The 56,859-nt window shown below is 67.2% G+C and carries 54 protein-coding genes and 1 other RNA gene (1 of these 55 only partly in view); 36 read left to right on the top strand and 19 right to left on the bottom strand.

Features of this window, described 5'->3' with window-relative positions; translation table 11 throughout:
• The first annotated feature begins 44 nt into the window (after nucleotides 1-44).
• From LTH93_RS02820 to dapF, 16 genes are all read left to right on the top strand, one after another.
• Entirely contained in the window at nucleotides 45-710 is a 666-nt protein-coding gene (locus LTH93_RS02820; protein ID WP_241470010.1) for a sortase domain-containing protein, read from the top strand.
• A gap of 34 nt (nucleotides 711-744) precedes the next feature.
• Nucleotides 745-1,302 carry an RNA polymerase sigma factor gene (locus LTH93_RS02815; RefSeq protein WP_241470009.1) on the top strand — a complete coding sequence of 186 codons (558 nt, stop codon included), beginning with the start codon at nucleotides 745-747 and terminating at the stop codon, nucleotides 1,300-1,302.
• Nucleotides 1,295-2,182, top strand: a complete 888-nt coding sequence (locus tag LTH93_RS02810) for an anti-sigma factor (RefSeq protein WP_241470008.1) — start codon at nucleotides 1,295-1,297, stop codon at nucleotides 2,180-2,182. The genes LTH93_RS02815 and LTH93_RS02810 overlap by 8 nt, the downstream gene beginning before the upstream one ends.
• 165 nt (nucleotides 2,183-2,347) lie before the next feature.
• Entirely contained in the window at nucleotides 2,348-3,265 is a 918-nt protein-coding gene (gene dapA / locus LTH93_RS02805) for a 4-hydroxy-tetrahydrodipicolinate synthase (RefSeq protein WP_241464442.1), read from the top strand.
• 96 nt (nucleotides 3,266-3,361) lie between these two features.
• A complete protein-coding gene (locus LTH93_RS02800) occupies nucleotides 3,362-5,044 on the top strand; it encodes a ribonuclease J (protein ID WP_241464236.1) in 1,683 nt (560 codons plus the stop codon).
• 176 nt (nucleotides 5,045-5,220) lie between these two features.
• Nucleotides 5,221-8,562 (top strand): FtsK/SpoIIIE family DNA translocase, encoded by a 3,342-nt coding sequence (locus LTH93_RS02795; RefSeq protein ID WP_241470007.1) that lies wholly within the window; start codon nucleotides 5,221-5,223, stop codon nucleotides 8,560-8,562.
• Nucleotides 8,563-8,569: 7 nt separating this feature from the next.
• Nucleotides 8,570-9,262 carry a CDP-diacylglycerol--glycerol-3-phosphate 3-phosphatidyltransferase gene (gene pgsA / locus LTH93_RS02790; protein ID WP_241470006.1) on the top strand — a complete coding sequence of 231 codons (693 nt, stop codon included), beginning with the start codon at nucleotides 8,570-8,572 and terminating at the stop codon, nucleotides 9,260-9,262.
• Nucleotides 9,255-9,908, top strand: a complete 654-nt coding sequence (locus LTH93_RS02785) for a CinA family protein (RefSeq protein WP_241470005.1) — start codon at nucleotides 9,255-9,257, stop codon at nucleotides 9,906-9,908. The genes pgsA and LTH93_RS02785 overlap by 8 nt, the downstream gene beginning before the upstream one ends.
• Nucleotides 9,909-10,002: 94 nt before the next feature.
• Entirely contained in the window at nucleotides 10,003-10,449 is a 447-nt protein-coding gene (locus LTH93_RS02780) for a helix-turn-helix domain-containing protein (protein WP_274617472.1), read from the top strand.
• Between the two features lie 177 nt (nucleotides 10,450-10,626).
• Nucleotides 10,627-11,211: a MarR family winged helix-turn-helix transcriptional regulator gene (locus LTH93_RS02775; RefSeq protein WP_241464239.1), complete on the top strand. Its 585-nt coding sequence runs from the start codon at nucleotides 10,627-10,629 to the stop codon at nucleotides 11,209-11,211.
• On the top strand, nucleotides 11,208-11,426 hold the full coding sequence (locus LTH93_RS02770; RefSeq protein ID WP_241470004.1) for a DUF3046 domain-containing protein: 219 nt from the start codon (nucleotides 11,208-11,210) through the stop codon (nucleotides 11,424-11,426). Before LTH93_RS02775 ends, LTH93_RS02770 begins: the two co-directional genes overlap by 4 nt.
• A gap of 257 nt (nucleotides 11,427-11,683) precedes the next feature.
• Nucleotides 11,684-12,727 carry a recombinase RecA gene (recA, locus tag LTH93_RS02765; RefSeq protein ID WP_241464241.1) on the top strand — a complete coding sequence of 348 codons (1,044 nt, stop codon included), beginning with the start codon at nucleotides 11,684-11,686 and terminating at the stop codon, nucleotides 12,725-12,727.
• Nucleotides 12,728-12,739: 12 nt separating this feature from the next.
• Entirely contained in the window at nucleotides 12,740-13,726 is a 987-nt protein-coding gene (locus LTH93_RS13395; RefSeq protein WP_370642643.1) for a regulatory protein RecX, read from the top strand.
• Nucleotides 13,727-13,737: 11 nt separating this feature from the next.
• Complete coding sequence (gene miaB / locus LTH93_RS02755) at nucleotides 13,738-15,315, top strand: tRNA (N6-isopentenyl adenosine(37)-C2)-methylthiotransferase MiaB (protein WP_255727123.1); 1,578 nt, start codon at nucleotides 13,738-13,740, stop codon at nucleotides 15,313-15,315.
• Nucleotides 15,315-16,286: a tRNA (adenosine(37)-N6)-dimethylallyltransferase MiaA gene (gene miaA, locus LTH93_RS02750; protein ID WP_241470003.1), complete on the top strand. Its 972-nt coding sequence runs from the start codon at nucleotides 15,315-15,317 to the stop codon at nucleotides 16,284-16,286. Before miaB ends, miaA begins: the two co-directional genes overlap by 1 nt.
• Before the next feature lie 60 nt (nucleotides 16,287-16,346).
• Nucleotides 16,347-17,336, top strand: a complete 990-nt coding sequence (gene dapF, locus LTH93_RS02745; RefSeq protein ID WP_255727122.1) for a diaminopimelate epimerase — start codon at nucleotides 16,347-16,349, stop codon at nucleotides 17,334-17,336.
• Nucleotides 17,337-17,386: 50 nt separating this feature from the next.
• Here dapF and LTH93_RS02740 read toward each other — a convergent pair whose 3' ends face one another.
• On the bottom strand, nucleotides 17,387-18,004 hold the full coding sequence (locus tag LTH93_RS02740) for a class I SAM-dependent methyltransferase (protein ID WP_241470002.1): 618 nt from the start codon (nucleotides 18,002-18,004) through the stop codon (nucleotides 17,387-17,389).
• 322 nt (nucleotides 18,005-18,326) lie between these two features.
• On the opposite strand from LTH93_RS02740, the gene hflX reads away from it, so the two are divergent.
• From hflX to LTH93_RS02725, 3 genes are all read left to right on the top strand, one after another.
• On the top strand, nucleotides 18,327-19,952 hold the full coding sequence (gene hflX / locus LTH93_RS02735; protein ID WP_241464244.1) for a GTPase HflX: 1,626 nt from the start codon (nucleotides 18,327-18,329) through the stop codon (nucleotides 19,950-19,952).
• A gap of 2 nt (nucleotides 19,953-19,954) precedes the next feature.
• Nucleotides 19,955-21,982, top strand: coding sequence for an ATP-dependent DNA helicase (locus tag LTH93_RS02730; protein ID WP_342357705.1), 2,028 nt, complete (start codon nucleotides 19,955-19,957; stop codon nucleotides 21,980-21,982).
• A gap of 150 nt (nucleotides 21,983-22,132) precedes the next feature.
• On the top strand, nucleotides 22,133-23,416 hold the full coding sequence (locus LTH93_RS02725; protein ID WP_241470001.1) for a CapA family protein: 1,284 nt from the start codon (nucleotides 22,133-22,135) through the stop codon (nucleotides 23,414-23,416).
• Nucleotides 23,417-23,485: 69 nt separating this feature from the next.
• Here the strand turns inward: LTH93_RS02725 and lexA are convergent, their stop codons facing one another.
• Complete coding sequence (lexA, locus tag LTH93_RS02720; RefSeq protein WP_241464246.1) at nucleotides 23,486-24,205, bottom strand: transcriptional repressor LexA; 720 nt, start codon at nucleotides 24,203-24,205, stop codon at nucleotides 23,486-23,488.
• A gap of 318 nt (nucleotides 24,206-24,523) precedes the next feature.
• Between lexA and LTH93_RS02715 the strand changes: the two genes are divergently transcribed.
• From LTH93_RS02715 to LTH93_RS02690, 6 genes are all read left to right on the top strand, one after another.
• The gene (locus LTH93_RS02715) at nucleotides 24,524-24,889 is read left to right on the top strand and encodes a LysM peptidoglycan-binding domain-containing protein (protein ID WP_241464247.1); all 366 of its coding nucleotides are present in this window, start codon (nucleotides 24,524-24,526) and stop codon (nucleotides 24,887-24,889) included.
• A gap of 52 nt (nucleotides 24,890-24,941) precedes the next feature.
• A complete protein-coding gene (locus tag LTH93_RS02710) occupies nucleotides 24,942-26,081 on the top strand; it encodes a histidinol-phosphate transaminase (RefSeq protein ID WP_241470000.1) in 1,140 nt (379 codons plus the stop codon).
• Between the two features lie 38 nt (nucleotides 26,082-26,119).
• On the top strand, nucleotides 26,120-26,737 hold the full coding sequence (hisB, locus tag LTH93_RS02705) for an imidazoleglycerol-phosphate dehydratase HisB (RefSeq protein ID WP_106123307.1): 618 nt from the start codon (nucleotides 26,120-26,122) through the stop codon (nucleotides 26,735-26,737).
• Nucleotides 26,734-27,375, top strand: coding sequence for an imidazole glycerol phosphate synthase subunit HisH (gene hisH, locus LTH93_RS02700; protein ID WP_241469999.1), 642 nt, complete (start codon nucleotides 26,734-26,736; stop codon nucleotides 27,373-27,375). Before hisB ends, hisH begins: the two co-directional genes overlap by 4 nt.
• 99 nt (nucleotides 27,376-27,474) lie before the next feature.
• Nucleotides 27,475-28,236 (top strand): bifunctional 1-(5-phosphoribosyl)-5-((5-phosphoribosylamino)methylideneamino)imidazole-4-carboxamide isomerase/phosphoribosylanthranilate isomerase PriA, encoded by a 762-nt coding sequence (gene priA / locus LTH93_RS02695; protein ID WP_241469998.1) that lies wholly within the window; start codon nucleotides 27,475-27,477, stop codon nucleotides 28,234-28,236.
• The gene (locus LTH93_RS02690) at nucleotides 28,233-29,141 is read left to right on the top strand and encodes an SseB family protein (protein ID WP_241469997.1); all 909 of its coding nucleotides are present in this window, start codon (nucleotides 28,233-28,235) and stop codon (nucleotides 29,139-29,141) included. Before priA ends, LTH93_RS02690 begins: the two co-directional genes overlap by 4 nt.
• 27 nt (nucleotides 29,142-29,168) lie before the next feature.
• On the opposite strand, the gene LTH93_RS02685 is transcribed toward LTH93_RS02690, so the two are convergent.
• The 3 genes from LTH93_RS02685 to LTH93_RS02675 all read right to left on the bottom strand — a co-directional run bounded on the left by LTH93_RS02685 (nucleotide 29,169) and on the right by LTH93_RS02675 (nucleotide 30,946).
• Complete coding sequence (locus LTH93_RS02685; protein WP_241469996.1) at nucleotides 29,169-29,750, bottom strand: MarR family winged helix-turn-helix transcriptional regulator; 582 nt, start codon at nucleotides 29,748-29,750, stop codon at nucleotides 29,169-29,171.
• Between the two features lie 55 nt (nucleotides 29,751-29,805).
• Nucleotides 29,806-30,498: a PepSY domain-containing protein gene (locus tag LTH93_RS02680; protein WP_241464254.1), complete on the bottom strand. Its 693-nt coding sequence runs from the start codon at nucleotides 30,496-30,498 to the stop codon at nucleotides 29,806-29,808.
• A gap of 172 nt (nucleotides 30,499-30,670) precedes the next feature.
• Entirely contained in the window at nucleotides 30,671-30,946 is a 276-nt protein-coding gene (locus LTH93_RS02675) for a hypothetical protein (RefSeq protein ID WP_241469995.1), read from the bottom strand.
• 39 nt (nucleotides 30,947-30,985) lie between these two features.
• Here LTH93_RS02675 and LTH93_RS02670 point away from each other — a divergent pair, with 39 nt between their 5' ends.
• From LTH93_RS02670 to LTH93_RS02650, 5 genes are all read left to right on the top strand, one after another.
• The gene (locus tag LTH93_RS02670; protein WP_241469994.1) at nucleotides 30,986-32,149 is read left to right on the top strand and encodes a sensor histidine kinase; all 1,164 of its coding nucleotides are present in this window, start codon (nucleotides 30,986-30,988) and stop codon (nucleotides 32,147-32,149) included.
• Nucleotides 32,150-32,386: 237 nt separating this feature from the next.
• On the top strand, nucleotides 32,387-32,806 hold the full coding sequence (locus tag LTH93_RS02665; protein ID WP_241469993.1) for a TraG/TraD/VirD4 family protein: 420 nt from the start codon (nucleotides 32,387-32,389) through the stop codon (nucleotides 32,804-32,806).
• Between the two features lie 517 nt (nucleotides 32,807-33,323).
• Nucleotides 33,324-35,432 carry a putative bifunctional diguanylate cyclase/phosphodiesterase gene (locus LTH93_RS02660; RefSeq protein WP_241469992.1) on the top strand — a complete coding sequence of 703 codons (2,109 nt, stop codon included), beginning with the start codon at nucleotides 33,324-33,326 and terminating at the stop codon, nucleotides 35,430-35,432.
• Nucleotides 35,429-36,877, top strand: coding sequence for a glycosyltransferase family 2 protein (locus tag LTH93_RS02655; RefSeq protein ID WP_241469991.1), 1,449 nt, complete (start codon nucleotides 35,429-35,431; stop codon nucleotides 36,875-36,877). Before LTH93_RS02660 ends, LTH93_RS02655 begins: the two co-directional genes overlap by 4 nt.
• On the top strand, nucleotides 36,874-37,119 hold the full coding sequence (locus LTH93_RS02650; RefSeq protein ID WP_241469990.1) for a hypothetical protein: 246 nt from the start codon (nucleotides 36,874-36,876) through the stop codon (nucleotides 37,117-37,119). Before LTH93_RS02655 ends, LTH93_RS02650 begins: the two co-directional genes overlap by 4 nt.
• 149 nt (nucleotides 37,120-37,268) lie before the next feature.
• On the opposite strand, the gene LTH93_RS02645 is transcribed toward LTH93_RS02650, so the two are convergent.
• Nucleotides 37,269-37,463, bottom strand: a complete 195-nt coding sequence (locus LTH93_RS02645) for a DUF4913 domain-containing protein (RefSeq protein ID WP_241469989.1) — start codon at nucleotides 37,461-37,463, stop codon at nucleotides 37,269-37,271.
• Nucleotides 37,460-41,467, bottom strand: coding sequence for an FtsK/SpoIIIE domain-containing protein (locus LTH93_RS13390; RefSeq protein ID WP_241469988.1), 4,008 nt, complete (start codon nucleotides 41,465-41,467; stop codon nucleotides 37,460-37,462). Before LTH93_RS13390 ends, LTH93_RS02645 begins: the two co-directional genes overlap by 4 nt.
• 231 nt (nucleotides 41,468-41,698) lie before the next feature.
• Between LTH93_RS13390 and LTH93_RS02635 the strand changes: the two genes are divergently transcribed.
• The 6 genes from LTH93_RS02635 to smpB all read left to right on the top strand — a co-directional run bounded on the left by LTH93_RS02635 (nucleotide 41,699) and on the right by smpB (nucleotide 48,064).
• Nucleotides 41,699-42,925 (top strand): CpaF family protein, encoded by a 1,227-nt coding sequence (locus LTH93_RS02635; RefSeq protein WP_241469987.1) that lies wholly within the window; start codon nucleotides 41,699-41,701, stop codon nucleotides 42,923-42,925.
• 184 nt (nucleotides 42,926-43,109) lie between these two features.
• On the top strand, nucleotides 43,110-43,292 hold the full coding sequence (locus LTH93_RS02630; protein WP_241469986.1) for a hypothetical protein: 183 nt from the start codon (nucleotides 43,110-43,112) through the stop codon (nucleotides 43,290-43,292).
• A 138-nt stretch (nucleotides 43,293-43,430) separates the two neighbouring features.
• Nucleotides 43,431-44,546: a peptide chain release factor 2 gene (prfB, locus tag LTH93_RS02625; RefSeq protein WP_241464267.1), complete on the top strand. Its 1,116-nt coding sequence runs from the start codon at nucleotides 43,431-43,433 to the stop codon at nucleotides 44,544-44,546.
• Between the two features lie 3 nt (nucleotides 44,547-44,549).
• Nucleotides 44,550-46,577 (top strand): cell division ATP-binding protein FtsE, encoded by a 2,028-nt coding sequence (ftsE, locus tag LTH93_RS02620; protein ID WP_241469985.1) that lies wholly within the window; start codon nucleotides 44,550-44,552, stop codon nucleotides 46,575-46,577.
• Nucleotides 46,574-47,491, top strand: coding sequence for a permease-like cell division protein FtsX (ftsX, locus tag LTH93_RS02615; RefSeq protein WP_241464269.1), 918 nt, complete (start codon nucleotides 46,574-46,576; stop codon nucleotides 47,489-47,491). The genes ftsE and ftsX overlap by 4 nt, the downstream gene beginning before the upstream one ends.
• A gap of 69 nt (nucleotides 47,492-47,560) precedes the next feature.
• Complete coding sequence (gene smpB, locus LTH93_RS02610; protein WP_241464270.1) at nucleotides 47,561-48,064, top strand: SsrA-binding protein SmpB; 504 nt, start codon at nucleotides 47,561-47,563, stop codon at nucleotides 48,062-48,064.
• A gap of 56 nt (nucleotides 48,065-48,120) precedes the next feature.
• Here the strand turns inward: smpB and LTH93_RS02605 are convergent, their stop codons facing one another.
• From LTH93_RS02605 to LTH93_RS02550, 12 genes are all read right to left on the bottom strand, one after another.
• Nucleotides 48,121-48,510 carry a DUF6480 family protein gene (locus LTH93_RS02605; protein ID WP_241464271.1) on the bottom strand — a complete coding sequence of 130 codons (390 nt, stop codon included), beginning with the start codon at nucleotides 48,508-48,510 and terminating at the stop codon, nucleotides 48,121-48,123.
• Nucleotides 48,511-48,597: 87 nt separating this feature from the next.
• Entirely contained in the window at nucleotides 48,598-49,695 is a 1,098-nt protein-coding gene (locus tag LTH93_RS02600; protein WP_241464272.1) for an aldo/keto reductase, read from the bottom strand.
• A gap of 165 nt (nucleotides 49,696-49,860) precedes the next feature.
• Nucleotides 49,861-50,233, bottom strand: a transfer-messenger RNA (tmRNA) gene (gene ssrA / locus LTH93_RS02595).
• Between the two features lie 64 nt (nucleotides 50,234-50,297).
• The gene (locus LTH93_RS02590; protein WP_241469984.1) at nucleotides 50,298-50,702 is read right to left on the bottom strand and encodes a fluoride efflux transporter FluC; all 405 of its coding nucleotides are present in this window, start codon (nucleotides 50,700-50,702) and stop codon (nucleotides 50,298-50,300) included.
• Complete coding sequence (locus LTH93_RS02585) at nucleotides 50,692-51,231, bottom strand: CrcB family protein (protein WP_241464283.1); 540 nt, start codon at nucleotides 51,229-51,231, stop codon at nucleotides 50,692-50,694. The genes LTH93_RS02590 and LTH93_RS02585 overlap by 11 nt, the downstream gene beginning before the upstream one ends.
• Nucleotides 51,232-51,261: 30 nt before the next feature.
• Complete coding sequence (locus LTH93_RS02580; protein ID WP_241464284.1) at nucleotides 51,262-52,020, bottom strand: metal-dependent transcriptional regulator; 759 nt, start codon at nucleotides 52,018-52,020, stop codon at nucleotides 51,262-51,264.
• Nucleotides 52,021-52,932, bottom strand: coding sequence for a metal ABC transporter permease (locus LTH93_RS02575; protein ID WP_241464285.1), 912 nt, complete (start codon nucleotides 52,930-52,932; stop codon nucleotides 52,021-52,023). It abuts the gene before it with no gap.
• A 16-nt stretch (nucleotides 52,933-52,948) separates the two neighbouring features.
• A complete protein-coding gene (locus LTH93_RS02570) occupies nucleotides 52,949-53,734 on the bottom strand; it encodes a metal ABC transporter ATP-binding protein (RefSeq protein WP_241464286.1) in 786 nt (261 codons plus the stop codon).
• A complete protein-coding gene (locus tag LTH93_RS02565) occupies nucleotides 53,731-54,735 on the bottom strand; it encodes a metal ABC transporter solute-binding protein, Zn/Mn family (RefSeq protein ID WP_241469983.1) in 1,005 nt (334 codons plus the stop codon). Before LTH93_RS02565 ends, LTH93_RS02570 begins: the two co-directional genes overlap by 4 nt.
• A 136-nt stretch (nucleotides 54,736-54,871) precedes the next feature.
• Nucleotides 54,872-55,684, bottom strand: coding sequence for a histidinol-phosphatase (hisN, locus tag LTH93_RS02560; protein ID WP_241469982.1), 813 nt, complete (start codon nucleotides 55,682-55,684; stop codon nucleotides 54,872-54,874).
• Nucleotides 55,685-55,731: 47 nt separating this feature from the next.
• Entirely contained in the window at nucleotides 55,732-56,847 is a 1,116-nt protein-coding gene (gene rsgA, locus LTH93_RS02555; RefSeq protein WP_241464289.1) for a ribosome small subunit-dependent GTPase A, read from the bottom strand.
• Nucleotides 56,844-56,859 carry the final stretch of a 3-phosphoshikimate 1-carboxyvinyltransferase gene (locus tag LTH93_RS02550; protein WP_241469981.1) on the bottom strand. Its footprint extends 1,514 nt past the window's final position, so only the last 16 of its 1,530 coding nucleotides appear in the window; its start codon lies beyond the right edge, outside the window — the gene reads right to left on this strand; it ends in the stop codon at nucleotides 56,844-56,846. The genes rsgA and LTH93_RS02550 overlap by 4 nt, the downstream gene beginning before the upstream one ends.

Below are 56,859 nucleotides of genomic sequence, written 5' to 3'. Positions count from 1 at the left end.
ACCGTCGTCGCCTGCGGGCGGGTCACTCCGCCAGCCTGGCTCTCATGCTCACCGCTTCTCTGGTCGCAACAGGGTGCGCCACGGGGACTGCGGCCAGCTCCGAGGGCCAGGCGGCGGCGGTCTCGGCCTCCGGAGCATCCCCGGGACCGTCGGCGTCTTCCCCTTCGCCGACGGCCCCCGGATCTCCGGAGGCCACCCCCTCAGTCCTGAGTCCCGGATCCGTCCCGGTCCAACCTGCCGAGCAGGGAGAACAGGAGCCCACTCCCGAGCCCGTGCAGGTGCTCTCCCCGGAGATCTCTCCCTACACCCCGGTGGCGCCGCGCGGCGTCGCCGGGGATGGCCAGATGGACATCCCCGACGACGCCGCCCAGGCGGCCTGGTACGAATACGGCAAGGCGCCGGCCGATGAGGTCGGGACCACCGTCATCTCGGCCCATGCCGGCTCGCAGGAGACCCCGGTCGGGCCGCTCTATGCATTGAAGGACTCCAGTCCGGGTGAGGAGGTGACCGTCCTTGACGAAGCCGGAGATGCACATCACTATGAAGTCACACAGGTGGAACAGCTCGGCAAGGACGGCCTGGACTTCGCTCCGTATTTCGAGCGGACCGGGGAGCACCGTCTCGTGCTGATCACCTGTGGGGGTCAGTGGATCGATGAGCGCAGCAGCTATGCGGACAACATCATCGTGGTCGCCGAACCCCTCGATTGAGCAGGCGACAGCTCCGGTTGCGCCTGGCCTGCCCGTGCCCCCCGACCGAGGAGTCGCTCTGGATCATCAGCACCTTGCGATGCGCTTCGCGGCCGGGGAGCCCGCAGCCATGCACGACCTCTACCGCCAGCACGGTAGCTTCGTGTTCTCCCTGTGTATGGCCGCGCTCCGGCATCGTCAGGACGCAGAGGATGCCACCCAGCAGGTTTTCACCCGGGCCTGGCGTTCACGGGACACCTACGACATCACCCATCCCACCGGCGCCTGGCTCACCGGGATCACCCGGCGGGTGATCGCCGATGTCTTCGCCCGGCGGGAGAAGGATCTGCAGGCAGCCGAGGCCGGGGCCGACGCGGCTGCGCGCGACGGTGCGCCGCAGCCGACCGACGCCGTGGTCGACCGAGTGGTGGTCCAGCAGAGCCTGAATCAGCTGGGACCGCCGCAGAATGAGATAATTCGTCTGGCCTACACCGAGGACCTTCCGCTCAAGATCATCGCGGAACGCCTGGAGATGCCGCTCGGCACCGTGAAATCCCATGTCCACCGGGGACTGGCACGCATGAGACAAAGTCTGGAGGTGCATAGTGACTGAACAGATTCCCGCGCGGAACGGTTTCGGCACCAACGGGCACCTGACGGACGAGTACCTGGCGGTCCTGGCCGATCCGCGGCTCGCCCACACCGAGTCGGCCGCCGACCAGACTGATGATCAGACCTTGGACCAGATCCACCCGCCACTCCCAGCTGCCCAGCGCGAGCACCTCGGACTCTGCGGGCCCTGCCACGCGGCCTTCGAGGCCACCGAGCGTGCCATGGAGGCGCTGCGGGATCCCGCCGCGCTGCACGAGCCCCCCGCCGGGCTCTGGGACCGGATCGCCGCCGAGATCGCAGCGACCCCGGAGCATGCCTCGGACCGGAGCGCCTCGATGGCCTCGGTCACCGAGCTGCGCCCCCGGACCAGTGAGCGGAACAGCCGCCGGCAGAGCCAGCGGGAACCTTCCCAGCGCAGCCGCGCCTGGATCCCGCTCGCGGCAGCCGCCGCAGGCGCGTTGCTCGGCGGCGCGGCGGTGGCAGCTGTGCTCGGCCAGGGAGACGCCGCCGAGGTGGAGCTTCCCGTGGCCGTCCCCACAGTCGTCGGCGACGCCACCTTGGAACCGGTGGCCGCAGAGGACTTCACCGGCCGCGCCGAGATGGTCGAGACCGAGGCGGGGGCCCTGGAGCTCACCGTAGAGATCTCCGCGGCCCCGGACCCCGAGGCCGGATACTTCGAGGTGTGGCTGCGCGATGAGGACGGCACCCAGCTGATCTCCCTCGGCTCCGCCACCGCCGGCTCCACCACCTTCACGGTGCCCGCCGGCATCGATCTGAGCCAGTACCCCGTGGTCGACGTCTCCCACGAGCACTTCGACGGGGACCCCGGGCACAGCGGCATCACCCTGGGCGCGGGTCCCATGGAGGAAGCCGACATCTGACCCCGCGGCCGGGTCTCGGCCAGGATCCGGTCAGGTCTCGGCCCAGTCCCGGTCAGGTCCGCGCGGAGTTCCTGCCCGTCGCTGGCCCGTCGGCGGGGCCCACGCGGTAGGCTGTTGCTTATGGCAAGCGACAACGAGCCCACACACGAATTCGATCCGCACCTCATGGAGGGGCAGGTCCAGCACCCGGATCAGACCGACCCGTACTTCGGGCACCTGATCACGGCGATGGTGACGCCTTTCACCCCCGATGACAAGATCGATTTCGAGGCCTTCGAAGCGCTTGCCGTCAGGCTCGTCGAGGAGGGCAACGACTCCCTGGTGGTCTCGGGCACCACCGGTGAGACCTCCACGCTGGAGGACCACGAGAAGGAATCCCTGGTCCGCGCGGCCAAGTCCGCCGTCGGAGACCGGGCGAAGGTCATCGCCGGCACCGCGACCAACCACACCGACCACGACCTGCTCATGGCCAAGCGCGCCGAGCGCGCCGGGGCCGACGGCCAGCTGGTGGTCACCCCGTATTACAACAAGCCCAGCCAGGACGGAGTGTTCGCGCACTTCACCGCGGTGGCCAATGCCGCTGACCTGCCGCTGATGGTCTATGACATCCCCGGACGCACCGGCATCCCGATCGCCACCGAGACGATCCTCAAGCTCGCCGAGCACCCGCACATCATGTCGCTCAAGGACGCCAAGAACGACATCACCGCCACCACCGAGGTGCTCACCAAGACCGACCTCGAGGTCTACTCCGGCGATGACCAGAATGTGCTCGCCTGGATGGCGATGGGCGCCGCCGGAGTCGTCTCGGTCACAGCCCACGTGGCGTCCCCGACCTTCCGACGGATGATCGACGCGGTGCTCAACTACGAGCTGCGCGAGGCGCGCATCGCCCACGGCGAGCTTGGCCCCGTCATCCGCGCGATGATGACCCGCGTCCAGGGCGCAGTCTCCTGCAAGCAGGTGCTCAACTGGCTCGGCACCGGGATGCACCCCAGCGTCCGCCTGCCCCTGGTGCAGGCCAACGAACTCGAGAAACAACTGATCATCGCCGACCTGCGCGAGGCAGGCTGGCAGCTCTGAGGGACCCGTTCGAAGAACGGGCTGCCAGCGGAGCAGAGAACGCAACCACTACACAATTGAGGTCCCCACCGGGATCTCTCGAGGAGGAATCTCACCTTGGCAGCACAGCGCCTCATCACTCCACCGAAACTCCGCCGCGGCACCCTGCGCACCGTCGCCCTTGGCGGCCTGGGGGAGGTCGGGCGCAACATGACGGTCTTCGAGATCGACGGCAAGCTGCTGATCGTCGACTGCGGCGTCCTCTTCCCCGAAGAGGAACAGCCCGGCGTGGACCTGATCCTTCCTGACTTCAGCTACATCGAGAACCGGCTCGACGACGTCGTCGGTCTGGTCCTGACCCACGGCCACGAGGACCACATCGGGGCCGTCCCGTACCTGTTGCGCAAGAAGCCCGACATCCCCCTGATCGGCTCCACGCTGACCCTGGCATTCATCGAGGCCAAGCTGACCGAGCACCGGATCAAGCCCTACACGCTCGAGGTCAAAGAGGGTGACATCGAGGACTTCGGCCCCTTCCAGTGCGAGTTCATCGCGGTCAACCACTCCATCCCGGACGCGCTGGCCCTGTTCATCCGCACCGAGGCCGGCACCGTGCTTCACACCGGTGACTTCAAGATGGACCAGCTGCCCCTGGACGGGCGGATCACCGACCTGCGCCACTTCGCCAAGCTCGGCGAAGAGGGCGTGGACCTGTTCCTCACCGACTCCACCAACGCCGACGTCCCTGGCTTCACCACCCCGGAGAAGGAGATCGGTCCGACCCTGGACCAGCTCTTCGGCACCTCCAACCGGCGGATCATCGTGGCGTCCTTCTCCTCCCACGTTCACCGCGTGCAGCAGGTGCTCAACGCTGCCCACGCGCACAACCGCAAAGTGGCCTTCGTCGGCCGCTCGATGGTGCGCAACATGGGCATCGCCTCGAAGCTCGGGTTCCTGGACGTGCCCGAGGGCATCCTGGTGGACATGAAGAAGGTGGACAACTACCCCGACTCCGAGGTGGTGCTGATGTCCACCGGCTCGCAGGGCGAGCCGATGGCCGCGCTCTCGCGCATGGCCAACGGCGACCACCCGATCCAGGTGGGTGACGGCGACACCGTCATCCTGGCCTCCTCGCTGATCCCCGGCAACGAGAACGCGGTCTTCCGCGTGATCAACGGGCTGCTCAAGCTCGGCACCGACGTGATCCACAAGGGCACCGCCAAGGTCCACGTCTCCGGACACGCCTCCGCCGGTGAGCTGCTCTACTGCTACAACATCGTCAAGCCCAAGAACGTCATGCCTGTCCACGGCGAGACCCGCCACCTGATCGCCAACGGCAAGCTCGCCGAGGATACCGGGGTCCCCAGCGACCGCGTCATCCTCGCCGATGACGGCTCCGTGGTGGACCTGCACAAGGGCGTCGCGCAGATCGTCGGCCAGGTCGAGTGCGGCTACGTCTACGTGGACGGCTCCTCGATCGGCGAGATCACCGACAACGACCTCAAGGACCGACGCGTCCTGGGCGAAGAGGGCTTCATCTCCGTGGTCGTGGTGGTCAACCGGCAGACCGGCAAGATCATCTCCGGACCAGATATCCACGCCCGCGGCGTCGCCGAGGAGGATCAGGTCTTCAAGGACATCAAGCCGAAGATCTCCCGCGCGCTGACCGAGGCGATCCAGGACAACAAGGAGCACACCACGCATCAGCTGCAGCAGATCGTGCGCCGCACCATGGGCTCCTGGGTGGCGCGCAAGCTGCGCCGCAAGCCGATGATCGTCCCGGTGGTCGTCGAGACCTGATCCATCGGGTCGCCCCGCCCGGGTCAGCTCGACCTGCACCGGTCAGATCTGCACCATCACGCCGCTGGGCCTCGCATCATGCGGGGCCCAGCGGCGCATCCGGCGCAAGGGTGTGACGGGGTCCAAAGGTGTGCCGATCGGTGACCGGACCCGGCATCGAGGGTAAGTTAGCCTCTATGGCGACACGTACTTCCCCCTCGCGAGCCGCCAGCACCAAAGGAAGCAAGACCTCCAAAAGTGCATCCGGCCGCGCGACGACGTCGAAGAATCCCTCCAACCCACCGGCAGAGTCCCCCCGCGGGAACCTGCTGGCCTCCGCCGCACGCGGCTTCTGGCTGGCCCTGGCCACGCCGGTGGCCTCTGCTGTGCGCGGGATCGGTCGGCAGGTGAAGGTTCACCCCGATGATCGCCGCGACGGCGCCGGACTGGTGTTCTTCCTGCTCGCGCTGCTCACCGCGGTGGTCGACTGGTGGGGAGCCCGCACCCTGGATCACTGGGCGGTCAACCTGGTGCACACCTCCACTGCGGGGACCTTCGGCTGGGCCTCGGTGATCCTTCCGCTGATCCTGTTCATCGCCGCCGTGCGCTACTTCCGCGCACCCCAGGAGCATGCCGGCAACGCCCGGATCGCCGCAGGCAGCGCCATCATCCTGGTCGCCTCGGCCGGGGTCGTGCACCTGGCCAACGGTCTGCCCACGATCAACGAGGCCTTCACCGTCGGCGACGACGGCACCTTCACCGCCCTGCTGAACTCCGGGGGAGTCATCGGCTACCTGGTCAGCGTCCCGCTGGCCTCCCTGGTGACCCCCTACCCGGTCTGGGCGCTGCTGCTGCTCGCGCTGCTCGCCGGACTCCTGGTCATCACCGACACCCCGCTGCGCCGGGTCCCCGACCGTGTCGCGGTCGCCAAGGGCTTCATCGTCGGGGAGCGCCGCGAGCCGCTCGAGGATCCGAGTCTTCCCTCCGGCGGCTCGGCCCAGCAGTCGGCACCCGCGCAGAAGTCGGGCTCGAAGTCAGCGTCCAAGTCAGCGCCCGCATCACAGTCAAAGTCTCACGACGACGACGCCCAGGCCCGCCCGCGTCGCGCCGCCCGCCACGCCGAGGACGGCGGCGGCGAGGGCCGCACCAAGAAGTCCCTGCTGTCGAAGATCATGGGCACCAAGCAGGATACCGAGGACTCAGACACCGACTCCTTCGGCCACGAAGACCCCGAGGCCAGGCGCGCCACCGAGGGCGCCTACGAGGACCCGGTGTTCAACGAGTCCGAGCAGGACTCGTTCGGCTCTCCGGCAGTGCCTGCCGGGGTGCGCCGCCCCACCGCCCAGGAGCGCGCCATCCAGCGCGCCCGGGAGAAGGCCGCACCGGCAGCCGCAGCCCACGCGGCACCCGCCGCAGCGGCGGCGCCTGCCGTGCCGCCGTCGGGCGTTCCGTCCTCCGCGGGACTGAAGCGCAATCCCAACCCCGAGGCGCCCGCTCCGGCCGCCGCCATGCCGGTGCGCTCGGAGCAGCTCACCCTCGGTGGCGACGTCACCTACACGCTGCCCGAACAGGGGCTGCTGCCCTCGGGTCCGCCGGCCAAGGAGCACACCGCCGCCAACGACGAGATCGTCCACGCGCTGAACCAGACCTTCCAGCAGTTCAAGGTCGAAGCCCAGGTCACAGGGTTCTCCCGCGGCCCCACCGTCACCCGGTACGAGGTGGAGCTGGTTCCCGGCACCAAGGTGGAGAAGGTCACCGGGCTGGAGAAGAACATCTCCCTCGCCGTGGCCTCGAACGAGGTCCGGATCCTCTCGCCGATCCCGGGCAAGTCAGCCATCGGCATCGAGATCCCGAACAAGGACAAGGAAGTCGTCGCCCTGGGTGACGTGCTGCGCTCCAACGCGGCGCGGAAGACCGAGCACCCGATGGTCATGGGTGTGGGCAAGGACGTGGAGGGCGGCTTCGTCGTCGCCAACCTGGCCAAGATGCCGCACCTGCTCGTCGCCGGCGCCACCGGTGCGGGCAAGTCAGCGTTCGTGAACTCCATGGTCACCTCGATCCTGATGCGCGCCACCCCCGATGAGGTGCGCCTGGTCATGGTGGACCCCAAGCGGGTGGAGCTCACCGCCTACGAAGGTGTCCCGCACCTGGTCACCCCGATCATCACGGACGCCAAGAAGGCCGCCGAGGCGCTGCAGTGGGTGGTCAAGGAGATGGACAACCGCTACGACGACCTCGCCCACTTCGGCTATAAGCACGTGGACGACTTCAACAAGGCCGTGCGCAGCGGAGCGATCCAGCTGCCGCCGGACTCCAAGCGCGACCTGCGCCCCTACCCGTATCTGCTTGTGATCGTCGATGAGCTCGCCGACCTGATGATGGTCGCTCCGCGCGACGTCGAAGACTCGATCGTGCGCATCACCCAGCTCGCCCGCGCCGCCGGCATCCACCTGGTGCTGGCCACCCAGCGTCCCTCGGTCAACGTGGTCACCGGGCTGATCAAGGCGAACATCCCCTCCCGGATGGCCTTCGCCACCTCTTCCTCCACCGACTCCCGCGTGGTGCTTGACTCGGTGGGCGCCGAGAAGCTGCTCGGACAGGGCGATGCGCTGTTCCTGCCGGCAGGTCGGCCCAACCCGATGCGCGTGCAGGGGGCCTGGGTCAACGACTCCGAGGTCCACGCCGTGGTCGAGCATGTGAAGTCCCAGCTCAAGGCCCAGTACCGCGAAGACGTGGTGCCGGAGAAGGTCTCGAAGAAGATCGACGAGGACATCGGCGACGATCTCGACGTGCTCCTTCAGGCCACCGAGCTGGTGGTCACCACCCAGTTCGGCTCCACCTCGATGCTCCAGCGCAAGCTGCGCGTCGGCTTCGCCAAGGCCGGGCGACTGATGGACCTGATGGAATCCCGCGGTGTGGTCAGCGCCTCCGAGGGCTCCAAGGCCCGCGACGTGCTGGTCTCCCCGGAGGAGCTCCCCGGCCTGCTCGCCATGATGCGCGGCGAGGAGCCGCGGGCGGCGGCGCCCAGCGAGGCCGCACCGGAGGCGTACGACAACACCGGGATCGAATACGAGCCCGGCCAGTCGGTGCAGACCGCGCCCAGCGGCATCCTCGGGGTCGCAGAGCCTGCGCACAGTCCGACGTCAGCCGCAGGCGCCGGCTCCGCCTACTCGGCGGCCTCCGGTCACTCCGCCCACTCGGCCGCTTCCGGTCACTCCGCTCCGTCCGGTCACTCGGCGGTCTCCGCCGTCTCGGCGCCGGATCCGGCTGGCTATCCGACGACCCAGCCCACCCAGATCCAGCCGATCCAGCCGCGCGAGGGCAGCGACTATCCCGCTCGCGGCGAGGAGGAGCCCACGCAGACCGCACCCCCCCAGGCTGTCGGGCAGCGCCAGGTCAGCCGCGCCTCGCTCTCCAGCGCCGACCTGATCGCCCGTGATCTCGCCGAACGCACGGCGGCCCTGCCGCAGGCGAGGGACTATCATGACGGGCACGACTCCACATCCGGCGAGGATATGTGGGAATTGACCGGACGTTGAGAGACTCATGACTGACACACCGCGCGAACGAGACGCACAGACCGGGCAGCCGGCCGAACCGCCGCTGCTCAACATCGCCAACATCCTCACCATGGTGCGCATAGCGCTGGTCCCGGTCTTCATCTGGCTCCTGGTGCTCGACGCCCAGGGCGAGGTGTTCGGCGGGTCCGGCGAGGCCACCAACGGCGGATGGCGCTGGGCCGCCGCCGGGGTCTTCGCACTGGCGGTGCTCACCGACAAGATCGATGGCGACCTCGCCCGGTCCCGCAACCTGGTCACCGACTTCGGCAAGATCGCTGACCCCATCGCGGACAAGCTGCTGATCGGGGCCGGCCTGGTCATGCTCTCGCTGCTCGGTGAGCTTCCCTGGTGGGTGACCATCGTGATCCTTGCCCGTGAGCTCGGCGTCACCGTGCTGCGCATGGTCGTGATCCGCTACGGCGTGATGCCGGCCTCCCGCGGCGGCAAGCTCAAGACGGTGCTGCAGTCCGCCGGCCTGCTGCTGATGCTGCTGCCCCTAGTGGTCATCGCGACCTGGCTGGCCGACGTCGCCTTCTGGATCATGATCCTCGCCCTGGCCGTCACCGTGGTCACCGGAGTGGACTACCTGATCTCCGCGATCCGGATGCGCCGCCGGGTGCGCCAGGAGCGTGCAGACTCTGCCGCGGCCGAGCACCCCAGGTCGCCCGACGATGACTGATCTCTCCAGCGAGCCCGACCGGATCTCCGGACAGGCCGGAAAGGTCGCCCGCGCCGCGGAGCGCCGGACCGAGCCGCGCACCATCATCCAGAGCCTGGGGCACCGGGGCCTCACCCTGGCCACCGCTGAATCGCTGACCGCCGGCGGTCTCTGCTCCCGCATCGCCGAGGTGCCCGGCACCTCGGTGGCGCTGCTTGGCGGCGTCGTCGCCTATTCCAGCGCCGTGAAACGTAATGTTCTCGACGTCGATGCGCAGCTGCTCGAGGATCGCGGCGCCGTGGATCCCGATGTCGCGGCGGCCATGGCGCGCGGCGTCGCGTTCTGCACAGGAGCCGATATCGGCATCGCGACGACCGGCGTGGCCGGGCCCGAACCTCACGAGGGCAAGGACGTGGGCACGGTCTATCTGGGGCTGGCCTGCAGAGAGTCCTCAGCCGAGCGGCTCGGACTGCGCCTTCCCGCCGGCTGCGAACCGGCCTCGGCGGGACTGGCCCCCGAGACCGCCGAGACGTGGATCTCTGGATCCCTGCTGCTGGATCTGCACGGTGACCGCGCAGAGATCCGCGCCGCCTCGGTGGAGGGCGCATTGAAACTTGTCGAAGACTTCTTGCTCACCGAACCTCATGGCATCGGGGATCGGGACTAGAGTAGGCGTATAGGGACCTTCAGCCACCCCGGGAAGAAAACACCTGCCAAGACCGTTGACGACAGGTGGAACATACCGAAAGAGGAGTGAGTCCATGGTGAGACAACCAGTCACCGTCAACGGCGTGACCCGTTGGAAAGATATGGACGTCGAAGGCGTCGCCACGACCCAGCCCCGAGAGTCCAAGGGAGTGATCCTGCGCCAGGAGATCGGTGACGTCCTGCGCAGCATCCGGCAGGCCGAAGGCCGGACCCTGCGAGATGTCTCCCACGACGCGCGAGTGTCCCTGGGGTACCTCTCCGAGGTGGAACGCGGGCAGAAGGAAGCCTCTTCGGAGCTGCTCGCCTCGATCTGCTCCGCCCTCGAGGTGCCACTCTCCACGATGCTCTCCCAGGTTGCGGAGCGCATCGCCACCGCCGAGGGACTCCACGTCCCCGACACCGTGCCCACCGAATTCCAGCGCGAGTTCGGCGGCGGCGTCGTCCCGGATCGCGTGCCCGATGCGCTGACCCGAGAAGAACTCGCCCGCAGCGGGTCCTGAGACCGCTACCGGCCGCAAGGCATGGGCGTGTGCACCGACAGCCAGCCAGCCGCTGGCCAGACCGGCAACATCGTCGACGGATCAGCCGGATGAGATTCAGCACCGGAGCAGGCCAAAGATCAGTCTGGGAGGGCGCCCTATGGGGCGGCCCTCCCTTGCTGTCCTAGACTGTTGCCCATGGAAAGTTTTGATCGACGCGCCAAGGTCCACGAGCTGGAGCAGGAGTTCAACCGACTTTTCGTCCGGCGTCGATTCAACGCCCTGCAGCTGGCGCGTCAGATCGACTCCGAGATCGAGCCGGCCTCCTATTCCGTGCTCGCCACGCTCCAGCAGATGGGACCGCAGCGGATGACTGCGATCGCCCGTCACCTGGGGATCGGCAAACCCACACTCTCGCGGCAGCTCAGCACGCTGGAGCACCGCGGCTTCGTGGAGAAGGCCACCGACCCTGCCGACGGCCGGGCCCAGATGGTCTCGCTGACCGAGGAGGGCCGCGCCCGGCTGGAATCCGCCCAGGGGGACCGAGCCGAGCGATACCTGCAGATGCTCACGCCCTGGCAGGAGCAGGAGATCGAGACGCTCTCGAAGCTGCTGGCCAAGCTCAACAAGGCCTACACCGAGTTCGACGCCGAGCACGATCCCTCGCTCGCGCAGGAGTCCACCGTCCCCGGAGCCGTGAACATCGCCGACCCGGTGCAGCGCTCCGCAGGATCAGCGGTGCGACATTCGACAGACAACGGCACAGACAAGAGGGTTTCGTGAGAGAAAGCCGGTTCTGGTTCCTCATGGAGGGTGAGTTCGGGGCCAACTACGCCCACGTCCTCGCCGACTCGTTGGTGCTCAGCGAATACCAGCTGACGGTGAAGTCCTCGCTGGAGGCGGGCGTGAGTCCGCGCGATGTCTGGGACGCCGTGTGTGAGCAGCAGGATGTCCCCGCTGATCGACGCCTCGGACGAGACATCTCGCCGAAGAGCTGAGCTGGACCGGACACACCCGATCAGCACCATGGGTGGAGCGGCCCGCGGCCTCGGCGGCGGCGGGCGAATCAGCCGCGCGGACACGCCGGGCGACAGTCGAAGATATGTTCGACTGGATGAGTTAGAGTTTTCCTCAGAAGGCCCGTACTGCGGGGTCGACCCGGTTGGATGCACATCGTCTGCCCGTGCACGAGGGCATGTCAGAGGGTCCGCCTAATCTGGCACCACATACATACAACGAGTCATCGAGGTGAATCATGGCAGTCAGCAAAGATCGTGAGAAGGCGCTTGAAGCAGCGCTGGCACAGATCGACAAGCAGTTCGGCAAAGGTTCGGTCATGCGTCTGGGTGATGAAACCCGGGCGCCGATCGAGACCATCCCGACCTCATCGATCGCCATGGACGCCGCACTCGGCATCGGCGGCTTCCCCCGCGGCCGCGTCGTGGAGATCTACGGCCCGGAGTCCTCGGGCAAGACGACCGTGGCCCTCCATGCAGTGGCCAACGCGCAGAAGATGGGCGGCATCGCCGCCTTCATCGACGCCGAGCACGCGCTCGATCCGGTGTACGCCCAGAAGCTGGGCGTGGACACCGACGCGCTGCTGGTCTCCCAGCCGGACACCGGTGAGCAGGCGCTGGAGATCATGGACATGCTGGTCTCCTCGGGCTCCATCGACATCGTCGTGATCGACTCCGTCGCCGCGCTGGTGCCCCGCGCCGAGATCGAAGGCGAGATGGGCGACTCCCACGTCGGCCTCCAGGCCCGCCTGATGTCGCAGGCGCTGCGCAAGATCGCCGGTCGGCTCTCGCAGACCAAGACCACTGCGATCTTCATCAACCAGCTCCGCGAGAAGATCGGCGTCTTCTTCGGCTCCCCGGAGACCACCTCGGGCGGCAAGGCGCTGAAGTTCTACGCCTCGGTCCGTGTCGACGTGCGCCGCATCGAGACCCTCAAGGAGGGCACCAACGCGGTGGGCAACCGGACCCGCGCCAAGATCGTGAAGAACAAGATGGCCCCGCCGTTCAAGCAGGCCGAGTTCGACATCATCTATGGCGAGGGAATCTCCCGTGAAGGCGGCCTCATCGACGTCGGCGTCGAGAACGGCCTCGTGAAGAAGTCCGGCGCCTGGTTCACCTATGACGGGGACCAGCTGGGCCAGGGCAAGGAGAAGGCGCGCACATTCCTCAAGGACAATCCCGACCTTGCCGATGAGATCGAGCGTCGCATCCGGGAGAAGCTCGGTCTGATCGCCCCGCTGGAAGACGAAGGTGGACCCGCCCTCAAGGCGGTCGACGGCTGATAGGAGGCCTCTATGGGTGACCAGCAGCAGAAGATCGACGCCCTGCGGGCGGCCATGACGAGAATCCAGGAGCGGGACCCGGACGAGCCGGTTCCCGACTTCCTGGTGGTGGACACCTCCCTGCCCGCTCCGCCTGCCGACGCTGTGACTGCCGGGTCTGCCCCGGGCGAAACCGTCCCGGGCGACGCCCTGGGCGCGGAGGCCGACTCTGCCGGCCCTGAACTCGCTGACTCCGAACTCGCTGGCCCCGAACTCGCTGACATCGAGTCGGGGGACCTCGAGTTCGAGGCATCAGCCGCGGCCCGCCCGCTGGTGGACCCTGGCGGGCTCCCCGGCCCCCCGGCCCCGTTGGAGGCTGAGGATCGCCGCGAAGGTCGGGCCGAGGACGCCCCCGCGGTCGATGCCCCTGAAGTCGATGCCCCTGAAGCTGAAGCTGAAGCTGAGGCCGACGACGGGGAGGCCGAGACCTCCATGGGTGCCATCGCCGAGCTCAGTCCTGAGGAGCAGTACGAGAAGGCGCGTGCCGTGGTGCTGCGCCGACTCACCGGGTCCCCGAAGTCCCGGCACCAGCTCGCCGTGGCGTTGAAGGATAAGGAGTTCCACCCGGAGATCATCACCCGGGTGCTGGATCGGATGGAAGAGGTCCACCTGGTCAATGACACGGAGTTTGCCCGCACCTGGGTGAGGGGTCGTCATGAGCTCAAGAACCTCGGAAAGTCCGCGCTGCGCCGGGAGCTGCGTGAGAAGGGCATCAGCGAGCCGGTGGCAGCTGACGCGCTGGAGCAGATCAGCGCCGAGGACGAGGGTGAGGCCGCGCGCGAGCTCGTGCGGCGCAAGCTTCAGGGCAAGGCCGTGCCCACCGGGCCCAGTCCGGAGGAGCGCGCCGAACGGGACAAGGTCACCCGTCGACTGGTCTCGATGCTGGCCCGCAGAGGCCACGCCCCGGGAGCAGCCTTTCAGATCGTGCGTGAAGTGATCGAGGATCACTCAAACGCGTAGAATTCCCTGCAATGAGTGATGCACTGATGGACCGCGCCGAGACCACCGCACCGGACCCCGCCCTGGCGGAGGGTTCTGCCGTCGATGCGCACCCGGCAGCGGCGGGTCCGCGCACCTACGAGGTGCGCACCTTCGGCTGTCAGATGAACGTCCACGACTCCGAGCGGATGTCAGGACTCCTGGAGGACGCCGGCTACGGGCCCGTCGCAGCGGGCGCCACCCCGGACCTCGTCGTCTTCAACACCTGCGCGGTGCGTGAGAACGCCGACAACAAGCTCTACGGACATCTGGGGATGCTCCGCCAGACCAAGGCCGCGCATGACGGCATGCAGATCGCCGTCGGCGGCTGCCTGGCGCAGAAGGATCAGGAGACCGTCCAGAAGAAGGCACCCTGGGTGGACGTGGTCTTCGGGACCCACAACATCGGGTCGCTGCCGGCACTGCTGGAGCGCTCCCGCCACAACGCCGAGGCCGAGATCGAGATCCTCGAGGCTCTCGAGACCTTCCCGTCGACGCTGCCGACCAAACGCGAGTCCGTGCATTCCGGGTGGGTGTCCATCTCGGTGGGCTGCAACAACACCTGCACCTTCTGCATCGTGCCCTCGCTGCGCGGCAAAGAGCGCGACCGGCGTCCGGGCGAGATCCTCGCCGAGGTCCGCGCGCTCGTCGCCGACGGCGCAGTGGAAGTCACCCTGCTGGGCCAGAACGTGAACACCTACGGAGTCGAGTTCGGCGACCGCGGCGCCTTCGCCAAACTGCTGCGCGCCTGCGGAGAGATCGAAGGGCTCGAGCGCGTCCGGTTCACCAGCCCCCACCCGGCATCCTTCACCGACGACGTCATCCATGCCATGGCCGAAACTCCCAATGTCATGCCCCAGCTGCACATGCCGCTGCAGTCCGGGTCCGACAAGGTGCTCAAAGACATGCGACGCTCCTACCGTTCCAAGAAGTTCCTCGGGATCCTGGAGAAGGTGCGTGAAGCCATGCCGCGTGCGGCGGTCACCACCGACATCATCGTGGGCTTCCCCGGGGAGACCGAGGCGGACTTCGAGGACACCATGCGGGTGGTCGAGGCCTCACGCTTCGCCTCGGCCTACACCTTCCAATACTCACCACGTCCAGGCACCCCCGCCGCCACCATGGAGGATCAGATCCCCAAGGCGATCGTGCAGGAGCGGTTCGAACGCCTGTGCGCCCTGCAGGACCGCATCGGCGCCGAAGAGAACGCGAAACTTGTGGGCACCTCCCAGGAGCTTCTCGTCACCGCCGACTCCGGTGCGAAAGCCACCGAGACCGGACGGCTCAGCGGGCGCGCGCGGGACAACCGGCTCGTGCACTTCGCCGTGCCGGCAGGAGCCTCCGCGCCGCGTCCCGGTGACTTCGTGACCGTGACCATCACCGAGGCCGCCGGATTCCACCTGCTGGCCGATCCGACGGGCCCCGCGGACTACGAGCTTCGTCGGTCCTCCGCCGGCGAAGCCTGGGACCGCTGGCAGGCTGACTCCTGCGGCGTGGGCACCACTCAGGTGACCGGATCCACTCCTGCGGCCGTCTCTCTCGGCATGCCGACTCTGCGCCCCGTCTCCTGATGACCGCTGATCATCTGACACAGCAGGCGTCCTCCGCAAGATCGGATGCTGCCCGGCAGACGGCTCCGCTGATCGTGCTGGTCGGCCCCACGGCCTCCGGCAAGTCAGCGCTGGGCATCGACCTCGCCGAGCGCCTTGACGGGGAGATCATCAACGCCGACTCGATGCAGCTCTACCGAGGCATGGACATCGGCACCGCCAAGGTCACCCAGGACGAGGCCGGCGCCGTGCCGCACCACCTCCTCGACGTCCTCGACGTGACCGAGGAGGCCTCGGTCGCGGACTTCCAGGACCAGGCACGCCGGATCATCGGGGAGATCAGAGCCCGCGGCAAGACCCCCATCATGGTCGGCGGCTCAGGGCTCTACGTGCGCGCCGTCATCGACGTGATCGAATTCCCGCCCACCGACGCAGAGCTGCGCAGCCGCCTGACCCTGCGACTCGACGACGAGGGTGCAGCCCCGCTGCGCCAGGAGCTGCGCGAGCTGGACCCCGAGTCTGCCGCCGTCATCAAAGACGACCGACGCCTGATCCGTGCCCTGGAGGTCGTGCTGCTCACCGGCCGGACCTTCTCCTCCTACATGCCGCAGCGGCGCCATGAACCAGGCCTGGAACCGGTGGTGCAGATCGGACTCGACGTGGACCGGCCCCTGCTCCACGAACGCATCGCACGCCGCGTCCAGCGCATGGCCGACCAAGACCTGCTCGAGGAGGTGCGCCAGCTCGACGACGCCGGACTGCGTCGAGGACGCACCGCCTCCCGGGCCATCGGCTACCAGCAGTTCCTCGAAGTCCTCGATGGCGAACTGACCCCGGGGGAGGCGATCGAGTCCACCACGGTGGCCACGCGCAGGTTCGCCCGGAGACAGGAGACCTGGTTCCGCGCTGATCCCCGCGTGACCTGGCTCCCGGCGCCGTCCCAAGACCTCACCGAGCAGGCCCAGGAAGCGATCCACCGCGCGCTGCGTTGAACATCTCGACAGCGGCGCGCCCCCAAGCAGCAGCTCAGAAGATCAGGACCCGAAGCATCAATGAAGGAGAACCGCGTGGCTCACCACCTCACCGGCCTGGACGCCCTCACCGGCACCTCGATCACCAAGGCCCACGCCACCGGCAATGACTTCGTCATGATCGCCGACCCCACCGGGGAGCAGACTCTGGAAGCGCACCAGGTGGCAGCGCTCTGCGACCGTCACCTGGGCATCGGCGGCGACGGGGTCATCCGTGCAGTCCCCGCACACCTGGTCATCGGCGACGCCATGGTGTCACGGGTGCTGGCCGAGACGCCTGAGCTCAGCAGCACCGACGAAGCGCCCCTGTGGTTCATGGACTACCGGAACTCCGACGGTTCGGTGTCCGAGATGTGCGGCAACGGCGTGCGCGCCTTCGCCCACTTCCTGATCGCCGAAGACCTGGTGCAGCTGGCCGAGGGCCAGGAGCTTCCCGTCCTGACCCGGGCCGGGCTGCGCACCGTGCGCAAGGTCCCCGAGGGCTACGCCATCGGCATGGGCGTATGGTCCTTCCTGGACCCCGAGCAGGCCGCGTCAAACGCCTCGGACGCGCTGGTGATCGCCGCCGGACTCGATGAGCCCCGCCCAGCCCTGAGCATCTCGATGGGCAATCCGCATACCGTCGTCGCTCTCTCTGACGAGACCACCCTGCAGGACCTGAACCTTCACGAGGCACCCAAGGTGGACCCGGTCCCGCCCGCAGGGACCAACGTGGAGTTCGTGGTCCCGGCCGAGCCGCTGGTGACTCAGGGCGAAGACGGCCAGCCGGTGGGTCGGGTACGGATGCGCGTGCATGAACGCGGGGTCGGCGAGACCATGTCCTGCGGGACCGGCGCCTGCGCCGCCGCAGCCGCGGTCCGGGTCTGGGCCGCAGATGACAGCGTGAACCTCTGGAAGGTCGACGTCCCCGGCGGACAGGTCACTGTACGGTTCACCGCCCGCGCCGACGGGGCCGAGGACGTGGAGCTGGCGGGACCCGCGGAGCTGGTGCTCACCGGGACACTCGCCTGAGCCGCTGAGCCGCTGAGCCGCTGAGCCGCTGAGCCGTCGACGCCGCCTGCTCAGCCGCGGCTGATCCGAAGCAGTCGGAAGCCCTTCGCGGTCTCCGCGCGCCCGTTGTGGAACTCGCTTGCTGAGCCGGAGAGCATCGTGGTGATCCAGGCGAGCAGCGAGTCCGCGCCGAGGTTCTTCTGCACCACCAGCCAGGCCTCGCCGCCGGGACCCAGCCGCGGCAGCCAATGCTCAAGCAGTCCGTGCAGCACCTCTTTGCCCACACGGATCGGGGGATTGGACCAGATCGTGTCGAATTCGATCTCAGCCGGCACCTCTTCAGGTGCCACGACCCGCACATTGGTCAGTCCCAGTGCAGCCGCGTTCTCCGCACACAGGATGCGGGAGCGTTCGTTGACATCCACCGCCCAGACCGTGGCCGCCGGTGAGCGCATCGCCAGGGTGAGCGCCAACGGGCCCCAGCCGCAGCCGATGTCGAGCAGGTGGCCCTGGCTCGCCGGATCGGGCGCGTGCTTGAGCAGCACCGCAGTGCCCTTGTCCACTCCGTCGGGGGAGAAGATGCCCCCGGCGGTGGAGACCGAGACCTCTCTGCGGTCCAGGGTGACGCTGACGGTTCGGCGGGTGAAGGGCCCCTCGGGGGACGCGGAGAAATAATGCTGGGAGTTCACACGGTGAATCGTAGTAGACTCCTCCCTATGTGGATTCACCTGACGTACTCCCGCCCGCGCGGTTGAGTCACCCCTTCACCACCTGGCCGGCCCGCTGAGCCGGCAGTGTCGTTCGCCCGGCACCAGCGCGGTCCTCGCGGACTGCGCCACCTCGGTTCCCGATGCGGATCCGGAAGCTGGCCGAACCAAAGTATCCACACCCCCGAACAAGCCCCGCTCGATCTCCACAGCGGACCCGCGCACTTAACCATGTCCAGGGTCGAACGTAGGATGGAGATCCACGGCGGGCAGGGCCAGGCCGAAAACTGGTCCTAAGGAGATCATGACCAAGCAGAATCACACGCCCGAACCTTCAGGCGAGACCCCCGAGGACTCCACGGCGCCAGCCGCAGAGCAGTCCTCCGTCGATGCGACCATCGAGCGGATCCTGGCCGCTGATCGAGCCCGCGAAGACGCACCGAAGCGGACCACCCGGTTTGAGGCGGATTCGAGCTTCAAACGCCGCGGCATCCTCGGTGAACAAGCACGTGAGCTCGCCGGTGATACCTCACACTCCGAGTCCGACGGCGAACAGTTCGAACTCATGGAACGCCGCTCCCTGCGCCGGGTCGACGGGCTCTCCACCGAGCTGGAAGACGTCTCCGAGGTGGAGTACCGCCAGCTGCGCCTGGAGCGCGTGGTCCTCGCCGGGCTCTGGGGCGAGGGCACCGTCGCAGAGGCGGAATACTCGCTGCGTGAGCTCTCCGCGCTCGCCGAGACCGCAGGCTCCACCGTGCTCGACGGCTTCCTGCAGCGCCGGGCCAAGCCGGACCCCGGCACCTTCTTCGGCTCCGGCAAGGCCGAAGAGATCCGCGTCGCAGTGGCCGAGCTCGGCGCCGACACCGTCGTGGTCGACTCCGAGCTCGCACCCTCCCAGCGCCGCGGCCTGGAGGACATCGTGAAGGTCAAGGTCATCGACCGGACCGGCCTGATCCTCGACATCTTCGCGCAGCACGCGAAGTCCCGGGAGGGCAAGGCCCAGGTGGAGCTGGCCCAGATGGAATACATGCTCCCGCGCCTGCGCGGCTGGGGCGAGTCGCTGTCCCGCCAGGCCGGCGGCCAGGTTGGTGGCGCGAGTGCCGGCATCGGGTCACGCGGTCCAGGTGAGACCAAGATCGAGCTGGACCGTCGGCGGATCAACGCGCGCATGGCCAAGCTCCGCAAGGACATCGCCGCGATGAAACCGGCTCGGGACGCGAAGCGGGCCAACCGCAAACGCAACGCCGTGCCCTCCGTCGCGATCGCCGGATACACCAACGCGGGCAAGTCCTCGTTGCTGAACCGGCTCACCGACGCCGGGGTCCTGGTGGAGAACGCCCTGTTCGCCACCCTGGACCCCACCACCCGCAAGGCGGTCACCCCGGACGGGATCGGCTACACGCTCTCGGACACGGTCGGCTTCGTCCGACAGCTGCCCACCCAGCTGATCGAGGCGTTCCGCTCCACGCTGGAGGAGGTGGCCGACGCCGACCTCATCCTGCACGTGGTCGACGCCTCCCACCCCGAGCCCGAGGGCCAGATCAGCGCGGTCCGCACGGTGCTGGCCGAGGTCGACGCCGATGAGGTGGACGAGGTCATCGTGCTGAACAAGGCCGACGTCGCAGACTGGGACGTGGTGGAACGGATCCGCCGTCGTGAGCCGCACACCATCGTGGTCTCGGCGCACACCGGGGAGGGGATCGAGGAGCTGCGCGAACTGATCAGCCGCTCCATCCCGCGTCCCAGCGTCCCGCTGCAGCTCATGGTGCCCTATGACCAGGGTGACATCGTCTCCAGGCTCCACGCGGAGGACGCCGAGATCCTCTCCACCGAGTACCTGGAGGAGGGCACGCTGCTGAAGGTGCTGGTCCGCCGGGAACTCGTCGGGGACCTCGCCGAGTTCCAGGTCCAGGCAGAGCCGACGCCTTGAGCGTGAGCACCAGCCGGTCCACGGGATACCAGGAGACCACGGACCTGCTCGAGCGCGCCGTCACCGCCATGGGCGGAGTCAAGCGCGAGGGGCAGGTGACCATGGCCGAACATGTGGCCATGGCGCTGCGCAAGCGCCGTCACCTCCTGGTCCAGGCCGGCACCGGCACGGGCAAGTCACTGGCCTATCTGGTGCCGGCGGTGGTCCACGCACTGGACGCGGAGAAGCCGGTGCTGATCTCCACCGCCACGCTGGCGCTTCAGGCCCAGATCATGGGCCGTGATCTTCCGCGCCTGCTGGAGAACATCGCCGAGCACGTGGACCGACCGGTCGACGTGGCCCTGGTCAAAGGCCGCGCGAACTACGCCTGCAAGCACAAGATGGACGGCGGCTTCCCCGAGGACGACGACGAACAGGCGCTCTTCGCCTTCGCCGACGAACCCACCGGCGGGGTCACCGCCTTCGAACCCGGCTCTCAGCTGGGCAAGGAGATCGTGGCGCTGCGCGAGTGGGCCGAGGTCACCGAGACCGGGGACCGGGATGACCTGCCCAACGGGGTGACCGACCGGGCCTGGCGGCAGATCTCGGTGAACGCGGTGGACTGCATCGGCCCGCGCAAATGCCCGATGGCGGCAGAGTGCTTCTCCGAGCGAGCCCGGGAGAAGGCCAAGGACGCCGACCTGGTGATCACGAATCACGCCATGCTGGCCATTGATGCCTTCGAGGGGCTCGACGTGCTGCCGGACCATGACGCCGTCATCGTCGATGAGGCCCATGAACTGGCCGACCGGGTGACCTCCGCGGTGACCGCGCAGCTCTCCGCACAGATGATCAAGGCCGCGGCCTCCTCCGCTCGGCGGCACACCGCCATCAACGTCGAAGCGCTGCAGAGCTCCGCGGTCGCCGTGGAGGCGGCCTTCCACCGGATCGACTCGGGCCTGCTCGCGCGCGGCCTGAACCCGCAGCAGCGCGAGGCGGTCGAGCTGGCCCGCAACGCCGCACGGACCGCACTTTCGGACTCGAAGCCGACCGGTGACGCCGAGGCCGATCCCGGGCGCAGCACCGCCAGGTCCCGGATGCAGGCCGTGCTCGACACCGCCAACCGGATCCTGGACTCCCCGGACACCCCCGACGTGGTCTGGCTCAACAGGCCCGGAGCGTTCGTGCCGGGTCGGGGCTACCAGGAGGCAGATCTGGATGAGTCCCCACTCATCTACGTCGCACCCACCTCGGTGGCCGGGCGGCTGCGTGAAGGCCTCTTCGGTGATCGCACCGTGGTGCTGACCTCCGCGACGCTGACCATCGGCGACAGCTTCGACCCCGTGGCCGGGTCACTGGGCCTGGCGGGGGAGAAGGCCCCGGCCTGGGACGCCGTGGATGTGGGCAGCCCCTTCGACTACCCCAAACAGGGGGTGCTCTATGTGGCCAAGCACCTGCCGCCGCCGTCGATGAAGACCGCCCAGGCCCAGCGTGATGAGCTGGCCGGTCTCATCGAGGCCTCCAAGGGTGCGACCCTCGCGCTGTTCTCCTCTCGCCGCGCCGCCGAGGAGGCGGCCGAGGATCTGCGGCAGCGCCTTGATATCCCTATCCTCTGCCAGGGCGACTCGACGATGTCCGCGCTGGTGCGCGCCTTCGCTGAGGATGAGGAGACCTGCCTGTTCGGCACCATGAGCCTCTGGCAGGGCGTGGATGTGCCCGGCCGGTCCTGCCGGCTGGTGGCCATCGACCGGATCCCGTTCCCACGACCGGATGATCCACTGGTCAGTGCGCGCAGCCAGGAGGTCACCAAGCATGGCGGCAACGGGTTCATGCAGGTCGCTGCCACCCACGCCGCCACCCGGCTGGCCCAGGGTGCTGGACGGCTGATCCGCACCTCGGAGGACAAGGGGGTGCTGGCCATATTGGACTCACGCCTGGCCAATGCGCGTTACGGCGGCTTCCTGAAGCAATCGATGCCAGATTTCTGGCCCACCGTCAACGGGGATCTGGCCCGCGGGGCGCTGGCCCGGCTGGCCGAGTCAGACGGCTAGCTCGACCTGTGAGGTGAGTCGGGTGCTGCGAGCTGGGCTCAGTGCGCTTCCCGGGTGAGGCTGCAGAAGAGAATCAATCCCACATGATGGGTGACCACGGGAGGCTCACAGACGATGTCGGATCCAAGACGCACCACAGGCTCAGGCCCCATGACCTGCTTCTGGGTGCTGGCGGCAGCGCTCACCCTGGCCGGCTGCGCCGAAGGCGTTGGGGATGACGACGCCGCGCCCGCTGTGCCGACCGATGCGCACAGCGATACTGACACCGCGCGGCCCGACATCGACGACGATGAAGCCGACCAGGCGGAGACTGACGAACCTCAGCCGGAGCAGTTCACCATCGCCGGCACGGGGGACATGCTTCTCCATGGCCCCATCATTGACGAGGCAGCTGCGCTCGCCGACGGCGCAGACTACTCGTTTGCGCCGCTGATGGGCGGGGTTGAAGATCTCATCAGTGGTGCTGATCTTGCCCTGTGCGGGCTGGAGGTGCCGATCGCCCCAGAGGGTGTGGAGCCGGCCGGTTATCCGGTGTTCGCGGCCCCGCCGGAACTCGCCGGGGATCTCGCCTCGGTGGGTTTCCACGGCTGCTCCACAGCAAACAACCATTCCTTCGACCAGGGAACGGCCGGGCAGGAGCGCACGCTCGACGTCTTCGACGACGCTGGCCTGGGACATGCGGGAACCGCGCGAACTGAAGCCGAAGCCGCCCAGCCCCAGCTCTACACGCTGGAACGCGGCGGACAAGAGGTGACGGTGGCGCATGTGGCCACCACCATGCTCCACAACCAGGCATATCCACCGCCGGAGGATGAACTGTGGCGCGTCGCCGATGTCACTCCCGAGGAGCTCACAGACCAGGCGGCCCAGGCGCGCGAGGACGGCGCCGACGTCGTCGTCGCCTCTGTGCACTGGGGTGAGGAGTATGTCCACCAGCCCGCTGAAGAGCAGCGGGACTATGGCGAGCAGCTGGCAGCCGGTGGTGAGATCGACGTGGTGTTCGGCAGCCATTCGCACACGCCCCAGCCGCTGGAACACCTCGAGGGCGGCCCGTCAGGTGAGGGCATGTGGGTGGTGTGGTCCATGGGCAATTTCCTCTCCAACCAGGACGAGGCCTGTTGCATCCCAGAAACTGCCAGCGGAACAGTGGTCTACGCAACGGTCGAGGTCAGCGACGAGGACGCCGAGGTCATCTCCATGGACTGGCTGCCCGTCACCGTGGATCGCGGCCCGACCGATGATGAGCCTCACCGAGGGATCTGGCCACTGCGCGACCTCGCCGAGGGGAACATTCCGCCTGGGGTCGAACTCAGCGCGGAAACCGTTGAAGACCGGTGGTCGCGGGTCCTCGACGTCATGACGGAGCAGGAGCTCCGCGAGGATTCACCGTCACCCACGGGGGAGGAACCCACGGTGGTGCCGCGCCGGGACTAGGACGCCGGGTCTCGGAGGGCCGGGAAGAGCTGGGGGCACCGCGGCGTGTGTGGGGGACCTGCAGCTGCCTCAGAGGCTGCGCAGCACCGTGACGACCTTGCCCATGATGGTGGACTCGTCGCCGAGGATCGGCTCATACTGCCGGTTCTGCGGGAGCAGCCAGACGTGGCCGTCGCGGCGCTTGAGCGTCTTCACGGTCGCCTCGTCATCGAGCAGGGCGGCGACGATGTCGCCGTTCTCTGCGGTGTTCTGCCGACGCACCACGACCCAGTCGCCTTCGAAGATGCCGGCCTCGATCATGGAGTCACCGCGGACCTGAAGCATGAACAGCTCGCCCTCGCCGGTGAGCTGCCGCGGCAGCGGCATGATGTCTTCGACCTGCTGATCGGCCAGGATCGGTCCACCGGCCGCGATCTGACCCACCATGGGAATCTCAGAGATCCGGCTGTCGGACTGGGTGCGGTAGCCCTGCAGCTCCACCACTGCGTCACGTGCCGCAGATTCGGCCTCCTGGGCCTGTTCGCTGAGCACGGGGGCGCCGGCAGAGTCACGCAGCACCTCCATGGCGCGCGGTCGCCCGGGCACCCGTCTGAGGTAGCCCAGCTCCTGGAGCCGCGCCAGCTGGTGAGTCACCGAGGAGAGTGAGGCCAGCCCGCAGGCGTCGCCGATCTCACGCATGGAGGGAGGGTAGCTGCGCTCGGCCAGCGACTCCTGGATGACATCGACGATCTGCCGCTGCCGATCCGTCAGTCGCGGCGCTGCCGATGAGTCCCTGGTGTTCCGCGCCATTGCTGCCTCCGTAGTTGTGCTGAGCGTTCTGCGTCCCGATGAAGCAGTGCCGGACCCGAGCGGACCGAGCTCCGAGCGGACCGAGATTCGACCCTGTACCGAAGCGGGGCTGACCCCGCCGGGACCCGTGTCAGCATCCATGTCAGACCCTGCTGGTGGACTGTTCACCGTGAGATTCGCTTCGAAGATCACTTCGAACTTGGCGCTCAGGTTACTCGAAATCGTAGAGAGATTCCATTGATTCTGCGGCGAGTCTGGTCAAGATTCGAAACTATGTGCTAGAAATAGTACACACGTTCGAATGAGAGGTTCTTCCCCATGAGTACAGCACCGCTTGCACTTGCACCTGTTGACTCCGCACCGGCTCCGGCAGTGCACCTCACTCGCCGCGGTCGCTTCCTCCTGTTGGGCCTGCCCGCGTTGGCAGTCCTGGCGGTCGCACTGTTGGGTGCGCTCATGCTGGCCACCTCGCTGCTGAACCAGGCGCAGGCCTCCTCGGGCGACGTCCCAGGCGTGGACGCACAGGTGGTCACGGTCGGCGCGGGGGACACGCTGTGGAGCGTCGCGGCCTCCGTGGACTCCGAGGAGCACGCCCAGGTCCTCATCGGGCAGATCGCTGAGCTCAACGGTCTCAACGGCTCCGAGCTCACCCCGGGCCAGGAACTGTTCGTCCCACGAGACTGAGCAGACCGCGGGAAGCTGAAGTCGGTGCGCATCACCCGGCTAGAATGTCCCGGTGACTTCATCCCGTGCCAGGAACCTGTCCCGACTGCCGCTGCGCGAGGAGCTCCAGGGTCAAGAACCCTACGGAGCCCCGCAGCTGAGCGTGAAGGCGATGCTCAATGTCAACGAGACCACCTATGACGTTCCGGCCGATGTGGTCGATGCCATCGGCAAAGAGGTCCGCGCCGCGGCCGCCCAGCTCAATCGCTACCCGGACCGCGAGTTCTCGGTCCTGCGACAGAAGCTCGCCGAATACCTGAACCGAGACCTCGCCTCCGAGGGAGAGCCGGCCGAGCTGACGGCCGAGCACATCTGGGCCGCCAACGGCTCCAACGAGATCATGCAGCACATCCTGCAGGCCTTTGCCGGCCCGGGCCGCTCGGTGCTCTCCTTCCCGCCGACCTACTCGATGTACCCGCTCTACGCCCGCGGAACCTACAGCGAGTACATCGCCGGCACCCGCGCGGCTGACTTCACCCAGACCCCTGACGACGTCGCCGCGCAGATCCGTGAGCACCGTCCCCACGTGGTGATCCTGTGTTCGCCGAACAACCCCACCGGCACCGCACTCTCGCTGGAGACCGTGGAGGCCGCCTATGCCGCCGCCGAGGAATCTCAGACCATGGTCGTGGTGGACGAGGCCTACGGCGAGTTCCGCCAGTCCGGAACCGGCTCGGCGCTGGCGCTGCTGCCCGGGCGGGAACGGCTGATCGTCTCGCGCACCATGAGCAAGGCCTTCGCGCTGGCGGGTGGCCGACTGGGCTACCTGGCCGCGGCCCCCGAGGTCACCGACGCCATGCGACTGGTGCGGCTGCCGTACCACCTCTCCGCGGTGACGCAGGCGACCGCCGTCGCCGCCCTGGACCACTCGAGAACCCTGATGGCCAATGTGGAACGGATCAAGGAACAGCGCGACAGGATCGTCACCGCGCTGGGGCAGATGGGTCTGCACCCGGCGCCGTCGGACGCCAACTTCGTCTTCTTCGGCGGCCTCACCGACGAGAAGGCCGCCTGGCAGCACCTGCTCGAGGACGGGATCCTGATCCGTGACGTCGGCATCCCCGGGCATCTGCGCGTGACCGCCGGCACCGAGGAGGAGACCGGCGACTTCCTGGCCTCGCTGCAGCGATTCATCACCAGCACCACCGCGTAGACTGAAGCGTTGGCGTACCCCACCACCAAGCAGGAGTTATGGGAGCAGAATTGATCTCCGGGCGCATCGCCCAGATGGAACGTGTCACCAGCGAGTCCAGCGTCAAGGTCCGGATGGACCTCGACGGGACCGGCACCTCGAACATCAGCACCGGTGTGCCGTTCTATGACCACATGCTCACCGCACTGTCCCGGCACTCCCTCATCGACCTCGACGTCGAAGCCTCCGGCGACACCCACATCGACGTGCACCACACGGTCGAGGACACCGCCATCGTGCTCGGCGAGGTCTTGCGCGTCGCCCTGGGAGACAAGCGGGGCATCCGACGATTCGGCAATGCCACCATCCCGCTGGATGAGGCGCTCGCCCAGGCCGTGGTCGATGTCTCCGGCAGGCCCTATCTGGTCCACTCCGGGGAGCCCGAGGGTCAGCAGTACCACCTCATCGGTGGGCACTTCACCGGTTCCATGACCCGCCATGTCTTCGAGGCGATCACGTACCACTCCGGGATCTGCCTGCACATGACCCTGCTCGGCGGACGCGACCCGCACCACATCGCCGAGGCCCAGTTCAAGGCCTTCGCCCGCGCGCTGCGCGAAGCAGTGGAGTCCGACCCGCGCACCGACGAGATCCCCTCCACCAAGGGTGCCCTGTGACCGGCAAGCCCGACGTCGTCGTCCTGGACTACGGCTCCGGCAACACCCACTCCGCGGTCCGTGCGCTTGAGCGCGCCGGCGCGGACGTGATTCTGACCAAAGACACCGACGCGGTGCTCAACGCCTCCGGGCTGGTGGTGCCCGGTGTGGGCGCCTTCGCGGCGGTGATGGCTGCGCTGCGTGAGATCGACGGACCCCGCTGGATCGGCCGCCGGATCGCCGGGTCCCGCCCGGTGCTCGGCATCTGCGTCGGGCATCAGGTGATGTTCGACCGCGGAGTCGAACACGGCATTCCCGCCGAAGGCCTGGGGGAGTGGCCCGGTGAGGTCACAGCCCTGCCCGAAGATGCCGTGGTCCCGCATATGGGCTGGAACACCGTGCGTCCGCCCGAGGACAGCGTGCTCTTCGACGGGCTCAGGGATGAGCGGTTCTACTTCGTGCACTCCTACGCCGTGCAGTCCTGGGACTTCGATCAGTCCATCGAGACCATGAACCCACCGAAGGTCACCTGGAGCCACCACGGCGCCGACTTCATCGCCGCGGTGGAGAACGGTCCGCTCTCGGCCACCCAGTTCCACCCGGAGAAGTCCGGTGACGCGGGGATGCAGCTGCTGCGCAACTGGATCCTGAGCCTCTGACCGCTGTCCTTCGGCGTGACCTGAGGGTCCGCCGCCCGAGAACCTGACCCACCCAGCCAGACATTCCGACCAGCCGTACATCCAGCCGAAAGTAGATCCATGACTGAGCCCTCCGCGCCCACTGCCACCGTTCCCGCCCTGGAGCTGCTGCCCGCCGTCGACGTGGCCGACGGCCAGGCCGTGCGACTGGTCCAGGGAGAGGCCGGATCTGAGACCGGCTACGGGGATCCGCTGGAAGCTGCCCTGAACTGGCAGCAGCAGGGCGCCGAGTGGATCCACCTGGTGGACCTCGACGCCGCCTTCGGCCGCGGCGACAACCGCGACATCATGGCCCGCGTGGTCAAGGAGCTCGGTGTGAAGATCGAACTCTCCGGCGGCATCCGCGACGACGAATCCCTGGACCGGGCCCTGGAGCTCGGCGCCACCCGCGTCAACCTCGGCACCGCCGCACTGGAAGACCCGGAGTGGACCGCCCGCGCCATCGAACGCCACGGCGACGCCATCGCCGTGGGCCTGGATGTGCGCGGAGAGACCCTCGCCGCCCGCGGCTGGACCCGCGAGGGCGGCAACATCTGGGAGGTGCTGCAGCGCCTCGAAGACGCCGGCTGCCCCCGCTACGTGGTCACCGATGTCACCAAGGACGGCACCCTGCGCGGCCCCAACACCGAGCTGCTCGCCCAGGTCTGCGCCAAGACGAAGAAGCCTGTGGTCGCCTCCGGCGGCATCTCCTCCCTGGAGGACGTCGCGGCCCTGGCCAAGATGGTCTCCCTCGGGGTCGAGGGCGCCATCATGGGCAAGGCCCTCTACGCCGGGAAGTTCGAGTTCCCCGAGGCGCTGAAGGTGGCCGCAGCCTCCGCATGAACCAGGACTCCGCCCCCAGCAGGGACCTGCCCGGTCATATCGCTGCCCTGCTGCAGCGTGCACCCCGGGACGCCGAGGGCCGCCCCGCGGACTCCGCCGGGATCCCCTGGGCGGACCGCGACCTCTCCGGCGACGGCAACCCGCTGCACACCTTCGACGGCGACGACGGCCTCGCCGCCGCCGCGGTCCGGTCCGCCCGGGAGCAGCTGCTCGCCGGCGAGCTCGATGAGGCGGGATTCGTCAACGCCCTGGCCGGGCAGCGGCTCTTCGTCCCGGTGCTCGCCGAGCTGGCCGAGGAGGCCGCGCCCGCCCCGGGCGGCTCGACCGAACCGGGCCATGGCGGCGCGCCGGTGGGAGACAAGCAGGCCGACATCACCTTGATCAGTGTCACCAGCCGCGATGGACGCCAGACGATGCCGGTGTTCACCTCCGTGCAGGCACTCACCGCCTGGCACGACAAGGCCCGGCCGGTGGCGGCCGAGACCGAACGGATCATGCTCGCGGCCCTGGCCGAGGGCGCCGAGCTCGCGGTGCTGGACCCCGGAGCGGAGCTGACCTTCGTGCTGCGCCGCCCCGCGGTGGAGGCGTTGGCGCAGGCCACCCGATGGGTGCCCTCGTATCAGGACCCCGAGCTGGCCGAGTCGCTGGCGGGGATCCTGGATCTGTGCCCCGGAGTCGCCCAGCTGCAGCTGCAGCCCGGCGACGGCGTGGCGACCCGCACCGAGGCAGGAGATGCGGTGGTGGGCGGCGGCAGCGGACCGGAGCTGAGCATCGGCGTCGTGCTGGCGCCCGGAGCCGATGAGGTGGATGCCCGGCTGGCGCTGGCCAGCGTGCAGGCGGCCCTGTCGGAGTTTGAGATGCTGCGCCATCGGGCGGACTCGGTGCAGCTGAAACTGGTCCGCTGAGCGGAGGTCGTGGCTCAGACTCTGGGCTCAGGCCCGGTCTGCCGCAGCGACGGTGTCCTTGATCTGCTCGCAGATCTGGCGCAGCGTGTCGGCCTCGGCGTCATCCAGCGCGGGGTGGAAGAGCTGCTTGATATGCGTGGCGTGCAGCCGGGAGGCCTGCTCGAAGACGCGATGCCCCTCTTCGGTGAGCTGGGCGGTCATGCCGCGCCGGTCCTCGGCGTCGGCGAAGCGATCGATCAGACCGCGCTTCTGCAGCGACTTGACCTGGTAGGAGAGTCGGGAGGGGGAGAAGACCATGCCCTCGGCGAGTTCCCCCATGCGCAGCTGGTTGTCCTCGGCCTCGGCCAGGAGCAGCATCAGGTTGTAATCGGTGAGCCGCAGCCCGGTGCTGGAGTGCAGCCGCTTCTCCATGCGATCGCTGATGATCGCGGAGGTCTCGAAGAAGGACCGCCAAGCCCGAGCCTTGGGAGAGAAGCCGGTGAGGTCGTGACGGCCGCGTTGATCATCGACCGTGCCTGCCTCGACGGCGTCCCGGGAGGCCTCGCCGACGGGCTCCTGCGCGGTCTGGTTCACGTTGTCACTGGTGGTGTCGCTGTGGCTGGCCGTCACGACCTCACCTCTTCCCTGCCCTAGTCGGCTGATTCTCAAGTCAGCCCATTCTATGTCAGCTGTCCACGTTGACGACCTCGCCGGTGGCCACATCCACATAGACCTCGGTGCCGTTGTCCAGGTCGATCTCCCAGACCACCGCGCCGTTGTCGTCGTCGAGATCGGCCTCGGCGGCAACGCCGTCGCCCTCCTCAGCGGCGGTGCGCAGCGCCTCAGCGAAGTCGATCTCCACCGACTCCGACTTGCGCTGGTCATCGGAGTCGACGTCGTCCTCCTCCGCATCGATGATCTCGAGGCTGTCACGGTCCACTTCGAGCTCCCACTCGACCTCGCCGTCGTAGATCGTGAACTCGTAGTAGAAGCCTTCGGTGTCGAAGTCCAGGACGATCGCATCCGGGTATTCGGCCATGACGGCGTCTACGGCGTCATAGGGCTCCTGCGGACCATCGCCGTCCGAGGTCTCGTCCGTCTGTTGCGTATCCGCATCCTCCGGATCAGCTGCAGCATCCTCATCCGCATCGGTCCCCGCCGCGTCCTCCTCGGCTGTGGCGTCCTCCGTCGTGTCCTCGGTCCCGGTGTCGGCGGTCTCGGTGTCATCGGTCTCAGCGGTCTCGGTCTGCGCAGTGTCTTCGTCCTCGGCGGGATCCTCTGCGCCGAGTTCATCACTGGCGCAGGCGCTCAGCGCCAGCGTCGAGATGGCGGCCATCGAGAGAAAAGCGTTGCGTGTGCTCATGCGGGTGTGGGACATCGGATCTCCTTCCACAAGCGGCTATGGGCTGACTCCCAGAGAGGCGGTGCGACTGGCCTCCAGCCTCCTGGGATGCTGCGTGCAGCAGGGCCTTGCTGCATTCTTGGAGAATAGTTGCCCGCGCTGATCTGCGTCTACCTTGGATCCAGGCCAGACGCTGAGCGGATGGGGCTCAATGTTCGTGCTGACTCCTTGAGGGACTCCCGGGACGACTCTTCGACCGATTTCCGGGCTGCTGCCCCGGTTCGACGACGACGAACTGGCCGATCATGCCCAGATCCTCGTGACAAAGCAGGTGAGAGTGGAGCACCTGGGCCAGATCCGGGTTGGTGTGGTCGGTGGGGTTGCGCGGGAGGGTGCCTGAGTTCGAGACCTCCCAGACCTCCGTGACCTCCCAGACCTCCGTGGTGTCGACCTCCACGACCTCATCGATACGTTCCAGGTCCATCGCCAGACCATTGATGAGCCAGGTGGCTAAACTGGGAAGGTGCCTTTCACCTTCTGGCGCGGCATTCCTCTGGACCTCGCGGCTGCAGCACTGGTCACCGTGGTCATGATCATCGCCGCCTCGGAGTCAGCAGATCAGCCGGCTCGGCAGGTCGATGCGGCGGTGGTCGCGATCCTCCTGTTCACCGGGGCCTGGACCGCTATTGCGCGACGAGCCCCGCGGGCCGCCCTGATCGGCGCCAGCGTCAGCTTCTACGCCGCCGTCAGCGTCGGCATTCCCGACTTCTCGCCAGCCCTGGCCATCGGCGTGCCGGTCTTGATCGCCGCGTGGAAGGGGCACCTCTGGTGGGCGCTCGCGGTCCTCGCGCTGACCGGTCTCATCAGCGTGCCCTACCGGCTCAGCGGTCCCGAGGCGGAGCCGCTGGGTCAGGTGGCGCTGAGCACGCTCTTCGACATCTCGCTGCTGGGGGTGTTGCTGCTGTTGGGGGAGGCGCTGCGCAGCCGGCGCACGATCCGTGAGGAGGCCTCCCTGCGACTGCTGCTGGCGGATCAGCAGCATCAGCGCCAGCTCACCGAGGAGCGACTGCGTGCCGCTCGTGAACTCCACGATGTCCTGGCCCACACGGTGGCCGTGGTGGGCATCCAGGCAAGCGTGGCGGCGGAGACCATCGACAGCGACCCGGAGACCGCGAAACAGGCCGTGGCGAGGGTCCGTACCGCCAGTCAGGAAGCCACCGTGGATCTGCGCAGCACCATCGCGGTGCTGCGCGAAGACGGCACCGGGGCCGCGCAAGAGTCCGCACTCGCAGAACATCAGCTCGCTGAGCTCATCGACGCCGTCAGGACCTCGGGACTGGACGTCTCGTTGACCGTCCACGGGGACCTCTCCACGGTCCGTCCCTCTGTGGAGCTGGTCATCTACCGGATCGTGCAGGAATCACTGACCAATGTGCTGCGCCACTCGACGGCGGAGAGCGTGGATGTCGGTCTGGACCTGCAGGCCGATGTGGTCAACGTGATCATCCGTGACCATGGCAGCCCGCGGGAGCCCACCCCGGTCCGGCCTGACCGGCACGGATCGGAGCTGCAGGGGATGGCCGAGCGGATCGCTGCTGCCGGGGGTCGGTTGGACTACGGACCAGCCGACGACGGAGAGCCCGGTTACCGCGTCCGGGCCCGGCTCCCCACCCGGGGTCCCCAGTGACGCTGCGGGTACTGCTCGTCGATGACCAGGAACTCGTCCACACCGGGCTGCGCCCTGGAGCTGGGACGCTTCGGCGTTGAGATCGCAGGTGCGCTGTTCCTCAGCACAGCGGCGGTGAGGCCGACGTCAACCGTCCTTGGACAAGTGTGATGTCGGGACCGGTTGAGGCTGACGCGCCGGAGGAGCCCTTGCCACCGGGGTGGCGGATCTGCTCGGGCGATCACCGCTGCGTTGGTCATGGCCATGCTGAGCGCTGCGGAGAAGCGCGCCGGCCGGGCCCCTGGTGGCCGGCTCTCGCCCCCGGTGATGGCGGTTCTTGATGAGGCTGCGAATGTGGTCCGGTGGCGTGAACTGCCGGAACTGTATTCGCACTATGGTTCGCGCGGCATCGTGGTCTCGACGTTCTTCCAAAGCTTCGTCCGAGGCGTGGAGGCGTTCGGCAAAGAAGGGATGCGTAAGCTCTGGTCCTCGGCCAATATCCGGGTGGTCGGATCGGTTCTGTCTGAGGATGAGTTTCTGCTGTTTCTCTCCCAGTTTGTTGGGGAACGTGACGTGGTGAAACGCCAGACGAGCAGCCAGCAGCGCGGCCGGTCTACCTCGACGTCGATCCAGCGTGAGCGGATTCTTGACGTGGCGAATCTCGCCGGGCAATGTTGAAGCAATCATCTTGGGGCAGAGAAGAATATAGGGCAGTCGGTTGAGTTCCAGAGCCTCACGATTACTACTCAGGACCATGATCCGTCCCAGGTTTGATGCCGCATCTTTCATGTTGGAGGCATGTAGTTGTGCCACGTTGCGTCGATCTCACTCTGTGGGGGCGCGCTGTCTGATGGGCGCTTCGTAAACCCTCCGAGCATTCCTCCCGTACAGCCCCGTTGGAGCTCATCTCGGAACAGGTCGGGGTAGGTCGTGACACCCTCCGACTCCGGGCATATCAGCGCCAGGTCGATCCCTGTACCCGCGCAGCGCTCAGCAATAGTGAGATCGCTCAGAGCACGCGGCTACGCATGGAGAACCGACGGCTCTCAGGGGTCCTTGCTGCCTGAATCGCTGTTTGCGGTGGTGGATCTGCTGACAATCACCGGCTTCGAGGGACTCTGACGAGCAGGGACTCGTGTCAGGGCACCCTTCTGGTTGCGCCTGCTCTGCTCCTGGGGCGGGATAGGATCCGATCATGGATACCTGCAATGTGTGTCAGGGCCAGTATCGAGGTTTGCTGGATGGATACCCGGACCCTGTCGTTGTGGTCGACGCGAGCGGTCTCATGGTCGCCATCAGCGACCTGGCAGCTGACGTGTTCTGTTACTCTCCGGAAGAGCTCCTCGGGAGGCCTCCCGAGCTGCTGATCGGGGGCGAACCGGATCCTATGGTGGTCGCTGAGGCTCTAGCCGCTGAACAGGTGCTTATTTCGCGCATGAGATCGGGTCAGGAATTACGCGGTCGCCGCAAAGACGGCAGCGAATTCCCCGCGGAGGTCTCGCTTCGCAAGATGACCGTCGGCGAGACTCGTGTCACCCTCGTTTCGATCCGAGATCTCACCTTGTTTCGAGAGGTTGAAGCGCACAAGCGGGAGGCGGAGCCGGTCTTTGCCCTCGGCATCCAGCACTTCCCGATCGGTATTGGTATCGCCGATGCCGATGGACGCTTGACACGCGTAAACCCTGCCGTGTGCACACTTCTCGGGCGCTCCGTCGAAGAGCTTATCGGTCACCAGCTGTCTGAGTTCCTGCACCCTGACCACTTGGGGGAGATCCCGCTCCACGAACAGGCTCTGTTTCGTGATGTTGACAACTTCTGCAATGAATATCGCTACCTGCGTCCAGATGGAGAAGCTGTGTGCGTGGAGAAGACAGTTGTACTCCTGCGCAACGATGCCAGCCAGCCCGAATCGTTCTACGTACAGCTCCAAGACATCACGGCTCGCAAGAGCGCCGAGGCGGAACTTGAGCAACTGGCCAATCACGATCCGCTGACAGGCCTCGCGAACCGGAGGCTCCTGACCGAACAACTGACTCGTTCGCTTGCCCGGGCAACCCGCACGGACGAGCAGATAGCGGTGCTGTTCATCGACCTTGATCAGTTCAAGATCATCAATGATGCACGTGGGCATGCGGCCGGTGATGCGCTGCTCTTGCAACTGGCGACACGTCTGAAGGAGCTCACCCGCCAAAGCGACCTGCTTGCGCGATTCGGCGGCGACGAATTCGTCATCGTCTGCGACGACATGGACACGGAAGGGGCTCAGAAGCTCAGCGGTCGCGTCGCGGCAGCGGCTCACGACCCGTTCATCCTTGATGACGAAGAGATCTTTGCCAGTGTCAGCATCGGCATCGCATTCTCCGAACCCACGGATACAGCGGACTCGCTGCTGCGCAAGTCGGACGTCGCAATGTACGACGTGAAGGAGAACGGACGGGCCAGTACGGCCGTCTTCGACGACCAGATGCAGCAGAAGGCCACTCAGAGGATGCGGACAAAGTCACACCTCGGCGGGGCATTGCACAGGAATGAGTTCCGTCTGCGATTCCAGCCGATCATGGATCTCAAGACCGGCGCACCGGTAGGATTCGAGGCTCTCATCCGGTGGGAGCATCCCCAAAGAGGACTGCTTCCTCCCTCCGAGTTTCTTCCAGCCGCCGAAGAGAGCGGCATGATCGTTGACCTCGGCAGGTGGGTGCTGGAGAACGCACTCTGGCAGCTGCGAGATTGGGAGCAACAAAATCCCGGCGTTCGCGACCTGTCGATCGCGGTGAATATGTCCCCGCGCCAGTTGTGGGATCCCAGCTGCATCTCGTTCACCGAGGAGATGCTCACTCTCACCGGCATCGACCCGCATCGGTTGCACCTAGAAATCACAGAGACTGCGGTGATGGGGGACATCGATGTAGCCATCCGACACATGACACAAGCGGCAGAGCTGGGTGTACGCCTCGGGATCGATGATTTCGGGGTGGGCTATTCATCGCTCAGCTACCTGCACCGACTGCCGGCTCACACCCTCAAGATCGATAAGTCCTTCACCGATGGGCTCGACGGAGGCGAAAAACATCCCACTTTCATCGTCGAGACCATCATGCGCCTCGCCCACTCGCTAGGAATGGACGTCATCGCCGAGGGGATAGAAACGGAACCGCAGCTCAGCGCACTGTGTCGGCTTGGCAGCGACAAAGGCCAAGGCTACCTGTGGGCAAAGCCGCTGACACCTGACGAGGCGTTGGCGTGGCTCGAGGCACGCTGGAAAGTAACTGCAACTGGCAGGGAAAGCTTCAGGACTCGACGATGAATCGGTTGAATCGTGGGACGGGCCTGCTCATCGTCGGCATCGCGGTGGGGGCGGCCGCACTGCTCTGGTCTGCCCAGGCCGCGGGTCATACCTGGACTGCCAGTGAGCCGGTGGAGGCACTGCTCTTCGGCGTCTGGACGGTGGCCTACGACACGCAGGCCCCTCAGCTGAGCCTCCTCATCGCCGCCATCGCGATCGTCCTGTTCATAGTCGCGGCGGTCGCACGGATTGAACGACGCGCGTCCAACCGTTCCCGACGCTCCTCAGATAAGAGCGGCACCCCGCTGGCGCCAAAGATCGTCATGGCATCTACCCGTGGCATCTTCTCCGGCCCAGTGACGGTGACAGTGCTCATCCCGGCGCACAACGAAGAGGCCTCTCTCCCACTCACCCTGTCTTCGCTGGCGGCCCAATCGCACCGCCCCGCGCGTGTCATCGTCGTCGCCGACAACTGCTCCGACGACACGGTCGAGATTGCGCGCGCCGCTGGGGTCGAGGTGTTCGAAACCGTTGCTAACACCGAGAAGAAGGCAGGCGGTCTGAACCAGGTGCTGGCTGAGATCCTGCCTGGGCACGGGCCGAACGACATCGTGATGGTGATGGACGCTGACACTCGCCTCGACGACGGGTTCCTCGAAGCTGGAGTGACGAGGTTCGTGAATGACCGGGCACTCATGGCGGTGGGCGGCCTCTTCCAGGGCGAGGAAGGCCATGGTCTGCTGGGACAATTCCAACGCAACGAGTACACCCGATACGCGCGCCAGATCAGGCGCCGACGTGGGCGTGTCTTCGTGCTCACCGGGACAGCGTCAATGTTCCGCCCACTCGCATTGACCACGATTGCCGAGAATCGGGGCAAGACGATCCCTGGCCGTTGCGGCAATGTCTACGACACCGCTGCCCTGACCGAAGACAACGAGCTGACCATCGCGATAAAGTCGCTCGGCGGGCTGATGATCTCGCCCGCAGAGTGCACTGTGGTCACCGAACTGATGCCTGACCTACGTCTGCTCTGGCGGCAACGGCTGCGTTGGCAACGCGGAGCGCTGGAGAATATCGGCGCCTACGGCGTGACCTCGCAGACGTTCCGCTACTGGGTTCAGCAGCTGGGCATCGGCTACAGTGCGATCGCGCTCAGCTCCTTCCTCCTGTTGTTGCTGGTCACACTGATCTCGATCGATTACTGGATCTGGTTCCCGTTCTGGATGGGCGTCGGAACGATCTTCATCGCCGAACGCGTCATCACGGTATGGCGGGGTGGGTGGCGCGCACGACTCCTCGCCATGACAATCCTTCCTGAACTGCTGTTCGACCTGTTTCTCAATGTCGTCTACCTCAAGGGAGTGCTCGACATCACTCTTGGCAAACGCGCCAGTTGGGGAAATGTGACGCCGGCGGACGCAGACCTGGCAGAGAACGACACCGGGGTAGGCGGTCAACGATGAAGCCTCATCAGGTTCTGGACAACATCGCCCACAACGGTCTGGTGCTGCCCCCGACGGTGCTGGAATCGGCATGGTTCTTGTCGCTTGCAGGCTTCGTCGCGATCAACACGGTGATGTTCGTGGCACTCGCGGTCGCAAAGATCCTGCCGAGGATCTACGTGAGCGACTGGGCTCATGGCCGTCAGCGCCGATCCGAGACGCGCAGCATCTATCCCGACTCACCTCCCAAACCCGAACAGTGATCAATTCGCCAGGGGGAACTGCCCAAGCTGGAGCCAGCAGGAACAGGTGAAAGCTGCGATTCGTTCTTCGGACGACTAGATCCTCCTACAGCCGATCGAGTAGTGACCGAAAGCGTCTTTGCATCCACTACCTTTCGACACAGGCCCCCTTATGAGTAGTTCTCTTGGTGGTCCCAGCGGCGTTTGCTGCCGCCGAGTTCGCGCCGGTAGCGCGGCGATAGCCAGTCATTCACCCATGCCCCGGCATTGGGGTATGCCAGCTTGGGTTCGGCGTCCTCGGCCCGCACTTCTTCCTCGGCGTCGGGGATCTCTAGTTCAAGCTCGGTGGCAAAGGGATCTTTCATCGGGTGATCTCCTGGGCCTTGGTCTGGTCGGCACAGGGTGTCCGCGGGTGCCTCCACCATTGGAGGACCCGGGGCCCCTCGGATGCCGTCCACACTGCACGTCCCGGAATGAGTCTCGGCAGGATGGGAATGGAGCTGCCGAGGGCGTCCCCCTGCGAGCGGCTCAGCGGACTGAGCACGAAGTTCGCTGAGCCTCCACGTGCCCGGTAGGACCAGGGAAGCTGACCGACGACGTTCAGGTTTGGCCGTGCCGTCGCCAGCACCTTTCCCCCAGAGTCCAGCCACGCCTCAATACTTCGGTGCTGCGCGGGGGTGCACCGGTCGGCGTCGTCGACCAGGAGCAGCCGGGGGGCCGAAGCCTCGGTGACACCGTGCTCGCAGGTCTTGGAAAGATCGTCGAGAGTCCAACACCCCCGCTGGGCGGCGACCACGCGCAGGGCGTTGGTCTTCCCGGTCTGCGCGGCTCCGAGGATGAGCCCGACCTGCCAGGAGTCGTCCTCGAGCAGGGCGGGTGCGTGCGTGAACTGGCGCAGGCCCAACAGCAGCGCCTCCGAGCGGGGTTTCAACACAGGGAGGTCTATCGCTTCTGGCAGCGGGTGCACCCGGAGCATGGGACGGTTCGTCGATTCTTCACCGCCGATCACCTGGCTCCGAGGTTGCTGCACGCGGACGCCGGTCACAAGCTGGACGGTCAGGCCTGGGGGCGGAACATCGGCCGTGACGAGGACTCCGCGCCCGAGCAGGCGATCTGTGACGCGCAGCTTCGGCCACAGCAGCCGCACGTCCTCGGAGACGCCGTAGGGGAGGTAGATCCTGGACGGGAGCCGCGAACCCAGCTTCCCCAGGGCGAGCTCGCGGCCTCCTGCGACCACCGCGCTGACACCGAAGCCGGCTCCCTCACCGATGAGGACGCCCAGGTCATGCTCCAGGCCTCCAAGGCCGAGCAGGTGACTCAACCCATGCCACTGCGGGTGCCCAGAGACGATGAGGACCACCGGGATGCGCTCCTGAGGCGGGGCGGTGCGCCGTCGGACCACCAGGCGGTGAAGCTCGCTGACCAGGTGTTGAGCCTCCTGAGGGTGTTCCGTGGTGACCCAGGACCCGACTCGTGGGTGACTCCGGAACTGTTCCAAGGAGTGGTCGCCGTCCAGGAGGTACACGTGGACCTCTGCGGGGAGCTCCAGGAGCTGGTGGACCAGCGATACCAAGGCTGCGGTGCCGCCAGACCCGGTCTCGCCCAGCAGGGCGGTGCCCAGACCCTCGTTCAGGTCGAGGCGAAGCGGACGCTGCGCCTGCCGGGCGGGATCGTCGATGAGGCCGAGGAGGACCTCGTGGGCCTGGAGTGGCGTTCGCAGGATCTCGGGCAGCGGAGGGCACAGCGGAGTGTGGGGTCTGCGAATCCGCTGCCGGCGCATATGCGCCCCCAGCGTCTCGACCAGGTGCGGGGTGGTCTCTCGCCACCCGGCCGCCGGCGGCATCGGGGACCTTTCCGGACGCGCCCGGAGCTTCGCCGAACGGTCCAGCAGCTGCACCGCATGACACGCCACCGCTGGTTCTCCTGGGCGTTGGATGATTGCTCGGCCCGGCAGGTGCCGAGGGATATGTGCGGGCGCTGTGGTTCCCACCAGTTCGCGTGCCTCGTCATCGCTGCGCAGACGCAGACAGATCGTGGTTCCGATGTTGGCCCGGATCTCTGCTGTGACCACTCCCTGTGGGCGCTGGGTCGCGAGGATCAGATGGAGGCCCAGCGATCGACCCAGGGTGGCAAGGCGCATCAGTTCACCCATCGCTGCCGGAAGCTCCTGCGTGAAGATCCGGAACTCATCGAAGACCACCAGGATCCGAGCCAGCGGCCGGTCGGGCTGTGCTCGTCGGAAATCTGCGTAGTCGGTGGCCCCGGACTCGAGGAAGAGCCGTTCCCGCCGGGTGAGCTCAGATCGGACGCCTTCCAGCGCGCGATCGGCCTGTGCCTGTGTGAGGTCCGTGACCAGACCCACCGTGTGCTCCAGTCGCGCCAGGTGTTGGAAGCTCGACCCGCCCTTGAAGTCGAAGAGCAGGAAGTTCAGCTCGCGGGGACTGTATCTGGCCGCCCAGCCGAGCAGCATCGACTTCAGAAGCTCCGATTTACCCGCTCCAGTCGTTCCTGCCAGCAGGATATGGGGACCGTCCTCCACCAGGTCCAGAAGCTCCGCGTCGGCGGCCCCACGGCCGAGCAGCGTCTCCAGCCGCAGGTGGGCGCTGCGCGTCATCAGGGGGTCGGGCAGGGCCGCGGTGAACTGCGCGGGGACCTCGGGAGTCGTCGCCGTCCTTGAGATCCGCGCGAGCCCCAGCCTGAGGTGTTCGTGGAGCGTCCGTCGCGACAGTCCGTCAGGAACCAGCTCTGTTGCGACCCGCAGCGCGGCTCCTGACTCGATCCGGTGGATCTCGCCCGATTCGAGGTTCACCTGCCAGCCATCGGCTGCCGGGGGAAGCCCCTGCTCCTCCGGTGGCTTCCCCGGCAGTGTTTGGAGGGCAGGGGACCCGGCCGGGGAGATGACGTGCCACCCGGCGTGCAGCGCTGCCCGAATGTGTTCGGGGTCCAGCGAAACAGGGGTGATCAGCACCGGTGCCGATGAGATAGGGGACCTGGCCTGTCTGAGCTGCAGCGCGTCGGGGAGACTGCGCCGCTGCACGACGCTCACGTGGGGATAGTCGCGCAGCTCCGTGATGTCGAGAAGCTCACCTGACCGGGATCCGCCGCTCTCCTCGGGACCTGCTGCGAGCATGACTTCGGGAGTTGTTCGGCAATGGTGGGTCAGCTGCGCGAGAATCCAACGCAGGACGCTGAGCTGGTCTCGAGGTGGGCCCGAGAGTGCGGTGTGTTCAGACGCGCGAAGTGTCAGCGCCGTCGCTGTGCAGACCGAGAGTTCCGGCAGGTCAACCGGCGGTCCAGTATCACCCGGGCAGTCCAGATCAGCATCGATTCTCGCCTCACCCACTGTCACGACGACGCCCTCGGCGTCCGTGGGGGTGAGCGAGCTCCGCGGGTGAGCCCGCGCTCGCAGGGCTCTGATGGAGCGTCCTGGTGGGGTCAGCAGGTCTCTGCGCTGCCGGGCCCATGCGGTGGCGGCCGCGCGAACGGCCCGGCGGAAGCGCTGGCGCTGCCGGTGCGCGACGACGAGTGTGACCACAGCAAGGAGTGCAGAGGCGGCGCTGAACATCAGGAAGATCCACATTCCGGTGACGAGCACCAGCACGATCCCGACGATCAGCGGGGCCAAGGACATGAGCAGCGTCGTGCGGTGGCGTCCGGACGGTGGCTGTTCCGCGACGCTTGCGCGTGGCAGGGGCCAGATCGCTGCGGGGGCAGCCGCCGGCGCGTTCTGGACCAGCTCCACGCGCGACCCGCCGACGGAGACCGGGACCTCGATGGCGAGCAGCTGTGAAGCTGTCCCTGAGCGAGTCAGCTTCACCTGTGTCGCACTGACATGGATCGAAGCATGCACGGGCTCCAGACGAGGGTCATTGATCCGGATGTCTGCGGTGCCGCGATGCGCAGTGCCCCGCCCCAGCAGGTGGACACCTCGCGGGACCTTCACCATCCATCCGGAGTCCGGCCCGGCGCTGATGCACAGTCGCAGCGGTGACGGGTCCGACCTGGTTCGCTGCGCCGCATGGGCTCGGGGATGCAGCACCACGACCATTCCGTGATGGATCGAAGAGGAGTCCGCGGCGTGGTCCTTCAACGGCGTATGGTCCAGGATTGCGACCCAGGCGGGTCCGACTGGGCCGGCCAGGACCCCAGTGCGGGAAGAACAGTCGCTCCGGAAGCTCTGGACCCATGCGGACAGCGCTTCATCGATCTGCGCCCCCGAGGGGATGGCGGTGCCGTCGAGGACGATCCTCAGCTCGTGGACGTGCGCACCGCCCGCTGCGAGACGCATCAGGGTCCACAAGGACTCAGGAACGGACCCTGGCGCGTGGACGACTGTGAAGGCCAGGGTCATCGGTGCTGCCGTGGTCACGCGTGTCCCTCCTGATCCTCGGGTGCCGAGACGTCCGCGAGAGCGCTTCGCGGCGTCCGCTTTCCCTGAGGTTATGCCCCCCACGATTCGGCGGCCGCGGGCAGATGGCGAGCTGTGGAGAACCTGTGATCATCGCCTATTTTCCACAGGGTTTGAACAATCGCTGGTCAGTCACTGCGTAGCTGGCTATCGTGATCTCACCACACTGGAATCAGGGACGAGGCCGAGCCTGTGGATGCTTTGACGATCGTTGAAGATGAGGTGCGGGAACAGATCCGACACCGCGGGCTCGACCCTGCAGAGAATCCGCGCGGCGTTCGAGAGCTGGTCGAGGCCGCCGTCGTCGAGTACGACCGGCGGTCGATGGTGACCGCGTTGCCGCTGATCGGCCCCGTGGAGCAGGCGGTCAAGCATGTCGTCGATGCCGTCGCCGGCTTCGGGGAGCTTCAGCCGCTTCTTGATGACGCCTCGGTGGAGGAGGTCTGGGTCAACGGACCCAGCGCTGTGTTCGTGGCTCGCGCGGGCCGTTCCGAACTCACCTCGATCACATTGAGTGAATCCCGCATCCGGGACCTCGTGGAACGGATGCTCAAGAGTTCAGGACGCCGACTTGACCTGTCCTCACCGTTTGTCGACGCGACGCTGCCCGATGGGTCCCGTCTGCACGTCGTGATTCCGGACATCACCCGACGCCACTGGGCCGTCAATATCCGCAAGTTCATTGCGCGAGCCCATACGCTCGACGACCTGGTCCGCAACGGCTCCCTGACCGCAGCGGCCGCGGAGTTCCTGGCCGGGTGTGTGGACAGCGGAATGAACATCCTGGTGTCAGGCTCGACCCAGTCCGGAAAGACGACGCTGTTGAATTGCCTCTCGGCTGCGATCGGTCCGCGAGAGCGGGTCGTCACGGTGGAGGAGATCTTCGAGCTGCAGCTGCCGCTTCGCGATGTGGTCGGACTGCAGTGTCGCCAGTCCAACCTCGAGGGGGAGGGAGAGATCCCGCTCCGGCGGCTGGTGAAAGAGGCGCTGCGAATGCGCCCTGACCGGCTCATCGTCGGGGAGGTCCGGGAAGCCGAGAGCTTAGACATGCTCATCGCTCTGAACGCAGGGCTTCCTGGGATGGCGACCGTGCATGCCAACAGCGCCCCAGACGCTGTCACCAAGATCTGCACCCTTCCGCTGCTGGCCGGTGAGAACATCTCGCGCAGCTTCATCCTGCCCACCGTCGCCTCCTGCTTCGACCTGGTCGTCCATTGCGTGCGCGAGCGGGACGGCAGCCGCCACGTAGGGCAGATCCTGGCCGTGGGGAGCCGGGTCGAGGCCGACACCATCGAGACGACCATGCTCTTCGACGCGCCGGAGGGTGAGCTGGAGGTCACGGAGTCTGTAGTCTTCGATCTGCCGAAGCTCTCACCGCAGCACCAGATCCGACTGGCCAGGACGGGGATGCTGGGATGAGTCTGCTGCTGGGATTGGGGCTCGGATTCGGACTGCTGCTGATCTACGCGTCCTTCTGGCCGCGTCCCTCCACCGCGGGTCGTCCCAACCGACCGCGTCGGCGGAGGCTGCGCAAACTTCTCGATGAGGCCGGGCACCCCATGCGGGTCTCGCGGTCGCCAACACCGTGCTCGCGGTGGTGTTCGTGAGTCTGATCCTGAACCTGCTGGTGCGCGGGGCCCTGGTGAGCCCGGAGTTCCTCGACTCCGGGGTGTTCGAAGCCGAGACGCTGCGCATCCTGGGGATCCTGCTCGGCTTCGGGGTCGTCGCGCTCTGGGGATGGTCCATCCTCGACGGCTGGCTCAAGCGCCGCCGAGATGCCCGCTGAGACCTGGCCCGACGCCGGGTCCCTCTGCCCGGCACCTTCGCGTCAGTCCCTTCCTCGATGGGGTGAAGATCAGCGCGAGCATGCCCCCGGGTGAGTCTCAACCGGTGAATCCCCAGACGACGGTACTGTAGTGCTGTTATGGCTGAGACAGATTTCCCCACCGCACTTCGTGACCTGCGCAATACGCTGCGCCGTATCACGGAGGTCACCGACGTTGAAAAGCTCAAGGCGCAGGTCGTCGAGCTCAGTGATATGGCCGTCGCGCCGGACCTCTGGGACGACCAGGCCAACGCGCAGAGGGTCACCTCTCAGCTGAGTCACCGGCAGACCGAGCTGGAGCGCCTTGAGCGGCTCGAGACCCGGATCGACGACGTCGAGATGATGGTCGAGATGGCCAAGGAGGAGGGCGACGACGAGGTCCTCGACGACGCCGTCCGTGAGGTCGCCTCCATCCACAAGGCGCTGGAGTCCCTGGAGATCACGACCCTGCTGTCCGGGGAGTACGACGAGTACGACGCCGTGATGACCATCCGCTCCGGAGCCGGCGGCGTGGACGCCGCGGACTTCGCCGAGATGCTTCTGCGCATGTACACCCGCTGGGCCGAGCGCCGAGGCTGGAACGTCAAGGTGCTCGACACCTCCTACGCCGAGGAGGCCGGACTGAAGTCCGCCACCATCGAGATCAACGCGCCCTACGCGTTCGGCACCCTTTCGGTCGAGGCCGGCACCCACCGGCTGGTCCGGATCAGCCCCTTCGACAACCAGGGCCGCCGACAGACCTCCTTCGCCGCGGTCGAGATCATCCCGCTGCTCGAAGGCACCGAGAGCATCGACATCGACGAGAACGACCTCAAGATCGACGTCTTCCGCTCCTCCGGGCCCGGCGGACAGTCGGTGAACACCACCGACTCGGCCGTACGCATCACCCACCTTCCCACCGGCACCGTGGTCTCGATGCAGAACGAGAAGTCCCAGATCCAGAACCGCGCCGCCGCGATGCGCGTGCTGCAGTCCCGGCTGCTGGTGCTGAAGAAGGCCGAGGAGTCCGCCGAGAAGAAGGCGCTCGCCGGAGACATCAAGGCCTCCTGGGGCGACCAGATCCGCTCCTACGTGCTGCACCCGTACCAGATGGTCAAGGACCTGCGCACCGAGCACGAGGTCGGCAACACCCAGGCCGTCCTCGACGGAGACATCGACGGCTTCATCGACACCGGCATCCGCTGGCGCAACGAGACTGCGGCCGAGGACGACTGATCCATGATCCGATTCGAACAGGTCACCCGTCGTTACGAGGCAGACGGGCGACCGGCGCTCGATGACGTCACCGTGGAGTTCTACCGCGAAGACTTCGCCTTCCTGATCGGCGCCTCCGGCTCCGGCAAGTCCACCCTGCTGCGGATGATCCTGCGCGAGGGCCTGCCCCAGCGCGGCAAGGTCACCGTGGCCGGGCAGAACCTCGGGCTGATGCTCGACCGCCGGGTCCCCGATTTCCGACGCAGCATCGGCATGGTCTTCCAGGACTTCCGCCTGCTGCCGGACAAGACCGTGTTCGACAACGTCGCCTTCGCCATGCGGGTGTTGGGCGCCAAACGCAGCGCGATCCGCAAACGCGTCACCAAGGTCCTGGAGAAGGTCGACCTCGCTCACCTCGCGAAGCGCTACCCGCATGAGATCTCCGGAGGTGAGCAGCAGCGCGCCGCCATCGCCCGCGCCATCGTCAACGACCCCGCGATCCTGCTCGCCGACGAGCCCACCGGCAACCTCGACCCGCGCGCCTCCGCCGAGGTCATGAAGGTCCTGCGCTGGATCAACGCTTCCGGCACCACCGTCATCATGGCCACCCACGACCGCGCCATCGTCGACCAGGCCAACAGCCGGGTGGTGCAGCTGCACCACGGCCGGGTGGTCCGCGACGAGCCCCACGGCTCCTACGACCCGCCCGAAGGCTCCGAGGCCTGGGATGTGCTCGCCCAGGAGGAGGGCGAATCAGGGCTGCGCGCCCACGACCCGGCCCCGCTCAAGACCGGGATGGTTCCCGCCGTGGTCGGCAGCGACACCGGCACCGCGGAAGACCACTTGGCGGACAGTGACTTCGGTGACGGCGGCACCCAGGAACACGGCACCCAGGAACACGACGGCCAGGAACACCACACCTGGGAGCCCGACGCGCAAGACCACCATTTCGTGGAATCGCGTGATGACGCCATCGATCACGTCGGTGATCACCCCCAGGACCAGGTGATGGCTCCAGGCGAGGACCCCTCCGTGCTCGCCTACGACGAAGATCCGGTGCTCCAGGAGACCGCCCCGGTGGCATACACCGATGAGCTCACCGAACTGGACCTCGACGACGACGCCCCCGCGGCTCCCGCGGGCGATGACAGCGAACAGGGCCTCCACGACGCGCCGATCAACGATGAGCCCGTCGCCCACGATCCCTTCGAGCACGAGCACGAGCACGAGCACGAGCACGAGCAAGAGCACGACTTCGACGGCGAGGGTTCCGCGCACGAAGAAGACGCCGGCTTCAGGGTCACCTGGCCCGAACATCTCCGCCACGACGCTCACGGCCATGACGTCCAGGAGCCCCACGGGGACTTCAACGGCACCGAGATGCCCGACCTCGAACAGGACGGCTACACCGAGACCGAGGACGATCTCGAGGATGATCTCGAGGACGATTTCGTGACGGAACCAGCGGACGAACCAGCGGGTTACGGTGCACGCGAGGATCAGACCGAACTTCGGGCTGATCATCAGGACGCCCACGCACTTCAGTCGGTCGAGCCGACCCTGGAGGAACCGATCACGGGCGAGATTCCTGCCGCGACCGGGCCTTCCGTCGAACCGCCCCGCGAACCTGACCAGCCCCGGCCGCCGTCGGCCCCGATGTTCGACGGCGAGCCGCTCGCACCGCTGGCTCCGGCGACTCCGCCACCCGCGCGGCCCCGGCTGTCCTGGCTGGCGCGCGCCGCCGACGACGCCCCGCAGCCGCCCTCCGCCCAGCCGCCGGAACAGCAGTCACCGTCCCGTCCCGCCTTCACGCTGGATCCCGCGACGCCCGACCCGGAACCCGAGCCGGAGCCAGAGGTCTGGCCCCAGTCAGAGCCAGAGCTGGAACGTGAACCGGAGTTGCCGCCCGAGCCCGAGGAGCCCAGCCCGGTGCCGCGGCCTGAGTCCTCGGCAGCTCAGTCCACCTACCCCGATGCGAGCAGGACAGCAGAACATCTCGGCCTGTCCCGCTCGCGCCGATCGATCATGCGCCGCCTGAGGAGGGACCGATGAACCGCCTCCTCTATATGCTCAGCGAGACCTTCAGCTCGCTGCGCCGCAATGTCGCCATGGTCGCCTCCGTCATCCTGGTCACCTTCATCTCGCTGACCTTCGTGGGCTCCGCCGCGCTGATGCAGACCCAGGTCAACCAGATGACCGACGACTTCTATGATCGCCTTGAGCTCTCGGTGTTCCTGTGCACCGAGAGCTCCCCGCAGTCAGCGTGTCCCACCGGTGCGGTGAGCACGGATCAGCGCGATTCCCTGGAACACACCCTCTCCGATGGTGCGGCCAGCCAGTACGTGGCCAGCTACCGCCACGAGACGCAGCAGGAAGCCCTGGACGACTTCCTGGACACCCGTGGGGAGAACTCGCGCACCGCGGCGCTGACCGCCTCCGACATGCCGGAGTCCTACCGAGTGCTGCTCCACGAGCCGGAGGAGTTCCCGGTGGTCACCGAGCTCTTCGGGTCTGCCCCCGGGGTGGAGTCCGTGGCGGATCAGCAGGAGGTCCTCGATCAGATCTTCGGGATCCTCAACGGGCTGACCATGGTCGCGCTGATCATCGCCGGGGTGATGATCGTCTGCGCGCTGCTGCTGGTGGCGACCACCATCAGGCTCTCCGCGTTCAGCCGTCGCCGCGAGACCGGGATCATGCGTCTGGTCGGCGCCTCCAAATCGATGATCCGGATGCCCTTCGTCTTCGAAGGCGTGATCGCTGCACTGATCGGCGGTCTGCTCGCCTGTGCGGCCACCTGGGTGGTCGCGGAGTTCGTGCTGGGACAGTGGATGGCCCAGCAGGTGCCGAGCATCCACTTCATCGACTCCGCCGAAGCCTGGATCATCATGCCGGGCCTTCTGGCGATCGCCGTGGTCCTGGCGATCATCGCCTCCTGGGTCACGGTGCGCCGATACCTGCGTGTATGATCGAAGGTCGGCTCTTCTGGCCACTGCAGAAGAACGCCGAGATCAGCGATCCAGCGCGGAGGTGACACGGTGGCGAAGAAGAAGGGCGCGAAGAAAGAGCGCGATCCCAACAACAGCATCGTGGCGACGAACCGTCGCGCGCGGCATGACTACGAGATCCTCGACAAGTACGAGGCCGGACTGGTGCTCACCGGCACCGAGGTGAAGTCGCTGCGCGAAGGCACCGCCAACCTCACCGACGGCTTCGGCGGCTTCTCCAGCGGCGGCGAGCTCTGGCTCGAACAGGTCACCATCCCCGAGTACCTCAACGGCACCTGGACCAATCATTCAGCCCGCCGGAAACGCAAGCTTCTGCTCCACCAGAAAGAGCTGGTGAAGATCTCCCGCCAGATCGAGGACCCGGGCCTGACCATCGTCCCGCTCTCGCTCTACTTCAAGGGCGGCCGGGCCAAGGTCGAGATCGGCATCGCCCGCGGCAAGCGCGAGTTCGACAAGCGGCAGACCCTCCGAGAAAAGCAGGACAACCGCGAGGCCCAGCGCGCCATGCGCTACCGGAACCTGCGGTCGTCCTGAGTCTCCGCTGAGCCGATCTGAACTGAGTCGTGCTCAGCCCTCGGTCATCCCTTGGCTCAGTCGAGCAGTCCTGCGATGTAACCCACGAAGATCAGCAGCACCACGACGATGATCGCGATGATCGCCACGGTCATGACCAGGTTGGACTTCGGGGGCTTCGTCGGCGAAGCCTGCTTGGGTGAGGCGGTCGCGGAGTTCGAATCGGGCGGAGTATCGCCAGGCTGCACGCCGCCGCCGTCTTCCAGCCCCGGAGTCTCGGTCGGTTCGGGATCCAGCCCCGGGTTGCGCGCAGCCTCGTCGCGGTGATGCTCGCCGTGGGTGTGCTGATTCCCGCCGTCACGCTGGTGCGGGGGAGTGTCCAGCGGCTGGCCGCCGTTCACATCGGCGGAGCTGTGGTCCGCGCTGGGCCTCTTTGCCTCTTCAGGTCTGTTCTGTTCGGTAGTCATCTGACACCTCAATCTGTTGTGGTCGTCTGTCTCCACCATAGTCAGACCACCATCGGGCCCTGTCCGTGCGAGCTGAACGTCAGCTGACTACTCGCCGATCTTCTCGGCGATCTCCCGCTTGGTGGTCGCCATGATCGACACATCCGCGGCGCTCATGCGTTCGCTGGCCATATCGGCCTGGTGCCAGAACGGGTAGGCCAGGGTCGGCCGGCCGACGTCGTCGATGGCCTGAGAGTCCGCCGCGTCCAGGGAGACCTCAAAGGTGCCCAGCAGATCGTTCCACTGCTCCAGGCTGCGCGCGCCCACGGCCAGGTTGGTCACCCCGGGGCGCTCCAGCAGCCAGGCGAGCAGGACCTGCGGGATGGTGGCGTCGTTGCGCTGAGCGACCTCATCGAGCACATCGACGACGCTGTGGAGCTTCTCCCAGTCCGCCACGCGCATCTCGGAGCCATCCCCGTCGACCATGCGAGCACCTGACTCCGGGCGCTGGTCCCGGCGGTACTTGCCGCTGAGCAGCCCCATGCCCAGCGGGCTCCACGCCTGGGTGCCGATGCCCTGATCGATCCCGGCGGGGATCATCTCGTATTCGGCCTCGCGGGAGAACGGTGAGTAGTGGATCTGCTGCACCACAGGCTTGATGAAGCCGTTGACCTCACAGACCTTCAGCGCCTTCATCAGCTGCCAGGCGGTGTAGTTCGAGACCCCGTAGTACCGGATCTTGCCCGCCCGGACCAGCCCGTCCATGGTCTGCAGCGTCTCCTCCAGCGGGGTCTCGCCGTCCCAGTGGTGGAGGTAGAACAGGTCGATGTGATCACGGCCCAGCCGGTGCAGAGACGTCTCGACCTCCTTGAGCAGGTGCCAGCGGGAGGCGCCGCCGTCGTTGGGGCCGTCACCGACGACCATCCGGGCCTTGGTGGCGATCAGGAACTCGTCATAGCGGCCGCTGCGCGCCAGGGTCTGCCCCAGCACCTCCTCGGCGACACCGAGCGAGTAGAGGTTCGCGGTGTCCAGCAGGTTGACCCCTGCTTCGAGGGAGCGATCCAGCAGCACGGCGGCATCGTCGGGGCCCAGGCTGCCCATATGACCCATGCCGTTGGCGCCGCCGAAGGGCAGCGTTCCCAGCGCGAGCGGGGAGACCCGCAGGCCGCAGGTGGGGGAGAGCGGGCGGTAGAAGGGGATGCTCATCAGGCTCCTTCACGTAGATTTCGCACAGTCAACGAGACCTTCCGGATACTACTCCGACTCCCGAGGGGCGGGCTGAGCAACGCGGCCTTCCGGGGCCCTTCGAGCTGGGGCTTCCCGGCTTCAGGGCACAAAAAAGCCCGAGCAGGCTGAGCCTGCTCGGGCGATCTGTGGAGACGGCGGGAATCGAACCCGCGTCCGATCTGGATTCACATGGGCTTCTCCGGGTGCAGTCTGCTGATAGATTTTCTCGGCCCCAGCCGTCACGCAGACAGGCGGCTGACGGGCCCAGTCGTGTGAATTGTCGACCCAACTCCCCACGACGAGGAGTTGGAACCAGTGGCTATCTAGCTGATGCCAGGAGCTGGGTCGATAGCAGACCCAGGCTGACAGACTCGCGTCGCTGCTTAGGCAGCGAGGGCGAAGTCAGTGCGCTTAGTTTCGGCACTTATTGTTTTGCAGAGAGGTATTTACGAGGTCACTCTGCATCCTCGACCCGCTTCACCATGATCAACTCAGATCGTCGAAACCGATCGTCCCCATATTGTGTTGTCAACGAGGCTTATCAGCCCCTGCCTCTCGCCACGTGCTCGCGAGCTGACTTTTCAGTATAGCCCCGACATTCGGGACAGCGCAATCCCCAGCGCGGCGGCTGCGAACCCGCACCCCACGTGCGCCGTCCAGATCCCGACCGCCCGCAGTCGTCGACCCGACACCCAGGTCTGCGCCACCCGCACCGAGACGGTTGCGAAGGTGCTCAGCGCACCGAGGACCCCGAAGATCAGCACCGTGGAGACCGGGCTGGGCAGCACGCCTTCGGGCTCAGCCGCGCCGTTCCCGCTCAGCCAGGTGAGTTCGCCGAGGAGATACCCCAGCAGGAAGCACCCGAGCGTGTTCGCCAGCAGCAGGCCCACGCGCAGGTATCGGTCCAGGAGGAAGCGCGCCACCGCGCCCACCGAGCCGCCGAGCGCGACGCCCAGCGCAATGGCGATGCTGAATTCAGGATTCATGGCGGCCCTCGCTGCTCACACCGAGATCCGCGGAGGCGGCGCCGAGCTGGCCGAACAGCGCACGGCTGATGGTCAGTCCGGCCGCGGCAGCAGCGGTGCAGCCCAGGATGCTGATGATGAGGTAGGTGAGCATCTCCATCGCCCCCGGGCTGACATAGGTCACGGCCGCGAGTCCTTCATAGGCGGATCCGGGCATCGAGGGCATCACGGCGAGGATCACCGCAGAGAAGGTCGTGTAGGAGGCCAGCAGTCCGGTGCCGAAGGTCGGCACCACCCAGTCCGGGGTGCTCGGGCGGGCGCGTGCGACGCCGATGAGCAGGCCCAGCAGCCCTGATCCGCTGAGATTGATCACCAGCGTGGTCCACGGGAACTTCATCCCCTGCTCCGGGATCAGCTCGCCGACCAGAAGTCGCAGCAGCGCGCCACCGGCGCCGGCCAGCGCCACCAGGAGGATCAGCACCGTCAGCGAGGTCGCCTGCCGCTTCGGGCGTGGGCGCCTGCTGGAGGCACGCGGTTCGGGAGAAGACACCAGTACAGGATACGTCGGGGCCGGGCGGCCTCAGCGGACCACGCTTACGCGCATGGCGTGGGCCACCTCATGGGCGAGCCGGATGCTCCCGGCCGCCGCCGACTGATCGTCCTGCGTCGGGGGAGCTCCCGGGCTGTCCTGCCCTCCGGGGGTGAGCGGGGTCAGGACGACGGCGCCGCGGTCGGTGGCCTGGACCGTGACCTGCGCACCGATGGGCACCCGGTGGGTGTCCAGGGCGGAGAGCGCATCCGGCACGGCGTCGTCGACCTGCTCCAGGCGCACCTTCATCGCGGCCGGCACCCGGCAGAGCAGCAGGGTCTCGGGGTAGTCCAGCTGCAGGTCTGGACCGGGGATCGGATCACCGTGAGGGTCCACGCGTGGGTGGCCCAGCCGCACATCGAGACGGTCCACGAAGGTCTCCGAGACGGCGTGTTCGAGCCGTTCGGCCTCCTCATGGACCTCCTCCCAGCCGTATCCGAGCTCGCGCACCAGCCAGGTCTCGATCAGACGGTGCCGGCGGACCATTGCCAGGGCGAGCTGGCGTCCGGCGGGGGTCAGCGCGATCGGCGCGTAGGGGCGGTGCTCCACCAGCCCCAGGTCGGCCATCTTGCGCATCATCAGCGAGACCGAGGGGTTGGAGACGCCCAGGGTCCTGGCCAGCGCGGACGCGGTCACCGAGGCGCCGTCCCATTCGGCGAGGCCATAGATGGTCTTGGCGTAGTCCTCCACGGAGGTGGTGGCAGCCTCGATCGCGGTGGAACGGCCCTGAGCTGAGGTGCGCGGAGTCATCTAGGCGGGATCCTTCACGTCGAGGAGCGTATCGATCGAGCGGGTCGGCCTCGCCTGCTCGGAGGGTGGGCGCTGACGTCGCTGGCGCAGCCGCGGGATCATCCCTTTCACCGGGGCGAAGAGGTAGGCCAGCGCGAACTGGCCCGACTGTGCCAGCACGATCGAGCCTCCGGTGGAGATGTCGAGCCAGTAGCTGGCATAGACGCCGATCACCGCGGAGGCTGCCGCGCTGGACGCGGCGACCGCGAGCATCGGCCCGAAGCGGCGGCACAGCAGCAGTGCGGTGGCGCCGGGCACCACCAGCATAGCGACCACCAGAAGGATCCCCAGGGTCTGCAGCGCGGTCACGGTGGTCAGCGCGAGCAGGGCCAGCAGCAAGATGGACAGGGCGCCGGTGGAGAGTCCGATCGTGTGGGCGTGGACCTTGTCGAAGGCCAGCAGCACGAAGCTGCGCCGCAGCGTCAACAGCACCGCCACTGTGGCCAACCCCAGACCGGCGGTCTGCAGCAGGTCCTGCTGCGAGATGCCCAGCACATTGCCGAAGAGGATGTGGGTCAGGTGCGTCTCGCTGGGGGTCCTGGAGACCAGGACCAGGCCCAGCGCGAAGAGCGAGGTGAACACCACGCCGATGGAGGTGTCATGCTTCAGCGTCGAGCCTCCGCTGATCCCGCCGATGAGCAGCACCGCGAGCATCCCGAAGACGAAGGCGCCCAGCGCCATGGGCAGACCGAAGATGTGCGCCAGCACGATCCCGGGCAGGATCGAGTGCGCCACGGCGTCACCCATCAGGGACCAGCCCATGAGCACCAGCCAGCAGGAGAGCAGGGCGCAGACCACCGAGGAGATGATCGCCGCCGTCAGGGCGTGCTGCATGAAGGCGAACTCCATCGGTTGGACCAGCAGCTCCCACATCAGCTTGCCTCCCTCATCAGTTCGTCTCGCGCAGCACGGCGCCGAAGCTGCGGCCGAGCTGTTCCTCGGTGAGCACCTCGCCCGGAAGTCCCGCGGCGAGCACCCGCTGGTGCAGCAGCACCACCTCATCTGCGAGGTCCTCCACGCCGGCGAGGTGGTGAGTGGAGATCAGCACGGTGGTGCCCGTGGTGTCGCGCAGCGTCTTGAGCACCGAGCTGATCAGCTCCTCCGAACCGCGGTCCACGCCGGCGAACGGCTCATCGAGCAGCATCAGAGGCGCCTGCTGGGCGATGGCACGGGCCAGGAAGGCGCGCTTGCGCTGGCCTCCGGAGAGCTCACCGATCCCGCGCCGGCGCAGCTGGCTCAGGCCCACCTGGTCCAGCGCCTGGTCGCAGGCCTGCCGGTCCGCAGGGCGGGTGCGGCGGGTGAAGCCCATGTGCCCGTAGCGACCCATCATGACCACCTGCTCCACGCTGATCGGAAAGCTGGTGTCCACCTGTTCGTGCTGCGGCACGTAGCTGACCTGGTTGCGCCGTCGGGCCTTCGTCGGTTCCATGCCGAAGAGCCGCACGGTCCCGGCGGTGGGTCGGTGCAGTCCCAGCAGCGCCTTGAACAGCGTGGACTTCCCGGAGCCGTTGGCTCCCAGCAGGGCGCAGATGCTGCCCGTGCCCACGGTGATGCTGACCTCGTCCAGAGCCTGGACGCCTGGATAGCCGGCGCTCAGCTGATCGACGACGACGGCGGCAGCACCGGGTGGGGCGTCCACGCCTGTGGCTGATCCAGTGTCTATGTCAGTGCTCATCGCTGGGCTCCTTCGATGATCAGGTCCAGGTCGTGTTCCAAGAGCTCGAGGTAGCTCGGTGCCGGTCCGTCAGGCTCGGTGATCGAGTCCACGTGCAGGGGCTCGCTCAGGGTGGCGCCGGTGGTCTCGGCCACCTGCCGCTGGGTGGAGTCATTGACAGTGGACTCGCAGAAGATCGTGGGCACCTGGTGCTCCTCGACGTAGCGGATCTGCGCCTCGACCTGCTTCGGGCTTCCCTCGTCCTCGGCGTTGAGCGGCCACAGGTAGTGCTCGCCGAGATCCAGGTCCTTCGCCAGGTAGCTGAAGGCGCCCTCGCATGTCACCAGGTGGATCTCACCGTCCTGCTGCAGCGGTGCCAGCCGCTCCTCGGCCTGGTCCCAGACCGCTTGGATCTGCTCCCTGTAGCGGCCGGCGTTCTCGGTGAACTGCTCGGCGTCGGCGGGGGAGAGCTCGCTCAGTGCGGCCTCGATGTTGTCCACATAGACCATGGCCTGTGCCGGAGACATCCAGGCGTGCGGGTTGACCGGCAGCTCGGCGGTCTCCTCCGCGCCGGCACTCTCGGAAGCCCCGGGGTCCTCGACGTCGTCGGACTCGCCGGAGCCCGGAGAAGCTTCGGGCAGCCGGGTGACCGGCAGGGTCTCCACCGACTCGGAGAGCATCACCACCTCCGCCGAAGAATGGCTCAGGAACTGCTCGTACCAGGCCTCCAGGCCCAGTCCGTTGAAGAAGATCACGTCCGCCGCTGCGGCATCGCGGAGATCACCGGGGGTGGGGGAGTACTCGTGCACCTCGGCGCCGGGCGGGGTGATGGAGCGGGTGTCCACCAGGTCGCCGCCCACGGCCCGGGTCATGTCTGCCAGCACCGAGAAGCTGGTGAGCACCACGGGAGGCTGGTCCTCCGTGGAGGCGCCCTGCTCATCGGAGTTCGCCGCGGCACAGCTGCTCAAGGCCAGGGCGCAGATCAGTCCGGCGGTGACAGTGAAGAACCTGGTGTGGCGCATGCCCACAGTATGATTTAGGCACACCTAAAACTGCAAGTGGGGCCGGCAGAACGAAGCAGACCCGGCTCTGACAGCGCTGCTGGGCTCAGGAAGGTGCTGGACCCAGGCCTGTGCTGGACTCAGGCCGGGGCGGAACTCAGAACGGGGCGGGGCGATCTGCGGCGAGCGCGCCCAGGGCGGCCTCGTGGAGCAGACCGTTGGTGGCCAGGCCGTTGGCACCGGTGCATCCGGGCTCACCGTCCAGGGAGGTGAAGATGCCGCCGGCTTCGCGGATGATCGGCACCAGGGCCGCCATGTCATGCAGGCTCAGCTCCGGTTCGGCGGCCATGTCCACCTGACCCTCGGCGACCATGCAGTAGGACCAGAAGTCGCCGAAGGCGCGGGTGCGCCAGACGGTCTCGGTGAGCTCCAGGAAGTTCTGGCTGCGGCCGATCTTCCGCCACCCGGCGAGCGAGGAGTAGGAGAAGAACGCGTCCTCGAGCTGGGGCACCTTCGAGACCTGGAGCCGCTTGGCCGAGGCCAGGGCCTTGCCGGTATAGGCGCCGCCGTCCTTGGCCGCCCACCAGCGCCGACCCAGCGCGGGTGCGCTGACCAGTCCGACCACCGGTTCGCCCTCATCGACCAGCGCGATCAGCGTGGCCCAGGCGGGCACCCCGCGGATGAAGTTCTTGGTCCCGTCGATCGGGTCGATGACCCACTGGCGCGGTCCGGATCCGGTGGAGCCGAACTCCTCGCCCAGGATGGCGTCGCGGCCGCGGGCCCGGCTGAGCTGGCCGCGGATGAGCTCCTCGGCCTGGCGATCAGCCTCGGTGACCGGGGTCAGATCGGGCTTGGTCTCGACCTCGAAGTCCATGGAGGAGAAGAAGGACATCGTCTTCGCATCCACGGAATCGGCGATCATATGCGCCAGGCGCAGGTCATCGGTGTAGGCGCTGGTGCTAAGGCTCATAGCGCCACGCTAGCAATCACCGAGCGGCAGGACCCGCATTCACGGCTTTACGCGCCGAGCCGCTTCTCTTCCGGACCGTCCTCGGTGCCCGCCATGGACCTGATCAGACCGCGCATCGAGGCCAGCCGGGCGGCGCCGTGGTCACCGGCGTGGCCATCGGCCACCCAGGCGTCCAAGGCGCAGCCCCCCTCGGGGGAGACGTGGGCGCAGCCGGACTCGCAGGCCGCGGAGCCTTCGACCAGATCGGAGAAGGCGCCGAGCACATCGTCGGGGGCCACATGGGCCAGGCCGAAGGTGCGCACCCCGGGGGTGTCGATGATCCAGGAGTTCCGTGCTGCGGCGACGTCGAGGGAATCGGCAGGCTCCAGGTTCAGCGCGACGGCGGAGGAGGAGGTGTGCCGGCCGCGCCCGGTGACCGCATTGACCCCGCTGGTGGCCCGATCCGCGCCGGTCAGGGCGTTGACCATGGTGGACTTGCCCACCCCGGAGTGCCCGATCATCGCGGTGACCCGTTCGGTCAGCGAGCTGCGCAGCGCGATGACCGCGGCGGAGTCCAAGGTGGGGGTGCCCGAGGCTGTGCCGGTGGCCTGCTGGGAGACCACGGTCTGCAGGTCCAGCTCCGCGTAGTGGCTGATCAGTCCGGCCGGATCCGCAGGGTCCTCGACCAGGTCGGCCTTGGTGACCAGCAGGATCGGGGTGATCCCGGCGTCGTAGGCTGCGACCAGGGCCCGGTCGATGAATCCGGTGCGTGGGGCAGGATCCGCCGCTGCGACCACGATCAGCAGCTGATCAGCGTTGGCGACGATCACCCGTTCGGCGTCGTCGGTGTCCTCGGCGCTGCGGCGCAGCAGCGTGGAGCGCTCCTGGATCCGGATCAGCCGGGCCAGTGAACCCGCATCGCCGGTGGTGTCCCCGACCAGGCCCACGATGTCGCCCGGGACCACCGGGGTGCGGCGCATCGCACGCGCGCGCACTGCGGAGATGATCCGCTCTCCGCCGTCGGGGTCATCCAGGCGCACCGTGTAGCGCCCGCGGTCCACCGTGACGACCCGGCCCAGCTCGGCGTCGGCGTAGTCGGGTGACTCCTTGGTCCGGGGTCGGGAGCCCTTCTTGTTCGGGCGCACTCGCACGTGGGACTCGTCCCAATCGGCCCAGCGGTTCATCCGCGCGCCCCC

This window comes from Nesterenkonia sp. DZ6, assembly GCF_022565835.1.
Taxonomy (GTDB): Bacteria; Actinomycetota; Actinomycetes; order Actinomycetales; family Micrococcaceae; genus Nesterenkonia.
The sequence above is the reverse complement of the archived record's forward strand: the minus strand, read 5'-3'. Positions and strand labels throughout refer to the sequence as shown.

Excerpts from the sequence above, each read along its gene's own strand:
- ftsX (WP_241464269.1), top strand. The coding sequence starts at position 46,574 with ATGAACCGCCTCCTCTATATGCTCAGCGAGACCTTCAGCTCGCTGCGC.
- dapF (WP_255727122.1), top strand. The coding sequence starts at position 16,347 with ATGAAGGAGAACCGCGTGGCTCACCACCTCACCGGCCTGGACGCCCTC.
- LTH93_RS02575 (WP_241464285.1), bottom strand. The coding sequence starts at position 52,932 with ATGTGGGAGCTGCTGGTCCAACCGATGGAGTTCGCCTTCATGCAGCAC.
- LTH93_RS02600 (WP_241464272.1), bottom strand. The coding sequence starts at position 49,695 with ATGAGCATCCCCTTCTACCGCCCGCTCTCCCCCACCTGCGGCCTGCGG.
- LTH93_RS02715 (WP_241464247.1), top strand. The coding sequence starts at position 24,524 with ATGAGTACAGCACCGCTTGCACTTGCACCTGTTGACTCCGCACCGGCT.
- hisB (WP_106123307.1), top strand. The coding sequence starts at position 26,120 with ATGGGAGCAGAATTGATCTCCGGGCGCATCGCCCAGATGGAACGTGTC.
- LTH93_RS02660 (WP_241469992.1), top strand. The coding sequence starts at position 33,324 with ATGGATACCTGCAATGTGTGTCAGGGCCAGTATCGAGGTTTGCTGGAT.
- LTH93_RS02665 (WP_241469993.1), top strand. The coding sequence starts at position 32,387 with ATGGCCATGCTGAGCGCTGCGGAGAAGCGCGCCGGCCGGGCCCCTGGT.
- LTH93_RS02675 (WP_241469995.1), bottom strand. The coding sequence starts at position 30,946 with ATGGACCTGGAACGTATCGATGAGGTCGTGGAGGTCGACACCACGGAG.
- LTH93_RS02580 (WP_241464284.1), bottom strand. The coding sequence starts at position 52,020 with ATGACTCCGCGCACCTCAGCTCAGGGCCGTTCCACCGCGATCGAGGCT.
- dapA (WP_241464442.1), top strand. The coding sequence starts at position 2,348 with ATGGAGGGGCAGGTCCAGCACCCGGATCAGACCGACCCGTACTTCGGG.
- rsgA (WP_241464289.1), bottom strand. The coding sequence starts at position 56,847 with ATGAACCGCTGGGCCGATTGGGACGAGTCCCACGTGCGAGTGCGCCCG.
- LTH93_RS02725 (WP_241470001.1), top strand. The coding sequence starts at position 22,133 with ATGACCTGCTTCTGGGTGCTGGCGGCAGCGCTCACCCTGGCCGGCTGC.
- LTH93_RS02820 (WP_241470010.1), top strand. The coding sequence starts at position 45 with ATGCTCACCGCTTCTCTGGTCGCAACAGGGTGCGCCACGGGGACTGCG.
- LTH93_RS02795 (WP_241470007.1), top strand. The coding sequence starts at position 5,221 with ATGGCGACACGTACTTCCCCCTCGCGAGCCGCCAGCACCAAAGGAAGC.
- hisN (WP_241469982.1), bottom strand. The coding sequence starts at position 55,684 with ATGAGCCTTAGCACCAGCGCCTACACCGATGACCTGCGCCTGGCGCAT.
- LTH93_RS02650 (WP_241469990.1), top strand. The coding sequence starts at position 36,874 with ATGAAGCCTCATCAGGTTCTGGACAACATCGCCCACAACGGTCTGGTG.
- LTH93_RS02565 (WP_241469983.1), bottom strand. The coding sequence starts at position 54,735 with ATGCGCCACACCAGGTTCTTCACTGTCACCGCCGGACTGATCTGCGCC.
- prfB (WP_241464267.1), top strand. The coding sequence starts at position 43,431 with ATGGCTGAGACAGATTTCCCCACCGCACTTCGTGACCTGCGCAATACG.
- lexA (WP_241464246.1), bottom strand. The coding sequence starts at position 24,205 with ATGGCGCGGAACACCAGGGACTCATCGGCAGCGCCGCGACTGACGGAT.
- miaB (WP_255727123.1), top strand. The coding sequence starts at position 13,738 with ATGAGTGATGCACTGATGGACCGCGCCGAGACCACCGCACCGGACCCC.
- LTH93_RS02570 (WP_241464286.1), bottom strand. The coding sequence starts at position 53,734 with ATGAGCACTGACATAGACACTGGATCAGCCACAGGCGTGGACGCCCCA.
- LTH93_RS02680 (WP_241464254.1), bottom strand. The coding sequence starts at position 30,498 with ATGTCCCACACCCGCATGAGCACACGCAACGCTTTTCTCTCGATGGCC.
- miaA (WP_241470003.1), top strand. The coding sequence starts at position 15,315 with ATGACCGCTGATCATCTGACACAGCAGGCGTCCTCCGCAAGATCGGAT.
- LTH93_RS02655 (WP_241469991.1), top strand. The coding sequence starts at position 35,429 with ATGAATCGGTTGAATCGTGGGACGGGCCTGCTCATCGTCGGCATCGCG.
- hflX (WP_241464244.1), top strand. The coding sequence starts at position 18,327 with ATGACCAAGCAGAATCACACGCCCGAACCTTCAGGCGAGACCCCCGAG.
- LTH93_RS02605 (WP_241464271.1), bottom strand. The coding sequence starts at position 48,510 with ATGACTACCGAACAGAACAGACCTGAAGAGGCAAAGAGGCCCAGCGCG.
- LTH93_RS02590 (WP_241469984.1), bottom strand. The coding sequence starts at position 50,702 with ATGAATCCTGAATTCAGCATCGCCATTGCGCTGGGCGTCGCGCTCGGC.
- pgsA (WP_241470006.1), top strand. The coding sequence starts at position 8,570 with ATGACTGACACACCGCGCGAACGAGACGCACAGACCGGGCAGCCGGCC.
- LTH93_RS02645 (WP_241469989.1), bottom strand. The coding sequence starts at position 37,463 with ATGAAAGATCCCTTTGCCACCGAGCTTGAACTAGAGATCCCCGACGCC.
- recA (WP_241464241.1), top strand. The coding sequence starts at position 11,684 with ATGGCAGTCAGCAAAGATCGTGAGAAGGCGCTTGAAGCAGCGCTGGCA.
- LTH93_RS02780 (WP_274617472.1), top strand. The coding sequence starts at position 10,003 with ATGGTGAGACAACCAGTCACCGTCAACGGCGTGACCCGTTGGAAAGAT.
- priA (WP_241469998.1), top strand. The coding sequence starts at position 27,475 with ATGACTGAGCCCTCCGCGCCCACTGCCACCGTTCCCGCCCTGGAGCTG.
- LTH93_RS13395 (WP_370642643.1), top strand. The coding sequence starts at position 12,740 with ATGGGTGACCAGCAGCAGAAGATCGACGCCCTGCGGGCGGCCATGACG.
- LTH93_RS02690 (WP_241469997.1), top strand. The coding sequence starts at position 28,233 with ATGAACCAGGACTCCGCCCCCAGCAGGGACCTGCCCGGTCATATCGCT.
- ftsE (WP_241469985.1), top strand. The coding sequence starts at position 44,550 with ATGATCCGATTCGAACAGGTCACCCGTCGTTACGAGGCAGACGGGCGA.
- LTH93_RS02775 (WP_241464239.1), top strand. The coding sequence starts at position 10,627 with ATGGAAAGTTTTGATCGACGCGCCAAGGTCCACGAGCTGGAGCAGGAG.
- LTH93_RS02785 (WP_241470005.1), top strand. The coding sequence starts at position 9,255 with ATGACTGATCTCTCCAGCGAGCCCGACCGGATCTCCGGACAGGCCGGA.